Genomic DNA, 57,671 nt, shown 5'->3' with positions numbered 1-57,671 from the left:
GAGCGCTTGAGTAACCCCTTCGAGCTCAATGGGGTAATCTTGTGATAGTGCCTTAGTCTTACCACTGCTGACACTCTCTAACTCGTTTCTCATCCGACTTAAAGGTCGCATTCCCCAGTAACCAGCACTGACTAACAACACTAGGGCCAGAGCCAGCACCATGGCGAGCCTGAAATAGGTGCGTCGACTGAATTTGTTTAACTCCTGCTCGAGCTTTTCGGCATCTTTCATCACCAAGAGGTTGTATTGACTGCCAGACATTTCGAGTGACAGCAAATAGATGAAGTAGCCTTTTTCGTCGGCAAGATTGAGGTAATAAGGAGGTGAGTCGTGGCGAATGTCGTTGAAGCGTTCACAAGTGTCGAAAAGCCCTTTGTCGACGGCCAGAGATGAGGTCCAAATTTGTCTATAATTTGCATTACAGCTGGCTATGATATAACTCTGGGGGGCATTGTTTTCCTCGAGCCAGTCATCACTGCTGGCGGGGAGCAGATCATGAACCCTCAGTTCGGCGGCAACTTTAGGGATCTCGGCGATGAGCTTAGCCGTCTCTTCATTGTAGTTGTCTTGTGCATGAAGAATGTTGATCAGCCAGGCTAAACCGAATCCTACTAAGGCAATAATTGACAGTGAGGTGAGAAACATCCGCGTTAGCAGACGTTTCTTAAATTTAAACTTTAACTGCATGGCAGATTAAACTTGTAACCTTGGCCGCGAATAGTGGCAATAGGATTCTCCAGTCCTTCTTTGGTGAGTTTCTTTCTGAGTCTGGACACCATGACCTCTATGGTGTTTGGATCTCCCTCTTTATCGCCATAGATCACATCTAACAGACGCTGCTTAGCGACGACTTCATGACAATGGCGCATCAGATACTCGAGTATGAGATATTCGAAGGCGGTGATCTCCATGGGGACACCTTTCATCGAGAGCTGCTTCGCGGCGAGATCAAGTTCCAGATCACCACTGGTGATCTGTGGCCTAACAAATCCTGCACTGCGTCTAACCAAGGCGTCTAACCGCGCGACCAATTCCTCTTTTTGGAAGGGTTTAACCAGATAATCATCGGCACCGGCATTGAGACCTTCAACCTTATCTTGCCAATTGACTCTGGCGGTCAAGATAAGGATTGGGGCTTTTAGCCCCTCATCGCGTAGATTTTCAATCAAGCTCATGCCATCTTGATCCGGTAAACCTAGGTCGATGATAGCCACATCTATGGGATAATTGGTTGCCTGATAAAATCCCTCTTTGGCGGTCAATGCGACTTGAACCTGATTTCCTAGTTCACTCAGTTGTACCTGTAAATGGTGAGACAAGATAGGATCGTCTTCAACAATCAAAATTCTCATAATTTATGCCTTTATAATTTTTTACAATAGTGTACTCAGATAAAGACATGTTGCCAATATCTGTATTTGCTAATACTTTACTTGAGGATAACTTAATACCAGCTGACTTGATTTGTAAATAAACAACCTCAAATAGCCAACGAATCCTATTTTTGCAATAAATCACTTTGTTTCTGGGGCTATTATCGTTAAAATTCTGCACGATTTTTACTGACAGGAAACATCTCATGAGGCTAATAAACATAGTCGCTCTACTCGTCTTAAGCACGCTTTCTTCCGCTGCATTTGCGACTGTATTTACCTTCACCGCCATTCCCGATGAAGATGAGAGTCAGCTTCGTACACGTTTCGACAAGGTGGCTGAATATCTTCAGGACCAATTAGGTGTCGAGGTTAGGTATATTCCAGTTAAATCTTACTCCGCAGCGGTAACCGCATTCAGGAATAACCAAGTTCAACTGGCTTGGTTTGGAGGTTTATCTGGCGTACAGGCTCGTCGTTTGGTTCCAGGTTCCCAGGCGATCGCTCAGGGCTATGAAGATCAGTTTTTTAAGAGTTATTTTATTGCACATCATTCGGCTGACATTCTACCATCTGAGAGTTTTCCTAATTTAAACGGTTACACCTTCACCTATGGTTCAAAAGGCTCAACATCGGGTCGACTTATGCCACAATTTTTTATCGAGCGAAATCTAGGTAAACAGGCTGAAAATGTGTTCACCCGTATTGGTTTCTCCGGTGACCATAGCCGAACCATAGCTCAGGTTCAAGCTGGGGCTTATCAGGTTGGCGCGGTTAACTACAAGGTGTGGGAAAGGGCGTTGGCTAAAGGCATTGTGGATCTGGATAAGGTCGATGTGATCTGGCAGAGCCCGGCGTACCCGGATTATCAGTGGACGGTCAGGAAAGGAGTGAATGAGACATTTGGCGCCGAGTTTAAGACTAAGCTGACAAAAGCCCTACTCGACATGAAAGACCCTGAACTCCTCGCTAGCTTTCCAAGGAAGTCTTTCGTAGAAGCCGAAAATTCAGATTATCAACCTATTGAAAATATAGCTAAAACCATAGGGCTTATCGACTAGTATTTATTCGCTATGATAACATTTGAAAACTTGACCCTTAAATATGCCGACAAGCTGGCTATCGATAGCCTCTCTTTAACGATAGAGGCCGGAGAGAAGGTGGCGATAATTGGTGCCTCAGGTGCGGGTAAGTCGACGCTGCTGGCTCACCTCTACCACTTGCTAAAAGACAATGCAGCTTATTGCTCACAAAAACAGGGACTGGTCGATAGCTTAAGCACGTATCATAATGTTTATATGGGGGCATTAGCTAAGCACCACTGGGTGTATAACCTAGCCAATTTGATCGCGCCATTCAAGAAGCCGTTAAGTGAAGTCAATGAGCTATGTCGGGATCTCGAACTCGATTTTCATGTCAGTAAGAAGCTCTCAACACTTTCTGGGGGTCAACGACAACGCGTCGCATTGGCAAGAGCCCTATATCAAGAGCAGCCAATCTTTATTGGCGATGAACCCTTTTCGGCGTTAGACCCGATTATGGGAAAACGTCTGTTGGACCTCGTATTTTCCCGCCATGAAACGGTGATCATGGTGCTGCATGATAAGTCCGCAGCGTTAACGCATTTCGACCGTGTTATCGGCCTGAGCCAGGGCCAACTCAAGCTGGATATTACCCACGGTAAAATAACGTCAAACCATATCGATGAACTTTACTCTGGCTCTGTTTCAGCAACGAGTTCAGATGCATTCAAGCATGCCTAATGCTCAGCCTAAGTCCATGGCTGTGGATCTGACTAAGCATTATTCATTTTTTGGTTATTGGCAGAAAGTCACCTTGCTGTTATGGCTGACTGCTGCCGTGTGTTTTTCCTTGTCAGATACCGAAATAATCTCTCTCGAACCTTGGAGTGAGCTACTGAGAATGGCTGAGGGATTTATGACCCCAGATTTTTTTGCCACCGAGTATTTACTGGCATCTCTGTGGCAAACCGTCTCTTTTGCGCTACTGGGTGTGGTCGCTGGCTTGCTCTTCGGGGTTCCCTTATCTTTCCTGTATTCCAATCGCTTGGTGGCGGCCTTCTGTGCGGTCACGCGTTCTATTCATGAAATATTCTGGGCGCTGCTGTTTTTACAGGTGTTTGGACTGTCGCCTGTAACGGGAATATTGGCGATAGCCTTACCCTATGGGGCTACTTTTGCCAGAGTATTTAACGATATCTTGATACAAGCACCCCAAACAACAAGTCAAACCTTGCCGGCTAATACCGATAGAATAAGTCGATATTTTTACGGTCGAATCAGTCACGTATTGCCCTCAATTTTAGCTTATGTCCGTTACCGGTTCGAATGCGCCCTCAGAAGCAGTGCGGTGCTGGGTTTTATCGGCATGCCGACGATAGGTTTTTATCTGGAGACGGCGTTCCGGCAGGGTAATTATCATGAAGGTGCGGCCCTGTTAATCTTGTTTATTGCCTTGATTGGCACCATAAGCTATTGGTGCCGACCTAAGCTTATTTTGTGTTATATCTTGGCTGGTTTATATACTCTGCCTACTATTCCCAGTGTCGACGGCATGTTGTTGTGGCGTTTTATCACAGTAGACATCTTACCGCCCGCCTTACAGCAGGTGGATCATTGGCGTCAGATCGACTTGAATCTTGTCAATCGGCTGCTGAGCTGGGCACAAAAGTTATTCTTTACTCAAGCCTTGCCGGGGTTAGCGATCACCTTATTGCTGGCATTATCCGCGTTGGCCATGGCGCACATCATTGCCTTGTTTAGCTCGGCGCTTTCATGCAGAAGCTTGAGCGGATCCTTGCTTTCGAACTGTACTAAGTTTGGCTTGCTAGTGTTACGATCTGTTCCTGAATATATTTTCGCCTTTATTTTTATGATGTTATTGGGCCCATCCATGCTGCCGGCCATGCTGGCGCTGGCGCTTCATAATGGTGCTCTGATCGCTTATCTAACGGTGAGGCAGTCAGATACCTTAGAGGTTTCGGCAGATTATAATGGCAGGCTCGACGGATATTGTTATCAGGTGCTGCCTCAGATTTACCCCAATCTTATGGGGCTGGTGTTTTATCGTTTCGAAGTTATCTTACGTGAGACAGCCATTTTGGGCATGTTAGGTGTGGCGACCTTAGGTTTTTATGTCGATAGCGGCTTTGCTGAGATCCGTTATAGCTCTGCATTATTCCTGTTGGTGTGTACGGCCATGCTCAACATAGTGGTCGATATGATAAGCCGACGTTTATTAACCGCTAACATTAATCAGCGGATGACCTGCAGTGGTAATCACCAGCCGAGTAGCAAAACCTTAGGCAGCGGATGCTAATGAGTGAGTTTTGTAGGTGTTAGAATAAGGTTCTAGCCCTTAAACGTTCAGCTCTTATGCCAATTCATATGCCGTCATTAAGAGATCGCCAGGAAGATATTGGCAGATTAGTCGAGCATTTTTTGACGTTGCACAGCGGTCAATATAAGCCGGAACAAGCTAAATTATCGGCAAATACCTTAAAGCAGTTACTGGATTACGCCTGGCCAGGGAACGTTCGAGAAAGACTGTTTAGAACATGCCATGAACAAGCATCAAGGTAACCGCACTAGGGCGGCTAAATTTTTAGGCCTAAGCTATAAGGCCTTTTTGGACCGATTAGACAAGTACCAATTGGTGTAAGCCATTCTCTATTTAGCTTAGGACGGGCTAGCCGGAAAACGACTCGTAATGGTATCAGCTCCTATGTGAGCCAGACTTACTGTTTATATGACGCCAGAGACTATGATGACTGCGACAGAAATAAACAGTATGCCGGTGACTAGATTAATGACTGGGCTAGCTCTCTTTACTTTCAATTGAATAAGGGGCTTGGATAAGACTAGGGCAATAAATATAAACCAGCTTAATGATAAGATAAGCATGATGAATACGGCGCTCACCTTAGTGATGACATTGATATCAGGCGTGATCATGGCGGAAAACAAGGTAATAAAGAACACCATAGCTTTGGGATTTAGCAGGTTAGTGTATAGCCCCTGGAAAAAACCTTGTTTGACAGACAATCCTAGCTTACTCGCATTATCCAGAACTTGGGAGCTCGCTTCGTTGCGCCACTGGGAAATAGTGCCTCGAATAGCACCTATGCCCATCCAGCCAAGATAACTCGCTCCGATTAATTGTACGGCGACAAAGAGCAGCTCTGAGCTCTTGATGAGTAAACTCACCCCGGTGACACTGAGTAAACTGTGCAGCAAGATGGCCACGGAGATGCCCACTGCTGAGGCGATAGCCGTAGCTCGACTTTCTTGGCTGGCCATCTTTACCACTAGGGCGAAGTCTGGTCCCGGGCTCGCCAAGGCGACAGAGTGAATAATGGCCAGAGAGATAAGTAGTTGTAGTTCCATATTGAGATCCGATTTTATAACTTGTCCCAATAATGGGGGATTAAGAACGAGAGGTATTGTAAATTATTGCAAGGGTGTAGGAAATAGGCTAGTAAAAAATTGCATGAACCAAACATGTTGCAATATAATACCATTCCGAGTAAGTATCTGATCATTCAGCGGGAGTTCAAAGCGCTGTAGGCAAGGCGAATATTTGAAGCTAATAGTTATTCTATATCGAAAACATTCAACGTAGCATAAAGGGCTTTGAAACCCGCACTACGTGAGGCTCTCAGTGTTTCCACTTCTGCGTTACATTGACTTAAAAGGGAGTAACCATTTCCTCATCAATGTGCCTTGAATTGAAAACACTGAGAGCCTCTGAACTGACCAGATACTTATATGGAATGGTATAATACTGTATTAATCAGTATTTTGGCTCATAATATCAGACTCATCAGCGAGACATTTATTCGATTGGAGCTTAGATTGTGAAGGGACAGATTTTACGTGAAATGAAGGTTCAAACCGCAATAGAGCCTGAATATGAAGTACAAAGGCGCGTTGCTTTCATCAAATTGAAACTCAAAGAGTCACATTGTAAGCGCTTAGTGCTTGGGATCAGTGGTGGGGTCGACTCATCACTCGCGGGGCGTTTATGTCAGCTTGCTGTCGATGAGTTAAACCATGAGGCAGAAAAGAGTGTTTATCAGTTTATTGCCGTGCGTCTGCCTTACGATGTGCAACAAGATGAAGATGAGGCTCAGCTGGCTTGTCAGTTTATCTCTCCTTCTAAGCAAGTCACCGTCAACATACATGAAGGCGTCGCCGGCATTCATGCTCATACCTTAGCTGGGCTTGAAGCTGCAGGGATAGAGCCAAGTGATGAAGGCAAGGTCGATTTCGTTAAAGGCAATGTAAAGGCGAGAATGCGTATGATCGCACAATATGACATTGCCGGCTTAACGGGTGGATTAGTGGTCGGTACCGATCATAGCGCCGAGAATATCACCGGCTTTTACACTAAATGGGGCGATGGAGCCTGCGATTTGGCGCCGCTATTTGGCTTGAATAAGCGCCAGGTACGTAAGCTCGCCGCTTTCTTAGGGGCACCTGAAATATTAGTCAATAAAGCGCCAACGGCAGATCTTGAAGATGATAAGCCACAACTCGAGGATGAAGTTGCATTGGGCTTGAGCTACGATCAGATAGATGACTTTTTGGAAGGCAAGTCAGTGGATAGGGTTGTGGACGATAGACTGGTGGGGATCTATAAGGCGACGCAGCATAAGCGCAAGCCTATTGCGACCATCTATGACTAAATTACATCGTCTATAGGGCTCAATTTGGTGAAAAAGGCGCGAATGCGCCTTTTTTGTGGGCGTGTTTTATATTTATCTATTAGCCACTTTATTGGTTCAGATAAGGTTTTAACTGTTCAATCAGGCTATTGGGAAATTGGCGATAGTCCAGATAAGGCGAGATGAACACCCCCAAGCCATTTGCATGGAGTCTGTCTTGCTCATCTAAGCGGTTAAATAACGTGTTAGTGCTATTGATGTTTAATTTAGCAGCCGATACGGCGCCGACTATGATATGTCGCTCTGGGGTTGATGACAGCCTAGATGCCCCTATCAATATCTGCTCGTCACGTTTGAGTAACTGAGTATCGCGATAGTTTTTCCAATCGTCATCCGGGGCTGACAACTTGGCCATGATGGTTAATATCTTGCGCCAATGATTGCCATTAAGCGCGATGAGTGTGGCCGCGGCGTCAGCTTGGCGATAACTCCACCCTAGGGGCAAAGTAGGGGCGTTTGGCAGGTAATAGCAAGTCTTAGCTTCGGCATTGCCGAGAAGCATACTGGACACGGGTTTGGACATTATCTGTTCAACCATGTTTTCGGGTGTGAGTATTGGTGGATTTTACCTGGTTAATGCGTGTAAGTTAACCTAATTAAATGAACGTTCAATTTAGACAGTAACTTTTATCGCTATTGATGAGGCTTGTTTGTGTCGAGGCATGTTAGAACAGATATGAGAACGATCGTTATAGGCTCCACCAAACACCTGCTTATGGCCATTTTTTATGCTTCGCTGGGGATTGTTGTTGCCTTGCTGGTGGCCGGGATCGGTTTTCTTAACGCGAGACCCGATCTTGATATCTGGCACACAGTAGAGTTAACCGCCGAATTTAAACGTGCCCAAGGCGTAGAGACCTTCTCTGACTATATAGCCCTTGAAGAGACGCTTTTCGAAGAGGTCGAGCAGAAGATCTACGCGCAGACTCTGGCACCGCATTCGTCAATTCTGAATCGTTATGTGCGCGGCAGTTTGGCAGACCCACAAAAGTGGCGTCATGACTGGAACCGCAGTTATGAGTGGCCAAAACAAGATGCAGATTTCGGTGTCTTGCTGCTTCATGGTATGTCTGATTCCCCTTACGCCTTATCTCATGTGGCGAAACATTTTAAGGACAAGGCACATGTCTTAGGCTTGAGATTACCCGGTCATGGCACCATTCCCTCCGGTCTGGTTAACGTCCAATGGCAAGACATGGCTGCGGCAGTGACTCTAGCCACCGAGCATCTTAAACGGCTACTCGATGGCAAGCCTCTATATGTGATAGGCTTTTCAACAGGAGCGGCTCTGGCATTGAATCATGAGTTAGAACGAGTGGCCCAGAGCAAGGCGGGTGAATATTCCGCTATGGTATTCCTATCTCCGGCGATAGGCTTACCACCTGTGGCCGCGGGCGCACAGTGGCAGGCAAGATTAGGCGCCTTATTGGGACTGGAGAAGTTGAGCTGGAACAGTATTCAGACAGAATATGATCCCTTTAAATACAACTCGTTTGCGGTAAACGCCGGCGATGTTGTCTATCAACTCGCTGAGCGTAATCAGTTCCTGTTAGAGAGAGCCTCGGCGCAGCAGCTTGAGTCTCTGCCGTCTGTGCTGGCATTTCAGTCGCTGACTGATGATACCGTGTCGACACCGGCGGTGTTCTCTGGTTTATTTCAAAAGCTGCCTGAGGATAATCATCAACTGGTTATCTTCGATATCAATCGTACCGAGGTCAATATGGGGCTCATTGAGCAAGACCCTATGTTGAATTTCGACGGCATATTTAATAGCAAACACCTTAAATACGATCTGACCTTAGTCCACAACAATGTCAAGACACTAGACCTGCCCAGAGATGTGGTGGCTGAGACTCATTTCACCCGAGGCGAAACTGAAACTCAGGTCCTGAATTTGAGCTGGCCAAGAAATGTCTATTCACTGTCCCATGTAGCCTTGCCATTTCCTATCGAAGATAGCCTGTATGGACCGGAAGGCGTGCATTATGTGAAGCGAATTCAGATAGGCGCAGCATCGACTCGAGGAGAGCGTGGTGTACTCGGGGTGTCGGCCGATGAGATATTAAGGCAGAAATGGAATCCATTTTTCCCATATCTTATTTCCAGAATAGACAAGTTTATTACGGAGTTAGAGTAGAACTGCAATAGGTAGACTGTTGATCCATTGTAAACTTATATGCTACCTTCGGTGTTATTTTGTGACCAAAAAGAATGACATAAAGGGTATACATGTTAACTATCACCGACTTGAATAAAACATACGGCAACGGTGTTAACGCACTCGATGGCGTGAATCTCAACATAGACAAGGGGGTGTTCGGGTTATTAGGGCCCAACGGTGCCGGCAAGTCGTCCTTGATGCGCACCATCGCCGCCCTGCAAAGCGCAGACTCGGGGAGTATTATTTTCGATGGCATAGATGTCATGGCTCAGCCCCAATCACTGCGTAAAACCTTAGGTTATCTCCCACAAGATTTTAATGTGTACCCTCGTATAAGCGCTTATGATTTACTCGATCATTTGGCCATATTGAAAGGGCTAAATAACGCTAAAGCCCGTAAAGAAGCCGTCGATGGCTTGCTCGCACACACCAATTTATATCAACATAAAAACAAAGCCGTCAGCGGTTTTTCTGGTGGTATGCGTCAACGCTTTGGCATAGCACAGGCGCTGCTTGGCGATCCTAAATTGTTAATCGTCGATGAACCCACTGCCGGACTCGATCCCGAGGAACGCAACCGTTTCCATAACTTGCTGGTCAGCTTAGGTGAGGAAAAGGTGGTTATTCTTTCTACCCATATCGTCGAAGATGTCTCAGAGCTGTGTGAAAAAATGGCTGTGCTGGCTTCGGGTAAAATTTTACTTGAAGGTAATCCTCTGCAATTAGTCGGGGAGCTGAATGATAAAATTTGGACTAAGACGGTCAGTCAAGCAGAGGTTGTGGAACTTGAGTCTGAGCTATCTGTCATTTCCAAGCGCTTGTTTGCGGGCCGCACGGTTCTCAACGTGATGTCTGACCAGTGTCCTGAAGGCTTCGCGCCTGCCAGTGCGGGTCTTGAGGACTTGTATTTTTCCACGCTTCATAGCCATCGTAATGGTCAGACAGCATAAGGAGAACGACAATGTTGTTATCTATGGTGAGATTTGAATGGCGTTATTACTTGCGCCAACCGTCATTTTACGTGATTGCCTTGCTGTTTTTTTTATTGGGTTTTTTGTCTGTCGCTTCCAATAATATACAAATTGGTGCCGGCGGCGAAGTCATGAAGAATAGCCCCTTTAGTATTACCCAGTCGATACTCGTAATGAGCTTTATTTCGATGTTTGCTGTGGTGAATTTTGTCGGTAGCACAGCCATTCGCAACCATCAACATTTGATGGAAGAATTGATTTTCAGTAAGCCCCTATCCCCATTTTCATATCAGTTTGGCCGCTTTATGGGCAGCTTTGCGGTGGTGATGGCCGTGTTTGCCTTTATCCCCCTTGGGCTCTTGTTGGGCTCACTCATGCCTTGGGTGGATGCCAGCCGTTTTGGCTCAACCTCATTGTTAAGCTATGTGCTGCCTTATTTGCAATTGGCTTTGCCGAGTTTATTGCTGATTTCGACCTTATTTTATGCCATGGCAACCTGGTTTAGGTCTTTGATGGCCTTGTATCTGACTGCCGTGGCAATGCTGGTGCTCTATACCTTAACGGGGGAGATGGCGAGCCAACCGCAATACCGAACCCTAGCTGCGCTACTCGATCCGTTTGCGCTGCGTACCTTTGCGGATGTCACCCGTTACTGGACCATCAGTGAGAAAAATACCCAGTTGGTGGAATTGTCAGGCATTATGCTGCAAAACCGCCTGCTATGGCTAGGTATTGCCAGTGTCTTACTGGGGCTGTCCGGCGTGTTTCGTTCGCCTAAGTTAACCAAGAAACGTGAAAAAAAACCCCTCAAAGTCGGTACCCAACCCAAGCTTATTCCTGTGTCAACATTGGCGATGGCGACGTTGCCCAATGGCCGTCTACAGTTTTGGGCGCGGGTAAAGTTTGAAGTCCGCCAAGTGCTGTTGACGGCCCCTTTTGTGGTGTTAGGGGTCTTAACCGTGTTTAACTTAATCGGCCCTATGTTTAATGATTTTGGTTGGTATGGCACCTCCAACTGGCCCTTGACTCAAGACATGGTCGACAATATTGCCGGCGCAACGGGTCTATTGATGATCATAGTGCTGATTTATTACAGTGCTGAAATTGTTTGGCGTGAGCGCACATCGGGCATGGGGGATATTGTTGATAGTATGCCCGTGTCCAATCTGAGCTTTTGGAGTTCAAAGCTGGTGTCAATTGTCATCGTGATGACCCTGCTTTATGTGCTTGCCATGTGCACTACGATTGTCTTCCAGTTGATAAAAGGTCAAGCCAATCTTGAATTGTCGCAATATGTCATTCGTCTCGGGTTTTATTATCTTGTGCCGTTGATTATGTCAGCGGTACTGGCTTTTTTCCTACAAGTATTGAGCCCGAATAAGTACGCGGGTATGGGGTTATTTGTTGGCTATTATTTAACGACATTTGTGATGGCAAGTTGGGGTTTTGGCCATAGTTTGTATAATTTTGGCCAGTCACCCATTTTAGCTTACTCGGATATGAATGGTTACGGTTGGGGCTTAGTCTCTCACGGTATGTACATGATTTACTGGGGGGCGTTTAGCGTCATCTTATTTGTTTTAGGCTATGGCTTATATCATAGGGGGCCACAGCAGAGCCTCAAGACCCGGCTGAACTTACTGGGCTATCAAATAGGTGGCAGTGGCAAGGCGATAGTGGCGAGCGCCTTGGTGGTTTTCTTGGGGATGGGTGGTTACTTATTTTACCAAACTAAAGTGGTAAATCAGCATCAAACAGCAGATGAACGTGCCGATTTACGAGCCGATTACGAGAAGGCCTTCAAGCAATATCAAGGCTGGCCCATACTAGTGGCGACAAAAGTGAATGCCAATGTCGACCTGTATCCTGAAGCACGTAAGTTAGTGGCGAATATTAAATTTGAATGGCAGAACAAATCCGCTACGCCGATTGAGAAAATGCTGGTGCAATTGCCTGAGCATACGCGTGGGGAAACGGTACAGATTAACATTCCTCATTCAACCCTTGGAGAGTTTGACGGCCGTTATCGTAATACCTGGTTAACCTTCGACACGCCGGTTATGCCGGGAGAGGTTGTACAAGGGGACATTCAGTTAACCCGTGGATCCGTGGGGATTGCCGAGTCTGGCTTCGATTTTACTGTGGTTGAAAATGGCACCTTCATTAATAATTTTGAGTTATTACCTGTATTTGGTTATCAAGAAAATGATGAACTGTCAGACCGGCACGAGCGCCAAAAACGTGGTCTGGCTGAAAAACAGCGAGCGAACAAGCTTGAGGACAGTGATTTTTACACCCAGAACTTTTTTGGGGTCGATGGTGATTTCATTCAGTTTGAAGCGACCATTTCGACGGTTGCCGACCAAATTGCCATTGCACCAGGATACTTGCAGAAGCAGTGGCAACAAAACGGGCGACAGTATTTTCACTATGTGATGGACAGTCCCATGGTGAACTTTTTCGCTATTATCTCCGCGCGTTATCAAGTTGAACGCACTGAGCATAAGGGCATAGCGGTTGAAGTCTACTATCATCCGGATCATCCTTGGAACGTGGCGCGGATGATCGAAGCGGTTAATGACTCTATCGATTATTACACGCTAGCATTTGGGCCCTATCAGCATAAGCAAATGCGGATCATGGAGTTTCCAAGTTACCGTAGTTTCGCGCAAAGTTTTGCCAATACCGTGCCTTATTCGGAGCGCATTGGTTTTATCACGGATTTGCGCAATGAAGACAACATTGATCCTGTGTATTACGTGACGGCCCATGAAGTGGCTCACCAATGGTGGGGGCATCAAGTGGGAGCGGCTGATGTTCAGGGCAGTGCCGTTATTTCAGAAAGCTTATCTCAGTATTCTGCCTTGATGGTGCTGGAGAAAAAATACGGCGAGAACATGATCCGTAAATTTCTCAAATATGAATTGGACCGGTACTTACGGGGTCGCTCATCAGAGTCAATAAGCGAGATGCCGTTATTGCGTAGTGAAAATCAAGCATACATTCACTACCAAAAAGGCGCTGTGGTGATGATGGCGATAAAAGATACCATCGGGGAAGCGAGACTGAATGATAACTTGAAGGCATTTTTAATGCGTTATCAGTATCGTAATGATCCATTCCCAACCACCTTAGATCTGGTCAAATACCTCAAACAGGATGTGGACGAGGCGCAAGCTGAGTTCATTGAAGATTCGTTTAATAAGATCATCTTATATGATTTACGTTTGACGAATGTGGTAATGACTCAATTGGATAATGGCAAGGTACAGTTGGACTTGACTATTCATGCTGGCCGCAAACTCGCCCAAGGCAAAGGCGAGGAATCTGAATTACCATTGGATGCCTTAATCGATATTGGTGTGTTTAGTGCCGATCCGGATAAGCTTGAAAACGATAGTGAAGTTATACTATTAGAGAAGCATAGACTCGTCAGTGGCGAAAATAGTTTAACCCTTATCCTCGACGGTGAGCCAAGCTATGTCGGGGTCGACCCCTTCATTAAGTTGATTGACCGTGATGCCAAGGACAATATCTTTAAGCTTTAATCGACGATAAAAGCCCCTTGCCCATGAAGACAATCAGCACCCGCAGATGAAGGGTGAAACTGAGTTTTCATGGGTAAGGTTAAACATAAAGTTCTCCATTAGAGTGGGTCATTAATGGCTTTTGGTGCTGGTTTCTATTGGGATAAAAGCTTGTCGGCGAAGGTCAGTGGCCTGTTTCTACGGGATTTAAAGCTTGTTGACTAAGGGGGGGGGGCAGTTCGTTAGACTAGGCGTAAGCGTTATAAATTAGCTTGTCACTCTGGCATCGACTGGTCTAGGCATAGAGATTATGACCCTATCTCTGCCCTGGTTTTTAGCCAGATACAAGTTAAGATCGGCTTGTTTAAACCAGGCCTCTAACTCGGTACTGAATTTAGCATTGTTCACCAGGGCACCTATGCTGACCGTCATGCTTATCAGACGTTTATCATTAGGGTTTTCGATGGCTAAGCCTCTAACATTATTTTTAAACTCGTTGAGGTGCGCTTCAATCATTAGCACATTACAGAAGGGTAAGATGAGCAAAAACTCTTCACCACCATAACGTGCGATGACATCGGTATCCCGCTTAAAGTATTTTTTCATCTCTTTTGATAAAACCCGCAGGCATTCATCACCGCCTTGATGACCATAGGTATCATTGATAGATTTGAAATTATCGATATCTAAGATCCCCAGCGCCATCACTTCATCGCTACGTTGACAAAAATCTTGGGTGGATCTGAATTTGACTTCGGCATAGCGACGATTGTACAGAGACGTTAACTCATCTTTTTCGACTAATATTTGCAGTTTAGCATTGGCTTTTTGCAGTTCAAAGGTACGGATCGCGACCTTCTCTTCGAGTTCTAACTGGTAAGAAACTAGCTCTTGCTTACTCTTCTTAATGATCTGATATAAGTTGAGAAACTCAATAGGTGATTCTTCGTTGATATGATAATCGGCCGCTTTACTGTGTCCATATTCGGCAAATTTATTGGCAATGATGCCAAGTGGCTGAGTCAAGCGGATACTCAGGACTCGAGTCACTAAGACGGTAATTATGATGGAGAAGATAAGTACAGCAAATGTGGTGAGATATTGAGACTCTAGTAATTTTAATAAGGGAGAAAAGGGTTTAACCACATAGAGTTTCCATTGATTATCGAGGGTGTAGCTGTCATAGATAAATTCGGGACTCGGATTATCGATATCTCGCAGGTTGATCATAGACAGACTGGTCTTATAGTTTTTGCCACTCTCAGCCCATTTAAACTTGGACAAGGGGGTAAGACTTAAGGCATTTGATGCGTATATGACCCTGCCAGCTTCATCGATAAGGATCAAAAATTGATCTTGGTAGACCTCATTGGCCTGCTCAATTTGAGCGAAGGTGGTTAAATCTAATGAACCTTCGATGATCCCTGTTGGTTGGTTAGGTTTATTGCTGTGGTAGAAGGGCGCGCTGATGGCAACTATGGGGTCAGTGCCAAACCCTCGCCCTAAAAATGCCGGTGAAATGTAGGTGGTTTGATTGAAAAATGCTTGCTGAAAGTAGTGACGGTCTTCGACACTGATCTCTTTGTTGAGTACCTTGTCTACGCCTAATGCCGACATGGGGCTCGCCGCTATGATACGCGCATCGGCGTTGGTTACCAGCATGGTGGTAAACCCTGGGTAACTCTGATGCAGCTTGACCAGTTTGCTTTGCCAGTCAGATATATTCTCTGTGCCTGACAAACTCAGCCATCTAGCGGCGTTATCTATCGCTCGCTGATGCGTTTCAAGGAATACTTCAGTCGCCAGTCCTAAATGAGTGACTGAATCATGTAAGTTTCGCTGTAAACTCTCTTGTTGTTTGGTGATCACCTGATGATTGAATATCAGCGCCGAGCCCAACAGTGAGATGGTCAGTACTAAGGAGAAACTGTAAGTGAGTTGAGCATTGAAGCTACGTCTTTTCTTGTCTCTCACCTTACCATCTAGATGCCATAACTCAGAGATGACGGTGACAGCCAGAGAGCCCATAGCGGCGCAGATTAAACCATTTACGCCCTGCTTTAATGTGATAAAGGAGAGGTGGCTTTCAGGTAATTCCGAAAAAATACTGGCGTATAGCACAAATAATGGCATACCTAATAACAGCCAATATCCGATATCCGCGTATAGAGAATAGATGTCTTTTCTGCGGGCGAAGCCTAACCAGATGGCCTCCAGACAGAAGATGATAAATACATGGGGACTAGACCAGGAAATAAATAAGCCGATTGAGCAGAGCAGGGCGGTGATCAGCGCATACCAAGGGCCTAACAAGATGGCGACGATGACAAAAAAACCGTTGCCCAAGATAAGCTGAACATTGCCAAACAGGGGAATGGGGTACAGGTTCGCTATGAGGCCAAATAAGCCTAGAAAGAAGGAGAACTTGAAATGCTGACGATTAATCTGGAACATTAAAGCCTTATATTCTTTTATCTCGCGGCTAGGTATAGATGCTAGCGCCTTATAGCTCTATTCTCAATACATTTGTTACAAAAAGGTTGCCGATTGCTGGGTCTTTGCGCCAAATGGTAAGTGGACGGTTATCAAAATGGAGCGGGATAGAGAGAAACGACCGGCTAAATGTATCATCAATGGCTACGCTTGGTTGTTTTTGAGCGATTGCTATGCGCCCATGTAAGCCTAGGGTTAAATAGGTTTACTTTTAGTTGAATTACTTGAGTCCGTTGTGCATGCGTATAGCGCCTGAGAGTCAGATTAAGTTTATCTTCATTGTCGTGGTGCATAATTTTTCGCTCAAAGCGATAAAGCTTCACACTCATACCGCTCGGTATCACATCAAATGGATCATGAAAATGGATGATTTAATCAATCAACATATCTTTAAAGTCGGCATAGGTTTAGCCATTTTATTATCTTTTATTGTCTATGGGATCACCAAAGACTTACGCCTACAAAAGCAGTTAGAAGTTGAGCGAAAGCAGAAGGCTGAAGTTGAAGAATCACGGCAGTAATGGATTCGTCTCGCGGGTTTTTGAGGCAATCGATTACTGACTCAGAGTCATAATTTCCAGAGATATTGACCAAGTTGTGAAGCAAGCAGACCCGTTATTTGACTCCCAATAACGGGTCCATGTCTGGTTAATCCAGCTTCATTAAGCCTTAGAGTCTGAGCGGCTCATAAATTTTTGTTCGGCGGTGTTGATCTTAATCCTCTCACCATTGGCAATATATTCAGGGACCTGTACCGTCAGCCCGGTAGAAAGCGTCGCAGGCTTAGTACGTGCACTGGCCGAAGCTCCCTTGATTGAAGGGTCTGTTTCGACGATGAGCAGATCGACATGGGAAGGCAGTTCGATGGCAACGGGTGAGCCATCGACAGTAAGCACATGCAAGCCTTGAGTGTCTTCGGTGATATAGAGTAACTCTTCGGCTATGGTGTCCTTGTTGAAATGATAAGGGGTGTAATTTTCTACGTCCATGAAGACATACTCGTCACCATCGATATAAGAGAAGGTCACATCGTGGTGGCTCAGATCCGCAAGGCTTATCATATCATCGGCCTTGAAGGTATGATCCAGTTTAGACCCTGAAGCTACATCGTACATGCGCATGCGGTACAGGCTGCCTCCCGAACGTCCCTGGGGCACTGAACGTTCAATATCTCTGATGAGATAAACATTATTGTTGAATTCGATAGCAGTATTCTTTTTAACGTCGCTTGCCTTCGGCATGAGTAACATCTCGATAAGTAATTTTGTCAGTAAAATATCATAAGCTAAGCTGGATACCAATCCAGCTTAGCTAAAATTAGTGCGAGAGCAGATAATCCAGTCTAATCCGCAGTCCACAGGAGCTCAGTGATTTTACTCGTTTATGATTTCTACGCTTGCTGTGATGCCGGGTTCTGTAATGAATATAAGATAAAACCTCCTCGATACTGATGTAACGCTGCAAATAATAGGCATTTCGATTCACTATCTGAATAATTGTCAGCTTCATCGAGTAAGAGTCATTGCAATGGTATTTGGTGGGCGGCTATGAGTATAGCAAGCTTCATCTTTTCACCCGCTGAGCCAGCTTGCTCCTCTACGTCGCTTTGTTCATTAAAACCCCATTCCGGCCAGTAAAGTGCTTGCTAACCCTGTGGTGCCAAATAAAAGACTGAAAATGGAAAACGGTAGTTGTTCATTGAGGCGAAGACTCTGAGACAAGAGTGAAGATATAGAGATTAGCCAGACTTTATCGTCTGGATTTTAGCATGGGATAGATAGCAAAAAACCAGACTCATTGCTGAGTCTGGTTTTTTTAATGTGGTCGGGATAGCAGGATTTGAACCTGCGATCTCTTGTCCCCCAGACAAGCGCCTTACCGGACTAGGCCATATCCCGAGATTTTCTTAGAACCTAAACTGCGTCTAAGAACACCTAAACATCTTTTTCAAGGGGCTATTTAGGTGAGGCAGAACTTTAGCAAGTCACTTGAGGTTCTGCAAGCAATTAGTCACCACATTCGATCTGATTGCTTGGTTTGTAAGCTTTTTAGTCGGTAATTACTCAATTAACGCGTAATACGGGTTCAAAGAGATATCGATACACAGTACGGACTCTCTCTATTTTAATTGCTATACATCCTACGACCTTCACGCATCACTTCGATTAGCTCAGGTGCACTCAACTTCTTGCGCAGGCGATGCTGGTAATTTTTATCATAGATGCGGTACTTACCGTGTCTGTCGATCACCGTAATTTCAGATTTTTGATAGATACCAAAGATACGATTATCGCCGACATATAGCCAAGATTCAGCATCGGGCTGCAATAGACTTCGACCCGCACTGTAATCGGTCGCCGAATTCGTGCAGCCAAGAACTTGAGTCATCAAGGTGGGCGCGATGCCATAGTGGCTGGTTCGATAATTTACGTCTTTCGCCGGCGATTGTGGCCAATGGATCACTAAAGGAACCTGAACATTGGCAGGAGAGAGGTTACCTCTAGCCTCATCCAGGTTACTGGTAAACAATTTACCGCTGACCCCTGTGATGATGACCAAGGTATCTGTGGGCAAGTTGGTGATGATTTTTTCAATCTGTTGATCGATAAAATTCAATGACTGACGATATTGATTAAACAAGACTCGCTGAGCAGGTGTTAATTTCTGCTCAGACTGGACAGTTTCAATACCCAAAAATCCAATGGGGGTATCGTAGCTGTCAGGGGCTCTAAGGTTAATTAGACCGAACCAAGGACTTTTCTGTGCCTGTTGCCAAGTTTTGAATTCTACAACATTTTCAATATCTTGAGCCGCATCGCTAGTGTTTGGTGGCGAGATTTTCTGCTCAAAATCATCATAGATGGCTTGAGGTATCTGACTGGCGTGCAAGCCTGAGAATAAGCCCAGCTGATAGCCCTGTCGCTTCAATACTTGAGTCAGTAGAGGAGGCGTCTGTGACAAGTCTCCTGAGCTGATATAGCTGCCTTGAAGTCCATAAAGAATGGAGAACATGCCGCTGTTGAACTGATTGCCGCCACTGATGTGGTGTAGGAACTCCTGATTGTTATGGCCATACTGACTGAAGAAGGGCATGGTCTTACTCGTGACCATATCTGCCCTAAAACTATCTACGGTTAATAACAAGATATTAGGCTGCACATCATGGGTTTTAGTGCATTGCAGTGGACGTTTGGGGTAGTTCAAACTGCTTCTCTGGGATGAGCTTACTTTTGGCCGCGTGGAACTATCTATGCCATGACTTTCCATAAACGAACGGGCTGTGGCGGGATAGGAGAGCGGGTAAGCATCATCGAGACGAGTGATCTCGGTAATATCTGCGGCATCGGCCCAGATATGGATCAGATGACTGCTAATAAAGCATACACCCACGAAGGCGACGACCTTGTTACCACGACGCACCTTGTGGATTTTTTCGATCCTTTTCCAGAGGAAATTTGCCGCAGTGAGCTCAATGGCTAAAATCCCTAAGGGGGTGATGATATAGGAAGTGCCACGAAGCAGGGCATTAAGGTCGGCCCATGCCAGATCAAATACAAACGGACTCAGGTGCAGTCCGTAATCATCATAAATGATGGTGTCATAGAGTAAAATACAGAGACTTAAGGTGGCAACGCTTGCTGCATAGCCACGTAAAATCTTCGAATAGGGCAGCAGTAAGGTGACCGGAAAAATCAGCACCAAATAAACGATAAAGGCCAAAAAACTAAAGTGACCTAAGGTGCTGATGGCCAGATAACCCCAGCCAACCCAAGTCTCAGGATGACCCAGAGTACCGAGATACCTGAAGCCCACAATCATGGCAAGAAAGCCGTTGAAGAAGGCGAACCAATGTCCCCAAGTTACCAGGCGTGATACGCGATCACGGCCCATTTCCTTTTTACGCTCGACCATGTGGCTCCGCTTACCGTTTAAATGCTTATTTTATTTGATACTAAAGTATCTTAAGTTTTTTTTTACGATTTTAGCTAGTTTCAATGCTCGAAGGCATCAATTAGCGTTTAACTGACTGAGCTAGGGCTTTTGAAAACTGCTCGGCTACCTGGCCTCTGGCTTCCTGTGGGACTTTACGTGCCAGAAGATCTGTCACACAGTTACCCAATGCCATGAGTCTTAAGTCGGTCGGAGCTTGATGCTTATCCATCACAGCACTGATTTCAGCAATAAGAGATTCAACTTGAGTGTTAGAATATTTTGATTTTATAGCCATATTAAAAAAGTGTTTCGGTTACCGAGATATTTAGCGCCCATGATAACCGAAATTCAGCCTAAGCACGATATCATTGCACTGCTTAGGCTGATTTTGATAGCAATAGCCACTTTGACTGGTGTAAATTTGGCTGTTGCGCCTTTTGTCGAGGATTAGCTAGTGAGTATTAGTCATCTTACTGTTGAAGCAGGATTTCAATTGGGGCAATATAGGCTCATTAAAATTGACCCGAAAATGAGGTTCTGTTGAAGCGAACCGAGTCGCACGACCAGTGACCTTATATTGGTGATATCACATCTTTAACCATTTTCTTTATCGAGACCTATGAGCATAAACGTCGAACAAGCCATCATACATGCCATTATTCAAGACAGTGACGGGAAATTAAGCTGTCGATTGCGTCCCCAACCTTTATTGAATGGCGAAGCCGTTGAAACCATGTTGGATGAGTTACATCAAACATACACCACAAAGGCGGGTAAAGGTTTTGGACATTTCGGTATCTCAGGTGAAGATGGAGAGGCTAATCCTAAGTTTATGCAGGCGTTAACCGAGTACCGAGATGGTCAACTTGGCTTCGTCGAATTTTCTGGCTTAGCGGGTAAGTTATTGCAAGAAGAGTTGTCCAAGTACGATTTCAGTCAAGGTGGTTACTTACTTTTGGCTTGCTATACCCATATGACCAGTGACTACCTGTATGTTTCTTTGCTCAATGCTAAGCCATCGATGACTGTGCTCGATGATATGGAACTATCACAAAATACCCATTTAGATCTTAAAGATGTACAGCTGGCGGCGCGAATCGATCTGACCGAATGGCAGGCGGATGAAGGTTCACGTAAATATATCTCATTTATTCGCGGACGTGCGGGCAGAAAAATTGCCGACTTCTTCCTCGATTTTATGGGCTGTGTAGAAGGCGTTAACACTAAGGCGCAAAACAAGCAGTTGATGAATGCCGTCGAAGATTTCGTTTCCAGCAGCGAACTGACCAAAGATGAGCGTCAGCAGTGCCGTGAGAAGGTTTTCGATTATTGTACCGAGCGCTGTGATGTTGGTGCAGATATCGAAATTAAAGATCTTGCCGATGAACTCGCCGATAGTGGCATGGAATCTTTCTATGATTTTGCCAAGGGCGGAGACTATGAGCTCGAAGATGAGTTTCCAGGTGATAAACCGACCCTACGTCAACTGAAGAAATTTTCCGGTACTGGCGGTGGCGTGACGCTTAGCTTCGATGGGGCACACCTTGGTGAGCGGGTCATGTATGATCCCATCTCAGACACCATATTGATAAAAGGCGTGCCAGCAAACTTGAAGGATCAGTTAGATAGACGTCTAAAGGGCGGCCAGTAGTCAGTCATCCTTGAGGTTTTAGCTTTAAATCAAAAAGGCGCTATTAAGCGCCTTTTTTGTTGGCCGAAGATAAAACTGATACGCCAGTCGGCGGGGGCTGGGCATCCTGTTTGGCGATATATTTTTGACAAGGTGTAAAGTTAATTATCAGGTTTATACTGATGACAAATCAAGCATACTCGCCAAGTTTACAATTAGGCGCAATAAACGGGTCGAAAATTAGTGTTATCACATGTAAACTTGCTTAAACCTCAAAGATAAAGCCAATTTGTCTTGAGACACTATTTCAGTCCTTTGGCCATTGCCGAATGGACGTTAAAAAGGTGGACTGTTTTTCCATCTAGGAGCGTAAATGCAACTTTTTGTAAGAGATTTAACCGTAATCGATTTTTCCTACTTGTGTCCAATTCGCGGCATGGTGGGGGAAAGCTGGATAGTTGATGTTCTGCTCGACGGCGGCTTAGATGAGCAAAATATGGTGTTAGACTTTTCGAAAGTTAAGCGCACCATCAAAAATACCATTGATGAAGTCGCCGATCACCGTTTACTCATCCCCACCGCTTGCAGTGAAGTGCGCTGGCAACAGCAAGGCGATAAAGTTTGGATGGATTTTAGCAGCCTGCAGGGCAATATTCATCTCGCATGCCCGTCTCAGGCTTTTGCCTTGATCCCCAGTGAAATTATCGACTTCGATAGCGTCAATGCCTTCTTACTGAAAGCATTGAGAGCCGTGTTGCCGGATAATGTCGAAGGTATAGCGCTGACACTGCGTAATGAGATGCACGAAGCCCCATTTTATCATTACACCCATGGCCTTAAAAAGCACGATGGTAACTGTCAGCGCATTGCTCATGGTCATCGTAGCCCAATCAATATCTTCGAAAACGGTATTGCGGCGCCGAAGTGGGATGAATATTGGGCTAAACGTTGGAAAGACATCTATCTAGGTACCGAAGAAGATGTGGTTAATTTGAATGAGTTAAGCCTTTCTCCTCAGGCAAGGGTGAGCGAAGAGACTCATTATGGCTTTTGTTATCAGGCACCTCAGGGGGAGTTCCAACTCGCCATGCCAAAGTCTCATTGTGAGATCATTCCACATGACACTACGGTAGAGCTGCTGGCAGAGTTTATTGCTAATACCCTGGTTGAGAAAGCGCCTAAGAGTGAATTTAAAGTGATCGCCTATGAAGGGGTTGGTAAAGGGGCCATCTCAGTAAAAGGCAACTTATGTCTCTGATGCGAGTGCCTGGATATTAATGTTCACGACTAGCCGAGACCAAGCACATATGACTGGAAATCTAATGACTCTACTCCCGAAGATGGTCACACTTTTGGCTGGATTAACACTCCTATTTACCGTTAATGCAGGCGCGCAAATTCAGTTAATGGGTAAGATGGAACAGGGCGCCCTGATCCGAGCTACGGTCGAGCCAGGTACTCAAGTATATCTCAACGGTAAAACGCTCAAGGTGACCCCAGAAGGCGCCTTCGTATTTGGTTTTTCCCGCAAGGCCGAACTAAAGCAAGAGTTAAAACTTGTTTATCCTGATGGCTTGACTCAGATTAAACCACTGAGCATTAAGGCGAAAGAATACAAGATAGACAGGGTGAACGGGATCAGTAAAAAGATCATGAAGCCAGATCCTAAAGCACAGGAGCGTTCCGCCAAAGACAGCAGACAAGTCAAAGCCGCACGAAGTCAGTTTTCTGAGTTAAAGTCCTTCACTCAAGATTTCATCTGGCCGCTGACGGGGCGTATCTCAGGCGTGTACGGCAGTCAGCGTGTTTATAACGGTAAGCCGGGAAATCCTCATTATGGCGTCGATGTCGCCGCGAAAACCGGCACTGTCGTCGTCGCCCCTGCCGATGGTGTCATCAGTTTATCTGTCGCGGATATGTTTTATTCCGGCGGCACGATTATTCTCGACCATGGCTATGGCGTCAGTTCCAGCTTTCTGCATTTGAGCAAGCTGTATGTCGAAGATGGCGAGGTCATCAAGCAGGGCCAAGCTATCGCCGAAGTCGGTGCAACGGGCAGGGTAACAGGCCCACACTTAGACTGGCGTGTTAACTGGTATCAGATGCGTCTCGATCCTGTGACCATAGTACCGAATATGGCTGAAGTGCTTAAGCAGTAATCTAACCCGGCTTTTCACGTCTTATACTCTGGGTTGCGATAATGGCTATCGTCACGATAAAACAGAAGCTTGGGCCTCACATTAGCCGAACTCGTTTGAAATGTGGGGTTATTCTCCATACAAGCCTTTGAATTAAACCTCCACCAGGCTAGCATGTTATTTTCTGAGCCAGCGCCAGAACATGATCCACTCTTTCGCAGGCGCGTTGTTAGAGGTAAATGGAGTGGACGATACCGTCTGGCAGTTGGTTATAGTTATGTTTGCATTAGGAGTTATTTTCTGTCCTTTTTCCGCAAAAAAAATCCATGGAATGCCGCATCTCGTCAACTTAAAACTGGCGTGCCTAGTGAGTAACAGACTCAATTCTTAATGGTTGCCCTGGCTGGTGTTGGGACCACACAGTCGACCCGGTATTTAGCCTGTACCGAACCTGCTGGCTTAGGTGCCAGTATTTCCAGTCGGTACCAGCCCAAGATAGGGTTGTTCGGGTTTCCTTCTTATCGAATTTTAAGTTGAATGTTGACGATACTCTGCTGCCATGGCTCACGTAACGGTATATCACCGTTCCGGCGAAGTTTGTGGTTATGCTACCGATAAATTTTATTGTCGTCGGGCAGCTGCCCTTGTAAGTATTCGGACTCGCCTTGAAGTTGACCGTGTTAATCAGGGACAGGATTTTGGCAGGAATGGCTTGTGGTTTAGGCGTAGGTATTTTCTTTTCGGCCAAAGCCGATGCTAGGCAAGCTATTTTGCTGTTAACCTGGGTGATCTTGGATGCAGTATCGGTAAAGCCCAGGCCGATGGACTTGCAGGTTAAATGATAACCAAGGGTAAATGCCGCAGGGTAGTTAACACTGAAGCCCTCTGCCAACAGCAGATACTTACTCAGCTCAGGTTGTTCAGATAAACGTTTGGTCAACTCGTTGTTACAGATCTTGATAGGATTTAGGCTCTGTCCCGCATCGAAGCGATTAAGTTGATCTTGAATCTGGTGATCTTAGTCTTGTCGACCACATTCCACTTCTCCCCCGAGGTCGAGTCGACGTTGACCCGCGGCGCATTGCCAAAGCCATCGGGGGCCGATATCTTGAATTTTTTGACCGTATTTGCCTGAGTAGTCGCAGTGGCTGTGTGTAAAGTATAGTCGTAGCTGCCAAAGTGTGGCTATTGATGGCTATTGATGGCTAGTTAGTGCTAGGAGGTAAGTTGTATTTGCAGCTGTCTGAAACTACTGATGTTGGCTGTCTGACATATGCAGAGGAAACTGCTATACAACAGATAAGTCAGCCGAATTTGGCTGACTCTTGGCTTGTTTTGCTTAGGTTCAGACTATAACCAATCATTATTCGCTGCTTAAAATACGTTAGGGCCCTATAAATTCGAGAAAACCACCAGTATAGAGTATCCTATTGGTCATCAAATTTATTGTTGCTGTTTATGACCATTAGCGTAAAAAATTTACCCGTCTCCGAAGTGACATGTGCAAACTGTCAAGCATGCTGTTGCAGTTCAGAAGTCATTATTATTTCCGATACAGGTGTTCCTGATCAGCATATTTATGTTGATGTATATGGGAATGAATCTATGTTGCGATTAGATGATGGCTGGTGTTCAGCTTTAGATCGAGATACATTACTGTGCTCTATTTATGAAAATCGACCTTGGGTTTGTCGCGAGTTTGGCATGGGATCAAATGAATGTATAGATGAACGAATAGAGAAAATGTAGTGCTCTATTAATTTTACAACTGTTAATTTTAACCCATAACTAATATGAATAGGCCGCTCGCAGCCGCGACCTATACCGAGTGATTTAACCTTCCTCAGTCGTTGTTTTTTTTAGCTTGTTGCCATTTTTATTATACTTCCGACAGCGTATTTTCCCCACTCTCTTCAAAGGACTAATTTCACGGCTAGCCCCTAAGGTGGAACAAATAATGGGTGTTAATAAATGGCCATAAGCTTAAAAACAGATCATCGACCTACGCGAGATAAACTCCTGAAGCAGGCTTAGATCACAATAGGAGATGTATGTTCCGCATAAGATAATACCAAGAAGAAGATAGCGATGATTTGTGGGCGTTGTTTTATAACACGGTTCGTTTGGTCAATATCAAGGACTATTCTGAGTCACAAGTTGACGCGTGGGCATCAAAAGGCATAAAGCGTTCTGATTGGTGTTCTGTATTGGCAAAAAATAAACCGTTTCTAGCGATTGCTGATGGAAAAGGCTTATTAGCAAAAATCTAACCCACTTAGTGCCAAAGTGAGCTAGGGGGGCTGTGACCTTTTTTGACTTTAATGCCTAAGTTATGCCTGCTGCAATGGTTGTGGAAGGCTCTTAAGCCTCTCACATTGATATTTAAAATAGTCCAATTTATTGGCGTTCAGACTCGATAACGGCCTTGATGCCGTGGGGATGTATCTTTATACAGATATCATCTTTCTTGAAGGCGATGGTAGGATTAGTCAGGCGTTCATGCTCTCCCTGAGGTGAGCTCATCTTGACCTTTATCTCAGATTTTCCGGATAATACAGCTGCAAGTTGCGGCGCCATCTCTAATAGCTGCAGTTTCAGTTCATCACAAGTTGTGGCCGTGCAAGCTAATACCAGTTCGATATGTTCCCAGCCTTCGACTGGATACTGCTTGTGACTCGGATAAGGAAGCTCTACGCAATCAATCTTCATCTGCCCCATGATAAGTGGCGTATTAAGCTCAAAAATTAAGATTGGTCGGCCATTGATCATGTTGTTGGAAATGATTTGTCCCTGGCGTTGGAAATACACACTCAGCGTCTCGGCTGCCTCAATAGAATTGACTCTTAAGGCGGCGTGGTCGCAGGTTAGCTTGAGATGCTCTAGCCCAAGTTCTTGCAGGAAAACCGTTATTCTGTCGCAGAAAATTGGCCAGGTATCGGTTAATACCCGCTCTGATATGGCGTTTGTCATGCTTAGTGATGATCCCAATAGCAATGTAGGTTAAGGCAAGATCTCGATGGGCGTACCTTCGTCTATGGCGTGCCACAACTCATCCATTTGCGGGTTAGTGATGGCGATACAGCCATCGGTCCAATTGTACTGCTGCGCTTCTTCGGCGCTAAGAGAAGACCTCGGGTTTTGGCCGTGGATCATTATCTGGCCGCCGGGTTGAATACCTAAGGCACTGGCACGTAATTGATCTTCTTCGTTAGGGTAGGAGATATGTATGGCTCGGTAGTAGGCACTGTCGGATTTCTTATAGTCTAAGGTATAACGCCCTTCAGGAGTCCTCTGATCCCCCTCTTGGATCTTATGGCCTAGGGGCCTGTCTCCCAGAGCGATGTGATAGCGCCGTAATACTTCTCCGCCACGCATCAAGGCCATGGTCGAAGTCGACTTGGTCACTACGACCAGATCTATCTTGCCTATGTTCACAACCGTTGAGCTCGATAATGAGTTTTGCATCGAAGATACAGCCGAGACCGGCAAAGACAGGCCTGCAAAAAGTGTCAATATCGCTACAGAAAAAAATAGGCGCATCGGAAAATAACAGCTCATCAATTATTGAATATAGTGGGCTTATAATACCTTAATCTGCCAATAAGCACAGGACTTGAGGTATCTGTTTGGTATTGTGAAAAAGAAGTGGCAAAATACTCAGCTTGTTAAGGTTTAAGTATAATCGCGATTGAGGCAGAGAAAAGCTCGCCGTTATCAATACCTGCATATCCAAACTAAACAGATCGAGGAAAATCAGTTTACATGTATCAAGAGAAATCATCAGATAATGGCAGTTCGATACGCCATCTACTTCGTCGGATCATATTCGGAACCGATACTAAACTGGGACGCTATTTTGACATTGCCTTAATAGTCTGCATCATTCTCAGTGTTGCCCTGGTATTTCTGGATACTGTTGCCAGCATTCATGAGCGGTATGGCGAGATCATCAATATCCTGGAGTGGGGTTTTACCATTATCTTCACTCTCGAATATCTGTTGAGGCTCTATTGCTCCGCTCATCCGCTGCGCTATGCGCGAAGTTTCTACGGCGTGGTGGACTTGCTCTCTGTGATGCCTAGTTATCTGGCAATATTTTTCCCAGGGGCCAGTTTTACACTGGTTATCAGAATATTAAGGCTGTTTAGAATATTCCGTGTTCTTAAATTGTTACGATATCTTAGCGAAGGCAATGTTTTGCTCCGGGCTATGCTACAGTCTGGACGTAAAGTCTTTATCTTCTTTTTCTCCGTTAGTCTGATAGTCATGGTGCTTAGTGCCGTGATGTATGTGGTCGAGGGGCCCGAGAATGGGTTTACGTCGATCCCTAAGTCTATCTACTGGACGATTGTGACCATTACCACAGTGGGCTATGGCGATATTACCCCAGGGACCAACTTAGGACAGGCGATTGCAGCCCTGACCATGTTGCTCGGTTATTCCATCATAGCGATCCCTACCGGAATATTAACCGCCGAAATATCACAAGAGATAAGTCGCAGTAAAGATCTGCGCCGTTGCAGTAATTGCCTGAAGAATGGTCATGAGAATGACGCGCTATTTTGTGACCACTGCGGTGGAGAGCTAGAAAGGGAACTGTAGTCTTAATGAGAATGACGATGCTAATGATGTGATCATTGCGGTGGAGAGCTAGAAAGGGAGCTTTAACAGTCTTATTTTTGTCATGAGAATGACGAATTCAATGATGTGACAACTGCGGTGGAGAGCTAGAAAGAGAGCTTTAATTTCCTTATTTGTAACCATGTTGAAAGATGCTAAATCCAGTTAATTAAATACCAGTAAGACACAATCAAGGATAGAAATGACCACAGCTAAATTTGTTCAAGGCTCAATCATGCGTCACATTCTGGTGATGAGTTCCACCGCTGCTGTGGGGATTTCGGCACTGTTTGTGGTCGACTTGATCGATATATTCTTCTTAAGTCTGCTGGGTGAGTTGGAACTCGCCGCTGCTGTGGGGTACGCGGGCACCATTTCATTCTTCACCACATCAATCGGAATAGGGCTCTCCATCGCACTTGGGGCATTAGTATCACGCTCCATAGGCGCGAAACAATTGGATGTCGCCAAGCGATTATTGCTAAATAGCGCCATTGTCACCCTGATAATATCGCTGATCGTATCTGCCGTGGTGACCTTCTTTATTCCTGAACTTTTGGCCCTGGTTGGAGCTAAGGGCCATACCGCCGAGCTTGCCGCCGATTACTTGTATATCTTGGTGCCTTCAATGCCTTTTATCAGTTTGGCCATGGCACTGGGAGCGGCGCTAAGGGCCGTTGGAGACGCCAAGTTGTCCATGATATCTACCTTAGTCGGCGGTGGTGTCAATCTGGTGTTAGACCCCATTTTTATCTTCGCCATGAGCATGGGGATCGAGGGCGCAGCTGTGGCATCTGTGCTGGCAAGGTTGGCGGTCATGTTGGTGGCTGCACGGGGCGTTATCGTTAAGCACCAACTCTTTGGCCAGTTTGAATTGAATAGTTTCATCGCCGATTTAAAGCCTATTTTTGCTATTGCCGGGCCCGCCATGATGACCAACGTCGCGACGCCAATTGGTAATGCCGTCGTCACCCGAGCCATCGCCGATTTCGGTGATGGTTATGTGGCGGGATGGGCCGTATTAGGCCGTATTATTCCTGTGTCATTCGGGATGATATTCGCGCTGTCTGGTGCGGTTGGTCCAATTATCGGTCAGAATTTTGGTGCTCATGAGTTTGAGCGAGTACAGGAGAGTCTTACCAAGGCGCTGCAATTTTGCGTACTTTATGTGGTCAGTGTTGCCGTGATACTCATGCTGCTTCAAGAGCAGATAATCTCAGTTTTCGGCATGCAGGGGGAAAGTGCGGAGCTTATTCGTTTCTTCTGTACTTATATTGCGGTATTTTTTGTGTTCTCCGGGGCTCTTTTTGTGGCGAATGCTTCGTTTAACAATCTGGGTAAGGCTAAATACTCAACCTTCTTAAATGTGGGTAAGGCCACGGTAGGCACCATACCTTTCGTCTATTTTGGCGCTAAGTGGGGAGGGGTCGAAGGGGTATTGATTGGACAGGTTATTGGGAGTGTCATTTTCGGTATCTTGGGTGTGATCACCGCCTATGTCCTGGTTGATAAAGTGAAGCTGACTCGCCTCAGCGATACAGGACTCGGCAGTCAAACATCAGCGAAGGGCATAGACCCGTTAGATGAAGAACTACTCCCGAGTAGTCCCAATCCTCTGTCATCATCATGTGCTCAGATGGCACAGATTAATGAAGAGCAAGACTGCGAGGCGAGTAATCAAGTGACTGAGGTACTAAAAGTATCAGGTCATAAAGAAAATTAGATTGGGTGACTAAAGCTTAAGTCGGACTGGCTTTAGGTTCTGCAAGTTAGCCTGCTAAAATAGCCTGTTAATCTATAGACAAGAAAAAGGGAACATGGCTCCCTTTTTGATGAATTCGTTAAATATTTTGAGTGAATACCGCTTATTTATTTTGGGTTTCTGCACCGTCATTCTGTTCTACGGTGGTTTTCAATGCGGCTTCAGCTTCCTCTTGGGCCAGCATCTTAGCTCGGTCAGACTTAGAGATATACTTCTTAACCGTAGGAGCTGTGTGCTTATTTTTACGAGCCTTGGTACGCTTTGCCGTTAGCTTGATCATCTTTTGTTTTTTATTCATGGCTCTCTACCGAACTGTTTGACTGATCTGCCACTCATATAGTGACGGATATTAACCGGACGCGGATTTTAACTTAATCTACATCACCAATCCAGTCACAGCATCAATACTTATGTTATTTGTTCAGAAAAGTCGGGCTTCTGGCCAACTCATGGTGCTCGAAGCCATTTATTTCTATGATGCTAAACCTTGAAGTCTCACGGTTTAAATGAGCTGACTCGACGCTAAGAGGAAAACTTGTCTCTATCTGCTTGGGTCGCGCCCTCGTTACACTCGCCGCGAATTTCGCCGCGATCAACTTCGATAAGCCGACTTAATTCCATATAGCCCTCACGACAATAGCCCGTCATGTCTAATGTCTTAGATAAGCCGAGTTCTATCTGCTGGGTCCAATCAGTGAGATCGACTTCAAAGCGTCCAGAGCGAGAACGGTTACTCCGTTTGGCCTGCTCTACTCTTTGATGATGGGGCATTGGGTCGATAGAGTCACTCGAGGAGGTGAGTGTGGCGTTATATGTGAATAACTTGATACCGTTGCTGCGTATATTTGTTTTTAATCTATCTTTGACCTTGCCTTCAAAGTCACTGGGATCCGTTTTTTTTCCTGCACATCCGGCGATAACACTCAAGATAAACAAGGTTGACAGGGTGTTGATTAGGCATTTTCGCATCAGATTTATGTGTTCTTATTAGTATGATTTCTCGGCGGGAATAGCTGATTTCTTAACCCATAAACAAGGTGGAAATTAAAGCCGCAGAGCAAGCTGTTAAGGCAGGATAGCGTTATTATGCCATGATATACACTTTTTTACCTTAAGCTAGACTTGTGAACGACTGTGAGGGCAATGTGTGGGGTCATAATCTAAATGCTGCGAAATCTTGATCGGAATGTTGGGGCGAAAACTAAGGCAGTAACTCAATCTGAAATAATGTTACTGCCTAAGAGATGATGAAACCGATTGTTTATGCGAATCGGGTGTCCAGATAACTGATGATATCTGAAGATTCATACATCCAACGTGTTTCACCATTTGCTTCAATTCGTAAACAGGGCACCTTAGCCTTGCCACCTTGTTCTACTAGCGTTTGCTGGTGGTCATCTTGCTTAGCATCTAGGGTGGCAATATTCAGGCCTTGGCGACGAATGGCGCGGCGAACTTTTACGCAAAATGGACAAGCCTTGTATTGATACAGGGTCAGCAACTCAGTTTCGCTATCAATTGTTGCCTGCTCATCCGAAGGACGCTTACGTTTCTTGGGAGTGAAAATAAAATTAAGAGTAAGTATGATACGGCCTAAAAGCCAACGAACAACAAACATGAGCTACCTCTGATAAAGTCTGAAAACGGCGAGAGTGTAACTCATGTCTGCTCAATATTAAATCTTTGTTTAATCGGCACCTAATGTAAGCAGGGCTTCCTGTGCCCCGTGGTTAATGTCGATTCGGCTGTCCAGGAGGAAAATACGTGACGGCGGGACTTTATTGACCTCGATCAGGTGTGCTTTTACCGCGCGTGCGCGTGCGCTGGCTAAAGCTCCTAACATGTCATCATCGACAGCTTGTTTGTTTAGGCAGAAGTTATATAAAGCTATGTGCCATAGCGTCTGCAGTCTCTCTTGGTCTAGTTCTGCTTCTTGTGTATGTTGCCTTTCAATACTGAGTCTTAGCTCATTGGCGCTCGAGGCCATCTCAGTTTCATACAGGCTAATCAGTGCATCAGAGAGTGGCCCCTGTGTAGGGAAGTTACTGGCTGAGAGCTCATTGGGCAGAGACTCGACCTCTGTGTGACTTAACTCCGCCAGTTTATGGTACAAAATCTGCTCTTTGAGGATCCGAGCGTCACTAACTGCATCGATGGCACCCTTTATGCTCAGGGTTAATTTGGGGCGGTCGAGTAGCGCCTTAGCCAGTGTGGCCAGTTTTTCTTGTTCATCGGCTGAGATCAGCGCCAGACCCGGTTCAAACGCTATCTTATCCAGTTGCTGCTCGTCGCCGCCGAACAGGTCAGCCAGCAAGCTGAAAGGTGCGGTGACAGCTTTAGTGATCACATTGGTAAATGCCGTCATGATGATGCTGCCAAAGCTAAAACTCGGCGAGTCCAGATCGCCAGAGACATCAAGACCCAAATCTATGACTCCGTGTCTGTCCTGCAGTAGGGCGATGGCTAAAGTGACCGGCAGGCTGGTGGCCAAGCTGCTGTCACTGGGCTTGCCCAGTTGCAGTTGGTCCACCACCAGATGATTACTGCCTTTGAGCTTATTGTTCTCCACTTGATAGTTCAGTGATAGAGACATTTGCCCCTTATCGATATAGTAACCGGCATAGGTGCCGGAATAGGGGTTAACCGATGTCAGCTCAACACTGTTGAAATTGAGTGCCAGATCCAGATAGGGCATCTCCAGTAGAGGGTTGAGCTCCCCCTTGAGTGTGACCGGGGCATACTTATCTATCTTGCCCTTGATGTCCACCGAGGCGGGACGCTTAGCGGTGGATGATAGCTTGTCTATGCTGCCCTCTAATTGCTCAATGCTGGCGGCGAAGTTAGGTGTCAATGAGTTATCGGCGAAGAAGGTCGAGCCTTGATTGAATCGTATCTGGCCTATATCAATTTCGAGGGGCGCTTGGGGTTCAGCCGGTGCCTTTGCTGGCGTATTACTTGCGTGTTCAGGGGAGGCGTTAACCAGTAGGGCTTGGATATTGGTGCTCTTGTCTTCGGCAATGATGATACGTCCGTAAGGCTTGGTAAAATTTATGCTCTCTATGGATAATTTATGCTTTTCTTGATCGAAAATGAGTCGGTTGACCGACATGGACTGCCATTTTACTAAGGTCTTCTTATGCAGTGTGTCCTTGACTAATAAGTTATCGACGCCAATATCACCGGAGAAATAGAGGGTTTTATCTGAGCCAGCCGTGAGGCTACCCTTGGTATTGAGCTCACCCTGTTGCAGGTCGATATTTATGTATGGCACCAGGTAGGCCTGGATCTGATTGAGGTCAAACTTAGACAAGGTGATGTCGGCTTTCAATGTTTCTTGCTTAGCGTCCACCGAGCCCGAAGATTGAAATGTGCCCTTGTTGTTGATGGCCAGATCTAAGCGGTATTCTATAGGAGATTCAAGATCTGAGCGTATCTCGCCAGTGCTAAGGTTGAACGGGAATATTCGCCAAGGGGTATTGTCTGTTAGACGATTCTCTACCAAGTTTAGATCGTAGTCTTTAACTGTCACACTCGTAATGACTGCAGACCAGGCTGAGTCGACTTGTTTGTCCTCAGACACTTGGCCAATTTTTACGGGTACGGAAGAGGCCGTCTCTTGTTGTGCCGACTCAGGGGATGGCTCTTCGGCTGAGGTGACAACAGGCATAAATAAGGGGACGATATCCAATCCCTCAGTTGTCAGTCTAGCGTTAAGGGATAATTTCTCTGTCTCTACACTGGCAACCTTAATCTGCTTCTCGGACAAGTTGAGACTGATGCCATGTAAACTCAACAGGGGGAGTGATATCAATGGGCTTTGATCATCGACGAAGGAGATATTCTCCAACGAGAATTGGCCATCTTGGGTGAGCAACTGAGGGGCCTTACCCGGTTGGGCTAAGATTTCGAAATGGGTGTTAAAGCTAAACTGACCGCTCTCTAGACTTGCCTGGACCTCATCGGCAATGAATGACCAAAATTGTGGTAATTGAATCGCCGTGAGCTGCAGTTCGCCTATGATGCTTAATGGAGATAGCTGCAGTTTTCCCTGGGTGGCAATTTCTCCGCCTTTTTTGCCCACAAAGCGAATTGAAAATTGGTTACTGCCGTTGCCATTACTATCGAAATTTTTCAGGGTGTCGAACGCTTGCAAATGAAGAGTCATGGCGGGGTAGTGGAGGCTACTATCAGTGACCTTATCGGTGTAGAGCAGCTCTGCATTTAAGATGGACAGGTTTTTCACCTTGATATGAGGCAGGCCACTTGGAGTTTCAGCTTGCTGCTCAACTGTCTCATTGACTTCACTATTGAGCAGTTCATGGATGATGTCTGAAAAATTGAAAGTGAATGAATCTGGCTTATTGAGGCGCTCCACTAAGGCATAAGGTTTGTTCAGAGTCACATGATCGACACTGAGAGCCAGGTTGATAATAGAACGCCAGAAATCCAGCTCGAAGGTCAGTTTACCGAAGCCGATGAAGTTAGTGTTATCTTTCTCTTGTACACTAAAACCGGTAAGGGATACCTCGAGAGTGAATGGGTTGATGGAGACATCCTCAAGCATAACCGGGCGCTTGAGTATTGCCGATAATTCTTGGGGCAATTGTTTATGAGCAACGTAGGGGACCAAGAGGCCGAGTAAAGCGGTGAAAATAAGGTAGATAGTCAACAAAACAGCCAGGTATCTTTGATACTTAGGGAGGTGGCGAAATTTGACAGCCAATTGGGTGAATGGTTTTGACATTTGAGGCCTATTTACTAAGTTGTACGAAAAATATTCCAGTTAATACGTATTTTAGCGAACTTGATGGATATGTTATATAAATGTTTTAAATTATCGACCTTTCATCGAATTTGATTAACCTCGGGCTTGAAATGGGAACGCTTGGGTGACACTTTTGACCTTGCTATGATGCATTTCCCTGGGAGGCGCAGCTTGGTAACCAGAGTCGTAAATGGTGAGCCCATTGAATGTCCTTTGTTGAGTGAAAGGCGAGATAGGACTTAATACCAAGCAGTATGAAAGATTAAGAACTAAGTGTAGTTCAGCTTGCTATTTATAAAGATTGTATATTATACACAAATCGTCGATCGCATTTACACTTATGTGTTAAGCTTATGTAACTGAAAGGGAAGTTAATGACAATAAAAACATGTCGTTAGTCGGTAAGTCATGTAAATAGACATTATTTCAAGGAATGAAAATGCATATTAGAATCGCCATAAATGAAGATCTACAGTCATTAACCTCGCTATTTGATGAGTACCGGAAAAGCTTAGGTCAAGACTCTCGATTAGCTGACTGTAAAGAATTTATCGAAAGCAGATTACTCGAAAATGATTCTGTGATATTTATTGGCTTTCTAATGGACATTCCCGTCGGATTTATTCAACTCTACCCCTCATTTTCATCATTATTACTTAAACCACTCTGGTATTTTGACGATCTGTTTGTGGCTGAATCTTATAGAAAAAGAGGCATAGGCACAGAACTGGTTAAAAAAGCGAAAGCGCTCGCCGATGAGACTCAAGTACTGGCAGTTCCCCGGGAAAAAATAGAAGGCAATGGGTTTGTGCCTATAGATATTCTGGCTATGTTTGACACTCAAGTATAAGGCTATTAGTTTGTTGACTCAGTACGTCCGGTATTTGTCCTGTTATCTGTTGCCCTACGCAAACAATGTGCCGTCATAATTACTGAAAACTCAGCAGGCTATGATATTATACCAATTTTGTAGCTGTTTTAATTTTTGGAGCAACAGATTGAATAAGAGTGTGATCACAAATCTAATCGCGGCCCTCTTGCTGGCATTAGGCTATTATTTTTCATCGGCTATCGTTTTGAGTATAGGATTATTTGCGCTGTCCGGCGCACTGACAAACTGGCTGGCCATCCATATGTTATTTGAAAAAGTTCCAGGCTTGTATGGTTCTGGCGTCATTCCGTCTCGTTTCGAAGAGTTCAAAGCAGGCATTTCCCATCTGATGATGAAGCAATTTTTTACTGATGAAAATATCGATCGCTTTTTGTCGGATCAAGGTGGCAGCGAATCCCATATTAATCTGCAACCAGTTATCGAGAAGGTCGATATGACCCCAGCATTTGATGCCCTAGTGACCACAGTCGAACAGTCATCCTTTGGTGGTATGTTGGCCATGGTTGGTGGTACAGATGCCATCACTCCGTTAAAAGAGCCATTTATTGAGAAGATGAAGGCCTCCTTGGTCGAGATAACCCAGAGTGAAGAGTTTTATACCTTGCTTAAGAATGAACTCGAGCAGCCCGATGTTTTGGCCGACATGAAGACCAAGATCAATGAGATTGTCAGCCAAAGACTAAACGAGTTGACCCCTGAGCTGGTGAAGGACATCATTCAAGAGATGATCAGAAAGCACCTAGGTTGGCTCGTGGTGTGGGGCGGCGTTTTTGGTGGTGTTATCGGCTTGATTGCCGCGCTTGTGCAAGGGTAATTCTCAAGATTTAATTTTAGGTAGAAGGGAGCTAATAGGCTCCCTCTATCTTGCCTGTAGACAAGCGTTAAGGGAATTTGCCGTCTGGTCCGAATAACCAATATTTGTCCCTGCTTATCTTATCAATAGAGGTTTCCTTGTATGCCCCACTGTTTGATTGAATATGCTTCCCCCCTTGCCGAGCTGATTGATATTTCCGAGCTGGTTAACGCAACGCATAAAGGCGCGATAGCGTCCGGCTTATTTGAATCAAAGGCGATTAAGACACGAGCCCATGGCTGTGATCATTTTTTAGTTGGAGAAGAGAGCTCAAATCTATTTGTACATATCACAATTTCGATCATGCCGGGACGAAGCGACGAGCAGAAAAAGGGTTTACTGACGTGTGTTGCAGAACATTTAGCGCCATTGACGCCTAAAGTACAAAGCCTGACGATTGAATTGAGGGATATTAATCAACAGCACTATTTTAAGCAGCTAGTTTAAGCTATTAATCGAAAGTTGAGCGATATTAGCACAATAAAAAAGCAGCTCTCGGGCTGCTTTTATTCCTTCTACTCATTGGTATTAATAGGCGCTAGCGTGAACCGATTGTACTGCTCGGCCCGATGGGTCAATGACATCCCGAAGGCTCTTATCCCAAGCAAGCGCTTCAGGAGTAGAGCAAGCCACCGACTTACCGCCTGGAACGGTTTTCGCGGCAGTATCCAGTGGAAATAGCTCTTCAAAGAAACAGCGGTAGTAGTAACCTTCTTTGGTGTCTGGTGTGTTATAGGGGAATCTAAACTTGGCATTAGCCAGTTGCAGATCATCCACTTTCTCGGCTGTTAGCTCCTTTAGACCATCGATCCATGAGTAGCCTACACCATCACTGAACTGTTCCTTCTGACGCCATGTCACTTCCTTGGGTAATTTGTGCTCGAACGCCTGACGCAGAATATGCTTCTCGATACGACCATCTTTAGACATCTTGGCTTCGGGGTTGATGCGCATCGCCACATCCATAAATTCTTTATCCAGGAAGGGCACGCGTGCCTCGAGTCCCCATGCTGCCATCGACTTGTTGGCACGAAGACAATCGAACATGAATAGCTTGTCCAGTTTACGCACTAACTCTTCATGGAAGGCCTGTGCATTAGGGGCCTTATGGAAGTATAAGTAGCCACCGAATAGTTCATCTGCACCTTCGCCCGATAGCACCATCTTGATACCCATGGCTTTAATTTTTCTCGCCATAAGGTACATGGGTGTAGCGGCACGAATGGTGGTGACATCATAGGTTTCCAGATGATAAATCACATCTTTAATTGCATCGATACCATCCTGGAAGGTGAAGATGATCTCATGGTGGATGGTGCCTATGGCATCGGCGACTTTTTTTGCCGCAATCAAATCGGGGGCACCTTCAAGACCCACGGCAAAAGAATGCAGCTGTGGCCACCATGCATCGCTCTGTCCATCATCTTCGATACGGCGTTTAGCAAAAGTTTGCGTGATAGCCGAGATAACCGATGAATCCAGCCCTCCCGATAGCAGTACACCATAAGGTACATCAGACATAAGCTGACGTTTAACCGCGGCTTCGAGTGCTTCTCTTATTTCATCGATACTGGCTGGGTTATCTTTCACGGCCGCAAAATCACGCCATTCACGTTGATAATATTGCACATAACCGTCGTCAGTGGCGCTCGCCTTGTTACATAAATAGTGACCCGGCTTAAATACATCGACGGTCTTACACACAGGCATCAAGGCTTTCATTTCTGAGGCGATGTAGAAATTACCCTCGGCATCTAAGCCTGTGTATAGGGGAATGATACCCATGTGATCTCGGCCAATAAGATACAGATCTTTCGTCTTATCATAGAGCACGAAGGCAAATATGCCGTTCAACTTATCGAGGAAGTCCACACCATACTCTTGATAGAGGGACAGGATAACTTCACAGTCAGAATTTGTTTGGTAAGCGTACTTCTCGCCAAGCTCGGCCTTGAGTTCTTTGTGGTTGTAGATCTCACCGTTGACCGCAAGAATAATGTTACCATCGCTACTAAGCAGAGGCTGAGCACCGTTATCGATATCGACGATGGCAAGACGTTCATGAGCGAGTACGGCTTTATCGCAGCTGTAGATCCCTGACCAATCTGGTCCACGGTGACGCATCAGCTTCGACATTTCCAGCGCGACTTGTCGCAGCTGTGTTGCGTCTGACTTAATATCTAAAATGGCAAAAATTGAACACATATTCTAGCTCCTGCAAATCGGTGTAAATCCAATGGGTGTACTGTGCCAGTAATTAACCTTTTTGCCAAACCTTAAATTGACAAAACACCATATAAAACACGCTTATCTGGCTTGTTACTTCATGTATGCCGCCAATAAAATAAGATTTGTTTAATTATTGCTGCTTTTTGTTGAGGATAGTTAATATTTACTGTGCGGTAGGCGGCTGAAATTGATTTTTTATCAGTGAAAATGGCTTAATGTCATTTTACTCTGTATCTGAGTCAACAGTTGTTTTTTTCCTCGTTAAATACAGTCATAGAGACACGTAATAAAATGGCCCCCCGAAAGCAGGAGCCATTCTTAAAGCATCATGAATAAAAATCATGGAATAGAGAGACTTGGTGAAGCATTAATTCGGCGGCTAGTTTCTGGCGCCAAGGTATTATTCACTCAGGGCCTCAGTGCTTGCTCCTCGAAGAGAATGAAACTCAGTGCCGGCAAAGTATCCGGGCCAATCTTGGCTGTTGGCCAAGGTTTCTGCGGCACTGTAATAGATGGCCAGATCTTGTAGTGCGCCGCTAAGATCCCAATCTTCCCGGTATTCATCACAGGTGTTGTGGTAACAACCTTTCATTTTTTGCTTCATCATGACCTTGTACTTGGCCGTGGCCTCATCGATGGGCTCATTGCCGCCGCCGGCAAATACCGCAGGAATACCGAGCTTGGCAAAACTGAAATGGTCTGAACGGAAGAAACCGCCAGCTTCTGGTCGACTCTCGCCTTTAGCCACTCGGTTTTGTGATTTTAATGCGTCTACAAGGTAATTTTCTAATTCAGACTTTCCTTTGCCGACTATGGTGTAATCAAGTGTGCGGCCGTAGATGTTGGTGCTATCCAAGTTGAATACGGCCACGGATTTATCGATGGGGTATATTGGATTGGCAGCATAGAAGCGTGAGCCTAGCAGGCCTTGCTCCTCACCTGTGGTGGCGATAAAGGTGACGGAGCGAGAAAGTGGCTGACCCAAGTTGGCCTGATTGGCAAACTGACGGGCTATTTCGAGTATACCCGCGGTGCCTGAGGCGTTGTCGAGTGCACCGTTGTAAATTTGATCGCCATCTTTACTCTCATCCTTGCCGATATGATCCCAATGGGCGGTAAATAATACCTGCTCATCTGGTCGATCTTTTCCCACAAGGGTGGCGACCACATTATAACTGTTGGCATAGCTGGCCGTGTTGGAAAATTGAATATTAGCCGTCTGTTTCAGCGGGATATTCATTGGGCCGCTGGCCGCCCTTTGCATAAGATCTGCTAAGCTCAAGCCTGATTTTTTCAAGACCTTAGTTGCCACATCCAGGGTGATCCAGCCTTCAACCTCTACATGCTTATCTTGCTCAATTTTGTCGGCTACCAGATCTTGCTGAGGACCCGTCCAGCTGTTCTCTACCACGGACCAGGGGTAAGATGCTGGGGCGGTATCGTGAATAATGATGGCGCCTAAAGCACCCTGTTTACTCGCTTCTGCAAACTTGTAGTCCCAGCGGCCATAATAGGTCATCGCCTTACCGTTAAACTTACCCGAGTCGGGTAAAGCAAATCCGGGGTCATTGACCAAGATCACCGCAACCTTGCCTTGCATGTCTATGTCTTGGTAGTCATTCCAGTCGTATTCTGGCGCATTGATGCCATAGCCAACGAAGACCAGAGGCGCGTTAGCAATATCGACGCCGCCATTGTCATGACGGCTACCCAGAACGATATCTGTTCTATGTTCAAGTGGCAGATCACCGAAGCTGATAGTTTGTTGCTCGGAGGCGGTATAGGTCACCATAGGCACGGCTTGCAGGTAATCGCCATCATTGGCACCGACCAGCCCCATCTCCTTAAAGGCTTGGGTCAAGTAGTTAAGTGTGAGAGTTTCACCCTTGGTGGTTGGGGCGCGACCTTCAAACTCATCGGAAGACAGGGTCTTGATATCTTGCCTGAAGCGCGCCTCATCGAACTTTACGGGGGCATTGGTCAAGCTGTTGGTAGCAGTTTTAACTTCAGCTGCTACTGTAGTTTGAGTGTTAACTGGCGGTTGGCTACAAGCGCTAAGCAGCGCAAGGGCACATACCGGAGGCAGTAATCGCATTGAATGTCCTATTATTGTTATTAGTTTGCATCAAAATAGTGATGGGACACCATCATGAAGGACAAGGGCCCACTTTGACAAGCAGACCCTAGGTTTCCAAAGTGTAAATGTGTTGCTTAATGTTGCTAGGTGCCTTTTAAAACACTCCTACTTATACCAACAAGGTATTACGTTTCTGCAATGACGGGCCGTAGAGTAACTATCGATAATAAGCAAATCCTAATCGAAGAGAGAAAATCACCCAGTGTAGATGCGCTGCGAGCTTAGATTTCAGGGCGAAGTTTCGTATTGGGTAACCTTGGATTGTCAATTTGGTTAGGCTGTTTAAACGTGTACGTCAGTAGGCTGTAAAATAACGAGTGACGGACAGATCTAACAAAAAGGGCCTCGAATACATTCAGAGGCCCTTTGGGGGATAGAGTTAAGCGATTAGACGATTAGTCTGCCGCGTAACCCAGGTCTTCGAGTGCTTTACCATCGAGAAACGCCTTACCTTGTTTCATCTCGAGTCGATTCTGGCTGAACCATTTAACGACCATAGGATAGATGGCATGCTCTTGCTGATGCACTTTTTCGGCCAAGGTATCGGCGGTATCTTCATCATAGACTGGCACTTTCGCCTGCAGTATGACGGGACCCGAGTCTAGCTCCGGCGTCACGAAGTGAACACTGGCACCATGTACCGTGTCTTTGGCATCGATAGCACGCTGATGGGTATTAAGTCCTGTGTACTTAGGGAGGAGAGAAGGGTGAATGTTGATCATTCGGCCTTCGAACCCTTGTACCAATTCATCGCTTAATATGCGCATAAAGCCGGCTAAGACAATCAGATCTGGCTGATATCTGTCTATGGCAAGCTTTAAGCGAGCATCATATGCTGATCTTGTTTCATCCTTTCGAACAATCACACAACTAGTGTCAATCTCGCTTTGGTGAGCACGGATAAGGCCGTAAGCATCGGGCTTGTTACTGATCACTCCGACGATTTCAGCTTCGAGGTGATCATCACAATCATCGATGATCGCCTGCAAGTTGCTGCCATTTCCTGAGATTAATACTAATACGCGACAGTTGGCGGACATTACAGGATCTCCACTTGCTCTTCGTCGCCATCGCGCTTAGCAATGTCACCGATAAGCCAAGCTTTCTCGCCTTCGGCGTTAAGCAGTGCCAATGCAGCGTCAACCTTGTCAGACGGTAGCGCGACAACCATGCCTACGCCACAGTTGAAGGTACGGTACATTTCAAATTCTGCAATGTTACCGTTTTCCATCAACCAGTTGAAGATGCTTGGCCACTGCCATGAATCACCTTTAACAACCGCTTTACAGTCATCAGGAAGGACGCGTGGGATGTTTTCCCAGAATCCGCCACCGGTAATGTGGGCCATAGCATGAACTTCAGTTTGTTCGAGTAACTTAAGCAGGGATTTTACATAGATTTTTGTCGGCTCAAGCAGGTGGTCAATCAGTGGCTTGCCTTCGAAATCATCCTCAGGGTTAACCTTGCTGACTTCGAGCACCTTACGGATCAATGAGAATCCGTTTGAGTGAGGGCCGCTTGACGCTAGCGCGATAAGTGAGTCACCGGCAACGACTTTAGTGCCATCTATGATGTCTGCTTTCTCGACCACACCGACACAGAAGCCAGCGAGATCGTAATCATCGCCTTCATACATGCCTGGCATCTCGGCGGTCTCACCACCGATAAGTGCACAGCCTGACTGTACACAGCCTTCGGCAATGCCTTTAACGACTGCAGTTGCGGCATCAACATCTAGTTTGCCTGTCGCATAGTAATCGAGGAAGAAGAGTGGCTCGGCGCCTGAAACGATTAAATCGTTAGAGCACATAGCGACCAGGTCGATACCGACTGTGTCGTGCTTCTTATAATCGATTGCCAAACGTAACTTGGTGCCAACACCATCGGTACCAGAAACAAGCACAGGGTGTTTGTACTTAGTCGGAAGCTCACAAAGAGCGCCGAATCCACCTAGGTTGCCCATAACTTCTGGACGGTGGGTACGTTTCACGGCAGATTTAATATTATCAACTAGTGCATTTCCGGCGTCGATATCGACACCTGCATCTTTATAGCTAAGCTGTGTAGGAGTGCTCACGAAGATCCTCTCGGGTACAGAATGATTATTGGATTTTATGCGGCGCCATTCTACCAGTTTGTGACAGGCCTCGAAAGCGAAGATTTTGCTATTTATAGCGGACATAGCTCACGATTTATCGTGTTTTTAAAACTTTATGTTTTCCATTGCGGACAAATAAACTAAGATTTCGTTAATTTGCTTGTACCTATGCTAAAAATCAGGAGAGAAAAATGAAAGTTGTTGAGGTTAAACACCCATTAGTTCGTCATAAAATAGGCTTGATGCGTGAAGCTGATATTAGCACTAAACGTTTTCGTGAGTTGGCAGCGGAAGTGGGTAGCCTGCTGACCTATGAAGCGACTGCTGATTTTGATACTGAAACTGTCACTATCGAAGGGTGGAATGGTCCGGTTGAAGTGGAACAGATCAAAGGCAAGAAGGTCACTGTGGTACCAATTCTTCGCGCCGGCCTTGGTATGATGGATGGCGTTCTGGAGAATATCCCTAGTGCGCGTATCTCAGTTGTCGGCATATACCGCGATGAAGAGACCCTAAAACCTGTGCCTTACTTTGAAAAGCTCGCCAGTGATATGCCTTCACGCATCGCCTTGGTCGTCGATCCTATGCTGGCGACGGGTGGTTCAATGATCTCAACTATCGATCTACTTAAAGACCGTGGTTGTACCTCGATTAAAGCCTTAGTTTTAGTTGCTGCACCTGAAGGCGTGGCTGCATTAGAGAAGGCTCACCCAGATGTTGAGCTTTACACCGCTTCTATCGATGATTGCTTGAACGAGCAGGGTTACATTCTGCCCGGTCTTGGTGATGCGGGTGATAAGATTTTCGGTACTAAGTAGTCGCTTAGCACTTATGTATAAACTTAAATTACGCTAGTTTCGAGTTTATAAAGAGAAAAAGGAGCCAAATGGCTCCTTTTTTGTTTTTTACTTCTCATTTTGAATAAGTGCTCGAAGCTCAAACCTCGACTCTTATAGCACCATGGCCGCTATCCAGCCAAACACTATCAGCGGGATGTTGTAGTGAATAAATGTCGGGATCACACTGTCTTTGATGTGGTCGTGCTGTCCATCGGCGTTTAAGCCTGCCGTCGGGCCCAGTGTCGAGTCCGAGGCGGGTGAACCGGCATCTCCCAGAGCTGCCGCAGTGCCTACAAGTGCAATTGTGGCAGTGATGGAGAAGCCAAAGCTCATGGCCAATGGCACATAGATGGTGGCGATGATCGGGATAGTTGAGAAAGATGAGCCTATACCCATGGTAATGAGTAAGCCCACGAGTAACATCAAGAAGGCGGCTAAGGCCTTGTTGTCACCTATGATACTGCTCAGAGAGTCGACTAAACTGCTGACATCGCCGGTCTCTTTCACTACAGCGGCAAATCCAGCGGCGGAGATCATGATAAAGCCAATGTTGGCCATCATGCGTACGCCTTGGTTAAACACGTCTTGATCGGCGACATGCTTGAGAGCACCGGAGAAGCTGAAGATGATAAAACCTATCAAGGCGCCGAAAATCATCGAGCCCGTCATTAACTGCACCACTAGCGTAGATACGATAGCGACGGCTGCGATAGCAATTTTACGCCCGCTCACTGTCTCTTCAGGCTCGGCGGCTACAATTAGCTGTTCTTTATATTCACGGGGCTTTCTGTAGCTGATAAAAACCGCCACCAATAAACCGGTTATCATGCCCATTGCCGGGATCATCATGGCTGTGGGGATCTGCTCGCGTACGGCATTGAGATTATTGTTATTGAGGTTAGCCAGTAATATGTCATTTAAGAAAATGCCACCGAAACCAATGGGCAAGATCATATAGGTAGTCACTAAACCAAAGGTGAGTACACAGGCCACCAAGCGTCTGTCCAGCTTGAGCTTAGACATCACATGCAATAGTGGTGGAATAAGAATGGGGATAAACGCGATGTGGATAGGGATCAGGTTCTGGGAAGACACTGCCATGGCAAGGACAGCCAGTAACAGGGTCCAACGAACGCGATTCATATTAGCGCTGTTCTGCTCTGTTCCAAGTAGCGAAATAACCTTTCTGGAAATAAGCGTGGTTAAGCCGGAATGTGACAGAGCAACGGCAAATGCGCCTAGGAGTGCGTAGCTTAACGCAATCTGTGCGCCCCCACCTAAGCCGGTGTTAAATGCATCGACCGATTGTTGAAGACTCATTCCCCCAACCAGACCTGCGACCAGTGCACTTACTGTGAGTGCGATTACAACATTTACCCGAGCTAAACTTAGTCCTAGCATAAGGCAAACAGCGATGACGACTGCGTTCATATTAATAGATTCTTTCTTATCTTTAGTTGGACAGACATTCTTGCCTAGCTTGGCTTGCCTTGTCCAGTAGACTGGGGATATATCTGTTAAAATTGAGGGCTTGTTAACTCAGTGTGGACATAAATAGTTAAATTTTGTAAATAACCACAGCATGGTTAAGTTTATTGCGATGCCTTAATATACGAAGGGATGAAGATTCAATTAATAAAGGTGATATTCGTCGCAAAAAGCTTGTATGCGAGAAAACACTGCTTATAATGCCAGAAGATTTAAAATGAAAATCGTTTTTCAATCCATAGATGGAGATATAAAATGAGCGTATTAGTAGGCCGTAAGGCACCTGATTTTACTGCTGCTGCAGTACTTGGTAACGGCGAAATCGTCGATAGCTTTAACCTAGCTGAAGCCATCAAAGGCAAGCCAGCGGTAGTATTTTTCTACCCACTTGATTTCACTTTCGTATGCCCATCAGAGCTGATCGCGTTCGATCACCGCATTGAAGAGTTCAAGAAGCGTGGCGTGGAAGTGATTGGTGTTTCTATCGATTCACAATTCACTCACAATGCATGGCGTAACACTCCTGTTGCTGAAGGCGGCATTGGCCCAGTTCAGTACACACTTGTTGCTGACGTTAAGCATGAAATCTGTAAGGCATACGACGTTGAGCATCCAGAAGCTGGTGTTGCTTTCCGTGGTTCTTTCCTTATCGACAAAGAAGGCATGGTTCGTCACCAGGTGGTCAACGATCTTCCACTCGGTCGTAATGTCGACGAAATGCTGCGTATGATCGATGCACTTCAGTTCCACGAAGAGCACGGTGATGTTTGTCCTGCTGGTTGGGAAAAAGGCGACAAAGGTATGGACGCAAGCCCAGAAGGCGTTGCTGCTTACCTAAGTGATAATGCCGATTCTCTATAATCTTAATCGATTATAGTTAGTCTAAGCATGAAGGAAAACCGCGATTATCGCGGTTTTTTAATGCCTGCTATCTGGACATTCCCATGACTGTTAAGGCATATGTTTATCGTTGTTTGGGTGAAAACCAGTAATGTTTGTGCATCCGCAGCAATAAAAAACGGCCATGGAGGCCGTTGCTTGGTACTAGCTTGTGCCTAGTTAATCATTAGCTTGGCCATTTGATAAGCCTATTAATCTGTGCTCGCTTCACTCGGTGTTTCAACAGGTGCATCGGTGTCATGATTAACCGCTAATGGCCAGCCGCCGAGGGCTTTCCACTTGTTGACGATATGGCAAAATAGCTCTGCGGTACGCTCGGTATCGTACAGCGCCGAGTGGGCTTCGTTGTTATCAAAATCGATGCCGGCAATTGAACAAGCTTTGGCGAGCACGGTATGGCCCAGTGCTAAACCTGAAAGTGCGGCGGTATCGAAAGTGGCAAAAGGATGGAAAGGCGTACGTTTAAGTGCGCAACGTTCGATGGCCTTGGACACAAAGCCATGATCGAAGGCGGCGTTGTGGGCAACTATGATACTTCTGTGACAGCCGACGGCTTTCTGCGCTTTCTTGACCTCTTTGAAAATCTCGAGGAAGGCTTCTTTTTCGCTGACGGCGCCGCGAAGTGGATTGCTTGGATCTATGCCATTGAAGGCGAGGGCGTCAGGTTCTAAATTGGCTCCTTCGAAGGGTTCTATGTGGTAATGCAGGGTCTTGTCTAAACTGAGTATCCCTTCATCATCCATTTTCAGCATGGTGACGGCGATTTCAAGCAACGCATCGGTTTGGGAATTGAAGCCGGCAGTCTCGACATCGATGACCACAGGGAAATAGCCCCTAAAACGGTGATTTAATTTGTTGGCGTCGCAAATTTCGCTCATTGAAAGTGTCCAAATAGTTATTAGGCCGCTATTATGAGGCAAGCACTTAATGCTGTCATGTCTGAATGGCTGTTTTTTGAGCTAAAGGTCTGTAAAAATGTGCCGATAGCATTAAGTAATAGAATTAATATGAGTATCAGGTATGTGGCTTAGAGTATTGATAGCGTCGACATTATGCATGTCCTTCTTTGCGGCTGCAGAATTACGTCATTATGTTGCCTCTCTCGATCAATCACGGTGGAAACTCAGTGACAATACGCCGGTCATATGCCGTCTCGAACATGATATTCCCGCCTATGGCAAAGCGATATTTACCAGCATTGCAGGTAAAAACCATAATTTGATTTTCAGTTTAGATATGTGGGTTAAACCCGATCAGGTTACTCAAGCGACCCTGATGAGTAAGCCGCCAGCTTGGAGACCGGGCATCCTCTCTAAAGAGATCACTGAGCTGACCTATCAGAAGTACTTCAGCGGCGAAGTGCCGCGTAATGCAGCCTGGTCTATGCTCGCCGAGCTTGAACGCGGCATGGAACCTACCTTTTACTACGCCGATTGGTATAACCAAGAAAATAAAATCGCCGTTGGTCTTTCTGCGGTTAATTTCAATCGTAATTACAGAGACTTTAAGGCCTGTCTTGCCGGATTGTTGCCTTACAGTTTCGATGATATCGCGTTTACTGTATTAACCTACGAGTCGGGCGGCTCGGAGTTGACTCGCTTCTCCAAATCACAGATTGCCAAAGTACAAGAGTATCTCGCCTATGACTCGGAAGTTGAGCTGGTATTGATTGATGCTTATACCGATAGTTATGGTAGTCGCTCAATCAACCAGAAAGTGTCAGAGCAGCGCGCAGATTCGGTGAAGAACTTCTTCTTATCGGCGGGGATCGATCAAGATCGTATCTATACGGTTGGCCACGGGGAACGTCGTCACGTTGCTTCGAATGCAAGCATAGATGAGCGAGGCCGAAACAGACGGCTTGTCATTAGGATTAGTAAACCTATGTAGTGGATGGAAACCAAGGATATTACAGAGGATTAATATGTTAGCGATTAGGCCCAGCGTAGAAGCTGGGCTTTTTATTGCTGACAATTTAGTCAATGGCGATCTAAAGGATTTTTTGGCAAAAAAAAAGCCCGCTTAATAATGTAAGCGGGCTGAAAATAATATATTGCAATCAACAAATTGAAGGAAGGAAGTCAAGCATAAGAACCAGAGATAAAATTCACGTGTCAGACACGGGAATTAAGAGTTCTTGTTTTCATATCTGTGAAACAGATATTTCCTGAAAACGAGATCAGTATAGGCTTAGGTACCTGAAGTGACAAACTAGAAAAAATACCGATTATCATTAGAATATCTAATGAAGGTAAGTGTGGTCTAACTCCAAAGATTCACTAAACAAGCTGTTTCCGCTTGGTTAAGCATATTAACTGCATAACTCAAGGTCTAGTTAACTAATCCATGTTACAGACTTGTTAATATGGCTATTGATGCCATTATTGGGCATCAAATATTCTTTGATTGCCTCGAAAATTATTACTTGTATAGTGGCTTGCGATGCTGGGCCTAGGCTCAGGGGAAAGATAATAAGAGATACCATCAATATCAGCAGCAGGACAGCAAACATGATATTTAAAAGCAAATTGAGAAACCAGCACCTATTAATAGCGAGTCTAGCCCTCGCGCTTATGGGATGCCAGACGGCGCAGCAAGAAACAGAGCAAAAATCTGCTTCGGTCCCAATGGATGCAGGTACGATTGAAACCATCCATGGTGTGCAAGTTGCAGACCCTTATCGTTTTCTTGAACAAAACACAGAGCAAACCCAAGCTTGGGTAAAAATGCAGCAAGCACAGGGGAAGGCATATCTCTGCGGCATAGAAAACAAACAAGCCGTGGTTGACCGTATCACAGAGTTGTGGAATTACCAGAAGGTATCGGCACCTTTCGAACATGGTAAAAATACCTTCTTCTATCGAAATAATGGTCTGCAGGCTCAATCGGTACTTTATGTGAAAACGGCCAATGGGGATGAGAAAGTCGTTTTGGACCCAAACACGCTATCGAGTGATGGTACCGTGGCTTTATCGGGTGTATCGGTCAGTGGTGATGGCAAGACTCTAGCTTATGGTGTGTCTAAGTCGGGTTCAGATTGGCAACAGTGGCAATTTGTCGATGTTAAAACTGGAGTTAAGCTCGATGACGAGCTGAAATGGATTAAATTCTCCGAAGCTGTGTGGAACAAGGACAATACCGGTGTGTATTACGCTCGCTATGATGCGCCAGCGGGTGGCAACGTACTGGCCGATGTTAACTTTCATCAGAAGGTTTATTTTCATCAGCTAGGGACAGAGCAAGTAAGCGATAAGCTCGTCTATGAGCGTCCGCAAAATAAAGACTGGGGTTTCGGTATTGAAGTCTCGGAAGCGGGTGACTATCTGCTGCTTTCTATCTCCCAAGGAACAGACACGCGTAATCGCTTCTTCTATCAGTCTCTGGAGAAGCCCGCTGACGTGGTGGAGTTGATCACAGAGCTGGAAGCCGAATACACTTTCTTAGGCAACGATAAGTCGGTGTTTTATTTTAAGACAGATCTCGATGCACCAAATGGTAAAGTGATCGCAATCGATGTCAATCACAGTGACAAAGCCAATTGGCAAACCCTCATTGCGGAGTCGAGTGATCCAATCAGTAACTTAGCTATTATTAATGATCACTTGGTGGTGAGTTATCTACATGATGTGCTCGGAAAACTATCAATTTTCAGCATGAATGGGGTAAAGCGCCAAGATGTTACGCTTCCTGGCAAGGGTAAGATCGCCGGTCCTTATGGTAAGCGCAGTAAAGACTATTTTTATTATGTCTATAATAGCTACGTGCAACCTAAGACAACGTACAGGTTTGATTTCAAGACGGGAGAATCATCAATTTACGCCGAGCCGCAGGTGTCCTTCAAGCCTGAGGATTACACTTCGGAACAAGTTTTCTATACCAGTAAAGATGGTACGCGCGTGCCTATGATGATCTCATATAAGGAAGGCATGCAGAAGAACGGCGCAAACCCGACACTGTTATACGCCTACGGTGGCTTTGCTATCTCGCTGACGCCAAGATTCAGTCCGGCCAATATCGCCTGGATGGACATGGGCGGGATTTATGCGGTACCTAACTTAAGAGGCGGAGCCGAATACGGCGAGAGCTGGCATCAGGCTGGCATGTTAGATAAGAAGCAGAACGTTTTCGATGACTATTATGCGGCGGCTGAGTATTTAATCGATGAGAACTACACCAATAAAACTAAGCTTGGGGCCTATGGCCGCAGTAACGGTGGCTTGTTGATGGGCGCGACATTGACTCAACGTCCTGAGTTATTTGCCGCCGTGCTACCCGCAGTTGGTGTGCTCGATATGCTCAGGTTCCACCAGTTTACCATTGGCTGGGCCTGGACTAGTGAATATGGCAGCGCCGATGTTGCCGAGCAGTTTCCGGCCTTGTTGGCGTATTCCCCTTATCATAACGTGACCAAGCGTAGCTATCCGGCGACTATGGTGATGACAGCCGATCATGACGACAGAGTGGTGCCGCTACATAGCTTTAAATTTGGTGCCATGATGCAGGCGAAGCAACAGGGAGATGCGCCTATCATAATGCGTATCGAGACTAAGGCGGGTCATGGTGCGGGTAAGCCGACATCGATGAAGATCGATGAATTTGCCGATATCTACAGCTTCCTATTTGAAAGTTTTGGGTTAAAAATACCGGCAAAAGTTAATTGATAATCATGTAATCGTGAAGTAATGAAGAAAAGAGGAGCCTGGCTGCTCTTTTTTATTAACAATTTTTTATGATTATCACCCGCTTCTAAGCAGGGCAAGCATTCACAATTGCATTGGGTCTAGGTATAGTAGGCCTCTATTTTCTCTCATGATTGGCGCTTATAATTCATGTTTCGTTGGCCTATTTCTGTCTATTACGAAGATACCGATGCAAGTGGCGTTGTTTATCATTCAAATTATCTTAACTTTTTTGAGCGAGCTCGTACCGAGTGGTTGAAGGCCATGGGAGTCAAGCAGGCTGCTCTGTTGGCCGATGATATAGCCTTTGTGGTCAAAAGGGCCGAATTAAATTTTTGCCGTGCAGCGAGATTTGAGCAGAACTTTATCGTCGAAACCATTGTCACAAATTTGAAGAAAGCATCCTTGATGTTTGAGCAGAAGTTAATTGACGAGCAGGGTGTAATATATTGTGAGGCTAACGTCTTAGTTGCCTGTATTTCTCTATCGCGTATGCGACCTCGTGCCATCCCCAACAATATAGTCCAGGAGTTTAAAGGTGGAAGCTGATATTTCAATTATAGGGTTATTTTTACAAGCCAGTATATTGGTTAAATTTGTAATGCTTACCTTGCTGGGGCTGTCTGTGATGTCCTGGGCCGTTATCATTCAACGTCAGCGTTTATTGAAAGCCGCAAAGCTCAATGCGCTCAAGTTTGAGGATAAGTTTTGGTCTGGAGTGGATCTCAATAAACTCTATAAAGAGTTATCGGTCAGACAAGATAGCAATACTGGATTAGAAATTCTGTTCCATGCAGGTTTTAAAGAGTATGCCAGATTAAGTAAGCTCAATAGCAAGGTTCCTGAGGCTGTGATGGACGGCAGTTATCGCGCCATGCGTGTCTCTCTGTCTCGCGAGATGGAAAAGCTTGAAACTCATTTACCCCTGTTAGCCACCATCGGGTCTACCAGCCCTTATATTGGTTTATTTGGGACCGTTTGGGGGATCATGAACTCCTTTATCGCCATTGGTGCGGTAGAAAATGCCACCCTAGCCATGGTTGCTCCGGGTATAGCCGAGGCCTTGATTGCCACGGCTATGGGTCTATTTGCGGCTATTCCGGCTGTGATCGCCTATAACCGCTTCACGACTCTGGTGGACAGTGTTGAGATGTCCTATGCGAACTTCATGGAGGAGTTTTCCAGTATCTTGCATCGTCAAGCATACAGCGACAAGGATGAAAGTTAATGCAGCAGGGTTATCAGCGAAAACGCAGACGCCTCGTTGCTGAAATTAATGTGGTGCCTTATATCGATGTGATGTTGGTATTGTTGATCATCTTCATGGTGACAGCGCCAATAGTCACCCAAGGGGTGAAAGTGGAGCTTCCTCAAGCGACATCTGAGGCGCTTCCGGCCGACAGTAAGCCGCCGATCGTCGCATCTATCGATGCCGACGGGGATTACTTTTTGGATGTAGGCAGCTCAAGTTCGAAGGAGCCCTTAGATCTTGAAGAGGTGGCGATTCGAGTGGGTGCCATTATTCTATTGGAACCCGAACGCCCAGTGGTGGTAAAGGCGGATAGAAGGATTGCCTATGAAAAAGTGATCCAGTTGATGGTGAGCTTACAAAGTGCCGGTGTCCCTTCGGTTGGTTTGATGACAGATTCACCTGGAGACTAGTCGGTGGCACAAAAATCAGATTTTACCTTACCTATAGTCATTTCAGCTGGTATTCATATTGGCGTGTTAATGATCCTCGTCATGGGCGTAGATTTTTCTGATAAGCCCAAACCTCAGCCTCAGGTGAGCGCGCCAGCGATGAAGGCCGTGGTGGTCGATCAGAAATTAGTGGCTCAGCATGTTGAGAGGTTAAAGGCTGAGAAAAGAGAGCTTGCTCGTAAAGAGAAGGCGCGCCAGGATGACTTGGAACGCCAAGCGACAGAAGCTCGTCAACAAAGAGAACGTGAGCAGGCTCAAATTAAGAAGCTGGAAATTGAGCGCAAGCAGAAAGAGATCGAAACTAAGAATGCATTGGCTGCGGCAAAAGCGGCTCAATTAAAGCAGAAACAGGAAAAAGAGAAGGCGCAGCAGGCCGAAGAGTTCCGTAAGCTGAAAGAGAAAGAGCGTCAGGCTTCTGAAGAGGCGGCTAAGAAAGCCGAGGCTAAACGTAAGCAGGAAGAGGCTGTGGCAAAGAAAGCTGCCGATGAGCGTAAACGTAAAGCAGAGGCTGAGCGAAAGCGTAAAGAGGAAGACGAGCGTAAACGTAAGGCCCTAGAGAGAGAACGTCAACTGCAAGAGCAGATGATGCAAGATGCCTTGGCGGAGGAGCAGGCCGCACTGTCGCAGACCCGTAATAGGCAAGTGACGGGTGAGGTGGTTAAATATACCAGCATGATTAATGCAACCATTGCGCGTTATGTCCAGAAAGAGGAAAGTATGCGCGGCAAGAGCTGTACGGTTTTTGTCAGACTCGCTAAGGACGGCTTTGTAACAACAAGTAGAATTGTGGAGGGTGATCCTGTGTTGTGCCGGGCAACCCAAGCCGCCATACAGAGGGCTCAACGTCTACCTGTGTCATCTGAACCCGACGTTTACGAGAAATTAAAAGAACTAAACATTATCTATAGACCGACATTCAATTAAGGGAGTCCTATGAAGACTTTGGGGAAGTGGCTCTTTTTAAGCCTGATTATTGTGAGCTCACCAGTAAGAGCCGCGTTAGATATCATTATTACCGATGGTGTGGATGCCGCGCGTCCTATCGCCGTGATCCCGTTTGTTTGGCAAGGGGCAGGGGTTGCGCCTGAGCAGATATCAGATGTTGTGATGTCGGATCTTATTCGCAGTGGTACATTTAAGCCGCTCGATGACTTAGGTCTACCTCAACGTAATATCAGTAGTGTGTCTCAGTTTGTCGCTAAAGACTGGTCAAGCATCGGCGCCGAAGCTGTGGTGATGGGCTCTGTCAAACCTTATGGCAATGATCAATACCTGGTTACTTTCGACTTGGTCGATCTGGTTAAGGCCCAAATGCAACAAGGATCGGGTCCTCAGTCTAATAGTGAATATCTTATCGATAGTCGAGAGACGGTTATCTCAGCCGCACAATTTAGGCAGTATGGTCATAGGATCAGTGATCTGGTCTATGAGAAACTGACTGGTATTCGTGGCGCATTCTTAACTCGTCTCGCCTATGTGGTAGTGAAACATGGTGAGAAGTCTCCTTATCAGTTAATGATCTCGGATTATGACGGTTATAACGAACAGATGTTATTGCGCTCCCCTGAGCCATTGATGTCACCGTCTTGGTCACCCGATGGTCGTAAGTTGGCTTATGTCAGCTTCGAAAATAAAAAAGCCGAAATATTTATTCAGGACATCTATACTCAGTCTCGTAATAATGTCTCCAGTTTCAATGGCATTAATGGTGCTCCGGTATTTTCCCCGGATGGAAAGAAGTTGGCATTGACCTTATCTAAAGATGGTCAGCCTGAAATTTATGTGCTCGATATAGCGACCAAGGCACTCAAACGAGTCACGAACCATTATGCTATCGATACCGAAGCTTCATGGTTTCCCGATGGTAAGTCGTTAATCTTCACGTCAGAACGTGGCGGGCGCCCACAAATCTATAAGGTGACATTAGCCTCGGGTAAAGTGCAGCGCCTGACCTTTGAAGGGGAGTGGAACTTAGGTGGCTCTATAGCACCGGACGGTCGAAGTATGATTTTCGTAAACCGTACCAAGGGTAAGTTTAATATCGCAAGAATGGATCTTGAGACGCGATTTATGCAAGTACTTACGTCAACGCGTCTCGATGAGTCACCGAGTGTAGCGCCGAATGGCACTATGGTGATATATGGAACAACCCATCAAGGTAAGCAGGTTTTAGGGGCTGTATCTACGGACGGACGATTCAAAGCAAGATTGCCTGCGGGTTTGGGGGAGGTTAAGTCTCCTTCATGGTCACCTTTTCTCTAACAATGTTAACTATAAAAAATATTAAGGATTTTAAAATGGATCTCAATAAGCTGTTTAAAGCTATGTTGGTTGTACTTCCGATCATGGCCCTCAGTGCTTGTAGCTCTACTTCCGAGTCTGAAACTGATGCGACTAGCTCAACTTCGGGTTCCAGTAGTGAGTTAGCTACTGGTGGTGTAGAAACCGGAGGCATAGCGCCAATTTTGACTCCTGAAGAGCAACAACGTCTGAAATACCAAGAGTTGCGTAAAGAGCACATCATCTATTTTGATTTTGATCGCAGTTCGGTATCGGCTCAGTTCGCCGAAGTCCTTCAAGCCCATGGTAACTATTTAGTTGAGCATCCTAATGTTCGCTTGATGATAGAAGGTCACGCCGATGAGCGTGGCACTCCAGAGTACAATATCGCCTTGGGTGAGAGGCGTGCGAAGGCCGTTGCTAAATACCTACAAGGAATGGGCGTACTGCCTAGTCAAATGAGTATTGTCAGCTATGGTGAAGAGAAGCCATTAGATATGTCTCGTACAGATGATGGTTTCGCGATTAATCGCCGAGCTGTTTTAGTTTACTAATCGTTTGGTAGGTTTATCTATGAAAATAGCCGCATTAACGACGGCAATTCTTCTTAGTATAGGTGTGGCATCTGCTGCACCTGCGCCGGTGGCTGATGCTACCGGTAGTTCTACTGAAGAAAGAGTTGCACGTTTAGAAAGGATACTTCAAGCAAAGCAACAGTCAGAATTCGAGACTCAGCAACGCTTGGATACGCTACAGCAGGAAGTGCTCGACCTACGTGGTTTGAATGAGCAGCAAGGTTATCAAATAGACCAGATGCTCCAGCGTCAGCGTCAACTCTACGAAGAGATCGCAAATCTATCGGTTAAGCCCGCTCAAGTGCCTATTGTGGCAACGTCACAAACTAGCTCAACGTCCTCATCTTCTACTTTAGGCGAAACAGCCAGTTATGAGTATGCCGTTAACTTGGTGCTCAAGCAGAGGAAGTATGAGGAAGCGATTCCTGCTTTCAGGGGATTCATAAAACAATACCCTGACTCTACCTACGCAGCTAATGCTAACTATTGGCTGGGACAGCTCTTATATAACAAGAGTGACTTTGAACCCGCTACGCAAGCGTTCGAAACAGTCGTTAAGCGTTTTAAAGACTCAAATAAGCGTGCTGATAGTTTAGTTAAGCTGGGGATGATAGCTGAGAAGGTTGGCAAGGTGTCTTCTGCGAAAGTTTACTACCAACAAGTTATCAAAGAGTACGCAAATAGCGCAGCAGCTCGCTTGGCTCAACAGCAATTGTCTGCTCTTTAATCCTTATTTATTCAAAAAACAGGCTCTTAGTCTGTTTTTCATGCAAACAGCGAAAAATGTAAGAAATGCACTTGCAAGAGGGTATGAAAAAGGTATTATAGGCGCCCTCAGAGCGGCAGAGTCGCTTGAGGGTCTTGAGTTAAGCAATTTTCGAATAGTTTAATAAGAGATTTTGCTACTAAGAGGGCCGTTAGCTCAGTTGGTAGAGCAGTTGGCTTTTAACCAATTGGTCGAAGGTTCGAATCCTTCACGGCCCACCACTTCCTCTAGGTGGATAAACTGAGGAGCGGTTGAAGAGAGATTAGCTCAGTTGATGCTTTTATTATAAGGGCGCAGTTGGCTTTACTCTTAACTACCGCATTGGTCGAAGGTCTAACCCCTTCAAGGGCCGCCACTTCTTGAAAGTGTATGGCTTAAGCTAATCCTTGAACTGTTAAATTCAAAACCACTCTAGCTGAAAGTGGACTTGTTCATTACGATGAATAAGCAAATTCAGACTGCAATACCAGAAAGGGCCGTTAGCTCAGTTTCTTGTAGAAACAGACAGTTGGCTTTTAACTAATGATAGTTAGTTATTTATTTCGAAATATCAGCAATACCAGAAAGGGCCGTTAGCTCAGTTGGTAGAGCAGTTGGCTTTTAACCAATTGGTCGAAGGTTCGAATCCTTCACGGCCCACCACTTCCTCTAGGTGGATAAACTGAGGAACGGTTGAAGAGAGATTAGCTCAGTTGATGCTTTTATTATAAGGGCGCAGTTGGCTTTACTCTTAACTACCACATTGGTCGAAGGTCTAACCCCTTCAAGGGCCGCCACTTCTTGAAAGTGTATGGCTTAAGCTAATCCTTGAACTGTTAAATTCAAAACCACTCTAGCTGAAAGTGGACTTGTTCGTTGCGATGAATAAGCAAATTCAGACTGCAATACCAGAAAGGGCCGTTAGCTCAGTTTCTTGTAGAAACAGACAGTTGGCTTTTAACTAATGATAGTTAGTTATTTATTTCGAAATATCAGCAATACCAGAAAGGGCCGTTAGCTCAGTTGGTAGAGCAGTTGGCTTTTAACCAATTGGTCGAAGGTTCGAATCCTTCACGGCCCACCACTTCCTCTAGGTGGATAAACTGAGGAACGGTTGAAGAGAGATTAGCTCAGTT

The 57,671-nt window shown here is 45.7% G+C and carries 51 protein-coding genes and 4 tRNA genes (1 of these 55 running past the window's edge); 33 read left to right on the top strand and 22 right to left on the bottom strand.

Annotated features, from left to right (window positions below; translation table 11 throughout):
* Nucleotides 1–687, bottom strand: partial view of a sensor histidine kinase gene (locus HRU42_RS02500; RefSeq protein WP_295028715.1) — the 5' portion only. 666 nt of this gene lie to the left of the window's left edge; only the first 687 of its 1,353 coding nucleotides appear in the window; the start codon lies at nt 685–687; its stop codon lies off the left edge, out of view.
* Nucleotides 678–1,352 carry a response regulator gene (locus tag HRU42_RS02495; protein WP_295028713.1) on the bottom strand — a complete coding sequence of 225 codons (675 nt, stop codon included), beginning with the start codon at nt 1,350–1,352 and terminating at the stop codon, nt 678–680. Before HRU42_RS02495 ends, HRU42_RS02500 begins: the two co-directional genes overlap by 10 nt.
* Before the next feature lie 227 nt (nt 1,353–1,579).
* On the opposite strand from HRU42_RS02495, the gene HRU42_RS02490 reads away from it, so the two are divergent.
* The 4 genes from HRU42_RS02490 to HRU42_RS21135 all read left to right on the top strand — a co-directional run bounded on the left by HRU42_RS02490 (nt 1,580) and on the right by HRU42_RS21135 (nt 5,054).
* Complete coding sequence (locus HRU42_RS02490; protein ID WP_295028711.1) at nt 1,580–2,434, top strand: putative selenate ABC transporter substrate-binding protein; 855 nt, start codon at nt 1,580–1,582, stop codon at nt 2,432–2,434.
* 12 nt (nt 2,435–2,446) lie between these two features.
* Nucleotides 2,447–3,136 carry an ATP-binding cassette domain-containing protein gene (locus tag HRU42_RS02485; RefSeq protein WP_295028709.1) on the top strand — a complete coding sequence of 230 codons (690 nt, stop codon included), beginning with the start codon at nt 2,447–2,449 and terminating at the stop codon, nt 3,134–3,136.
* Nucleotides 3,129–4,712 (top strand): ABC transporter permease, encoded by a 1,584-nt coding sequence (locus HRU42_RS02480; RefSeq protein ID WP_295028739.1) that lies wholly within the window; start codon nt 3,129–3,131, stop codon nt 4,710–4,712. The genes HRU42_RS02485 and HRU42_RS02480 overlap by 8 nt, the downstream gene beginning before the upstream one ends.
* Before the next feature lie 243 nt (nt 4,713–4,955).
* Nucleotides 4,956–5,054, top strand: a complete 99-nt coding sequence (locus HRU42_RS21135) for a helix-turn-helix domain-containing protein (protein WP_367227134.1) — start codon at nt 4,956–4,958, stop codon at nt 5,052–5,054.
* Between the two features lie 83 nt (nt 5,055–5,137).
* On the opposite strand, the gene HRU42_RS02470 is transcribed toward HRU42_RS21135, so the two are convergent.
* On the bottom strand, nt 5,138–5,779 hold the full coding sequence (locus tag HRU42_RS02470) for a LysE family translocator (RefSeq protein ID WP_295028707.1): 642 nt from the start codon (nt 5,777–5,779) through the stop codon (nt 5,138–5,140).
* A 470-nt stretch (nt 5,780–6,249) separates the two neighbouring features.
* Between HRU42_RS02470 and nadE the strand changes: the two genes are divergently transcribed.
* Nucleotides 6,250–7,080 (top strand): ammonia-dependent NAD(+) synthetase, encoded by an 831-nt coding sequence (gene nadE / locus HRU42_RS02465; RefSeq protein ID WP_295028705.1) that lies wholly within the window; start codon nt 6,250–6,252, stop codon nt 7,078–7,080.
* Between the two features lie 88 nt (nt 7,081–7,168).
* Here nadE and HRU42_RS02460 read toward each other — a convergent pair whose 3' ends face one another.
* Nucleotides 7,169–7,642, bottom strand: a complete 474-nt coding sequence (locus HRU42_RS02460; RefSeq protein ID WP_295028703.1) for a hypothetical protein — start codon at nt 7,640–7,642, stop codon at nt 7,169–7,171.
* A 153-nt stretch (nt 7,643–7,795) separates the two neighbouring features.
* Here HRU42_RS02460 and HRU42_RS02455 point away from each other — a divergent pair, with 153 nt between their 5' ends.
* The 3 genes from HRU42_RS02455 to HRU42_RS02445 all read left to right on the top strand — a co-directional run bounded on the left by HRU42_RS02455 (nt 7,796) and on the right by HRU42_RS02445 (nt 13,799).
* Complete coding sequence (locus HRU42_RS02455) at nt 7,796–9,256, top strand: alpha/beta fold hydrolase (protein ID WP_295028701.1); 1,461 nt, start codon at nt 7,796–7,798, stop codon at nt 9,254–9,256.
* A gap of 92 nt (nt 9,257–9,348) precedes the next feature.
* Nucleotides 9,349–10,230 (top strand): ABC transporter ATP-binding protein, encoded by an 882-nt coding sequence (locus HRU42_RS02450; protein ID WP_295028699.1) that lies wholly within the window; start codon nt 9,349–9,351, stop codon nt 10,228–10,230.
* Nucleotides 10,231–10,241: 11 nt separating this feature from the next.
* A complete protein-coding gene (locus tag HRU42_RS02445) occupies nt 10,242–13,799 on the top strand; it encodes a M1 family aminopeptidase (RefSeq protein ID WP_295028697.1) in 3,558 nt (1,185 codons plus the stop codon).
* Between the two features lie 246 nt (nt 13,800–14,045).
* Here HRU42_RS02445 and HRU42_RS02440 read toward each other — a convergent pair whose 3' ends face one another.
* Complete coding sequence (locus HRU42_RS02440) at nt 14,046–16,232, bottom strand: diguanylate cyclase (protein WP_295028695.1); 2,187 nt, start codon at nt 16,230–16,232, stop codon at nt 14,046–14,048.
* A gap of 401 nt (nt 16,233–16,633) precedes the next feature.
* Here HRU42_RS02440 and HRU42_RS02435 point away from each other — a divergent pair, with 401 nt between their 5' ends.
* A complete protein-coding gene (locus tag HRU42_RS02435) occupies nt 16,634–16,792 on the top strand; it encodes a hypothetical protein (RefSeq protein WP_295028693.1) in 159 nt (52 codons plus the stop codon).
* A 141-nt stretch (nt 16,793–16,933) separates the two neighbouring features.
* On the opposite strand, the gene yeiP is transcribed toward HRU42_RS02435, so the two are convergent.
* The 4 genes from yeiP to HRU42_RS02415 form a co-directional block, all read right to left on the bottom strand.
* Nucleotides 16,934–17,512, bottom strand: a complete 579-nt coding sequence (yeiP, locus tag HRU42_RS02430) for an elongation factor P-like protein YeiP (protein WP_295028691.1) — start codon at nt 17,510–17,512, stop codon at nt 16,934–16,936.
* Between the two features lie 580 nt (nt 17,513–18,092).
* A tRNA-Pro gene (locus HRU42_RS02425) sits at nt 18,093–18,169 on the bottom strand.
* 226 nt (nt 18,170–18,395) lie between these two features.
* Nucleotides 18,396–20,183: a DUF3413 domain-containing protein gene (locus tag HRU42_RS02420; RefSeq protein WP_295028689.1), complete on the bottom strand. Its 1,788-nt coding sequence runs from the start codon at nt 20,181–20,183 to the stop codon at nt 18,396–18,398.
* Nucleotides 20,184–20,283: 100 nt separating this feature from the next.
* The gene (locus tag HRU42_RS02415; RefSeq protein WP_295028688.1) at nt 20,284–20,499 is read right to left on the bottom strand and encodes a YejL family protein; all 216 of its coding nucleotides are present in this window, start codon (nt 20,497–20,499) and stop codon (nt 20,284–20,286) included.
* A 324-nt stretch (nt 20,500–20,823) separates the two neighbouring features.
* On the opposite strand from HRU42_RS02415, the gene yejK reads away from it, so the two are divergent.
* The 3 genes from yejK to HRU42_RS02400 all read left to right on the top strand — a co-directional run bounded on the left by yejK (nt 20,824) and on the right by HRU42_RS02400 (nt 23,993).
* On the top strand, nt 20,824–21,855 hold the full coding sequence (gene yejK / locus HRU42_RS02410; RefSeq protein ID WP_295028686.1) for a nucleoid-associated protein YejK: 1,032 nt from the start codon (nt 20,824–20,826) through the stop codon (nt 21,853–21,855).
* 352 nt (nt 21,856–22,207) lie between these two features.
* Nucleotides 22,208–23,092, top strand: coding sequence for a 6-carboxytetrahydropterin synthase (locus tag HRU42_RS02405; RefSeq protein ID WP_295028684.1), 885 nt, complete (start codon nt 22,208–22,210; stop codon nt 23,090–23,092).
* A 64-nt stretch (nt 23,093–23,156) separates the two neighbouring features.
* The gene (locus tag HRU42_RS02400; RefSeq protein WP_295028682.1) at nt 23,157–23,993 is read left to right on the top strand and encodes a M23 family metallopeptidase; all 837 of its coding nucleotides are present in this window, start codon (nt 23,157–23,159) and stop codon (nt 23,991–23,993) included.
* Nucleotides 23,994–24,336: 343 nt separating this feature from the next.
* Here the strand turns inward: HRU42_RS02400 and HRU42_RS02395 are convergent, their stop codons facing one another.
* On the bottom strand, nt 24,337–24,912 hold the full coding sequence (locus HRU42_RS02395; RefSeq protein WP_295028680.1) for a hypothetical protein: 576 nt from the start codon (nt 24,910–24,912) through the stop codon (nt 24,337–24,339).
* A gap of 57 nt (nt 24,913–24,969) precedes the next feature.
* Here HRU42_RS02395 and HRU42_RS02390 point away from each other — a divergent pair, with 57 nt between their 5' ends.
* Both HRU42_RS02390 and HRU42_RS02385 read left to right on the top strand, forming a co-directional pair.
* On the top strand, nt 24,970–25,107 hold the full coding sequence (locus HRU42_RS02390) for a hypothetical protein (RefSeq protein WP_295028678.1): 138 nt from the start codon (nt 24,970–24,972) through the stop codon (nt 25,105–25,107).
* Nucleotides 25,108–25,430: 323 nt separating this feature from the next.
* On the top strand, nt 25,431–25,721 hold the full coding sequence (locus HRU42_RS02385) for a YkgJ family cysteine cluster protein (RefSeq protein WP_295028676.1): 291 nt from the start codon (nt 25,431–25,433) through the stop codon (nt 25,719–25,721).
* Between the two features lie 648 nt (nt 25,722–26,369).
* Here the strand turns inward: HRU42_RS02385 and HRU42_RS02380 are convergent.
* Nucleotides 26,370–26,942 carry a VOC family protein gene (locus HRU42_RS02380; RefSeq protein ID WP_295028674.1) on the bottom strand — a complete coding sequence of 191 codons (573 nt, stop codon included), beginning with the start codon at nt 26,940–26,942 and terminating at the stop codon, nt 26,370–26,372.
* Between the two features lie 30 nt (nt 26,943–26,972).
* Nucleotides 26,973–27,437 carry a L,D-transpeptidase family protein gene (locus HRU42_RS02375; RefSeq protein ID WP_295028737.1) on the bottom strand — a complete coding sequence of 155 codons (465 nt, stop codon included), beginning with the start codon at nt 27,435–27,437 and terminating at the stop codon, nt 26,973–26,975.
* Nucleotides 27,438–27,734: 297 nt separating this feature from the next.
* Between HRU42_RS02375 and HRU42_RS02370 the strand changes: the two genes are divergently transcribed.
* Together HRU42_RS02370 and HRU42_RS02365 are read left to right on the top strand one after the other, a co-directional pair.
* On the top strand, nt 27,735–28,574 hold the full coding sequence (locus HRU42_RS02370) for an ion transporter (RefSeq protein ID WP_295028672.1): 840 nt from the start codon (nt 27,735–27,737) through the stop codon (nt 28,572–28,574).
* A gap of 220 nt (nt 28,575–28,794) precedes the next feature.
* Nucleotides 28,795–30,315 carry an MATE family efflux transporter gene (locus HRU42_RS02365; RefSeq protein ID WP_295028670.1) on the top strand — a complete coding sequence of 507 codons (1,521 nt, stop codon included), beginning with the start codon at nt 28,795–28,797 and terminating at the stop codon, nt 30,313–30,315.
* A 142-nt stretch (nt 30,316–30,457) separates the two neighbouring features.
* Here HRU42_RS02365 and HRU42_RS02360 read toward each other — a convergent pair whose 3' ends face one another.
* The 4 genes from HRU42_RS02360 to HRU42_RS02345 form a co-directional block, all read right to left on the bottom strand.
* A complete protein-coding gene (locus HRU42_RS02360) occupies nt 30,458–30,652 on the bottom strand; it encodes a DUF2986 domain-containing protein (RefSeq protein ID WP_295028668.1) in 195 nt (64 codons plus the stop codon).
* Between the two features lie 224 nt (nt 30,653–30,876).
* Complete coding sequence (locus HRU42_RS02355; protein ID WP_295028666.1) at nt 30,877–31,323, bottom strand: hypothetical protein; 447 nt, start codon at nt 31,321–31,323, stop codon at nt 30,877–30,879.
* A gap of 292 nt (nt 31,324–31,615) precedes the next feature.
* On the bottom strand, nt 31,616–31,972 hold the full coding sequence (locus tag HRU42_RS02350) for a glutathione S-transferase N-terminal domain-containing protein (RefSeq protein WP_295028664.1): 357 nt from the start codon (nt 31,970–31,972) through the stop codon (nt 31,616–31,618).
* 69 nt (nt 31,973–32,041) lie between these two features.
* A complete protein-coding gene (locus HRU42_RS02345) occupies nt 32,042–35,098 on the bottom strand; it encodes a DUF748 domain-containing protein (RefSeq protein WP_295028662.1) in 3,057 nt (1,018 codons plus the stop codon).
* Nucleotides 35,099–35,558: 460 nt separating this feature from the next.
* Here HRU42_RS02345 and HRU42_RS02340 point away from each other — a divergent pair, with 460 nt between their 5' ends.
* The 3 genes from HRU42_RS02340 (at nt 35,559) to HRU42_RS02330 (ending at nt 37,311) form a co-directional block, all read left to right on the top strand.
* Nucleotides 35,559–35,969 (top strand): GNAT family N-acetyltransferase, encoded by a 411-nt coding sequence (locus tag HRU42_RS02340; protein ID WP_295028660.1) that lies wholly within the window; start codon nt 35,559–35,561, stop codon nt 35,967–35,969.
* Nucleotides 35,970–36,117: 148 nt separating this feature from the next.
* Nucleotides 36,118–36,825, top strand: a complete 708-nt coding sequence (locus HRU42_RS02335) for a DUF445 domain-containing protein (RefSeq protein ID WP_295028658.1) — start codon at nt 36,118–36,120, stop codon at nt 36,823–36,825.
* 141 nt (nt 36,826–36,966) lie between these two features.
* Nucleotides 36,967–37,311: a 5-carboxymethyl-2-hydroxymuconate Delta-isomerase gene (locus HRU42_RS02330; RefSeq protein ID WP_295028656.1), complete on the top strand. Its 345-nt coding sequence runs from the start codon at nt 36,967–36,969 to the stop codon at nt 37,309–37,311.
* An 81-nt stretch (nt 37,312–37,392) separates the two neighbouring features.
* Here HRU42_RS02330 and asnB read toward each other — a convergent pair whose 3' ends face one another.
* From asnB to purM, 4 genes are all read right to left on the bottom strand, one after another.
* Nucleotides 37,393–39,069, bottom strand: coding sequence for an asparagine synthase B (gene asnB, locus HRU42_RS02325; protein WP_295028654.1), 1,677 nt, complete (start codon nt 39,067–39,069; stop codon nt 37,393–37,395).
* A 424-nt stretch (nt 39,070–39,493) separates the two neighbouring features.
* On the bottom strand, nt 39,494–41,188 hold the full coding sequence (locus tag HRU42_RS02320) for a M28 family metallopeptidase (RefSeq protein ID WP_295028652.1): 1,695 nt from the start codon (nt 41,186–41,188) through the stop codon (nt 39,494–39,496).
* Between the two features lie 437 nt (nt 41,189–41,625).
* Entirely contained in the window at nt 41,626–42,270 is a 645-nt protein-coding gene (gene purN, locus HRU42_RS02315; protein WP_295028650.1) for a phosphoribosylglycinamide formyltransferase, read from the bottom strand.
* Nucleotides 42,270–43,307 carry a phosphoribosylformylglycinamidine cyclo-ligase gene (gene purM / locus HRU42_RS02310; protein ID WP_295028648.1) on the bottom strand — a complete coding sequence of 346 codons (1,038 nt, stop codon included), beginning with the start codon at nt 43,305–43,307 and terminating at the stop codon, nt 42,270–42,272. Before purM ends, purN begins: the two co-directional genes overlap by 1 nt.
* A gap of 212 nt (nt 43,308–43,519) precedes the next feature.
* Between purM and upp the strand changes: the two genes are divergently transcribed.
* The gene (gene upp / locus HRU42_RS02305) at nt 43,520–44,146 is read left to right on the top strand and encodes a uracil phosphoribosyltransferase (protein WP_295028646.1); all 627 of its coding nucleotides are present in this window, start codon (nt 43,520–43,522) and stop codon (nt 44,144–44,146) included.
* 132 nt (nt 44,147–44,278) lie between these two features.
* On the opposite strand, the gene HRU42_RS02300 is transcribed toward upp, so the two are convergent.
* Nucleotides 44,279–45,598, bottom strand: coding sequence for a Na+/H+ antiporter family protein (locus tag HRU42_RS02300; protein WP_295028644.1), 1,320 nt, complete (start codon nt 45,596–45,598; stop codon nt 44,279–44,281).
* A gap of 312 nt (nt 45,599–45,910) precedes the next feature.
* Here HRU42_RS02300 and HRU42_RS02295 point away from each other — a divergent pair, with 312 nt between their 5' ends.
* Nucleotides 45,911–46,516: a peroxiredoxin C gene (locus HRU42_RS02295; protein ID WP_295028642.1), complete on the top strand. Its 606-nt coding sequence runs from the start codon at nt 45,911–45,913 to the stop codon at nt 46,514–46,516.
* A 230-nt stretch (nt 46,517–46,746) separates the two neighbouring features.
* Here HRU42_RS02295 and rnt read toward each other — a convergent pair whose 3' ends face one another.
* Nucleotides 46,747–47,433 (bottom strand): ribonuclease T, encoded by a 687-nt coding sequence (gene rnt, locus HRU42_RS02290; RefSeq protein ID WP_295028640.1) that lies wholly within the window; start codon nt 47,431–47,433, stop codon nt 46,747–46,749.
* Nucleotides 47,434–47,575: 142 nt separating this feature from the next.
* On the opposite strand from rnt, the gene HRU42_RS02285 reads away from it, so the two are divergent.
* The 12 genes from HRU42_RS02285 (at nt 47,576) to HRU42_RS02230 (ending at nt 57,619) form a co-directional block, all read left to right on the top strand.
* Entirely contained in the window at nt 47,576–48,445 is an 870-nt protein-coding gene (locus HRU42_RS02285) for an OmpA family protein (RefSeq protein ID WP_295028638.1), read from the top strand.
* Nucleotides 48,446–49,065: 620 nt separating this feature from the next.
* Nucleotides 49,066–51,216, top strand: coding sequence for a prolyl oligopeptidase family serine peptidase (locus HRU42_RS02280; RefSeq protein WP_295028636.1), 2,151 nt, complete (start codon nt 49,066–49,068; stop codon nt 51,214–51,216).
* Nucleotides 51,217–51,384: 168 nt separating this feature from the next.
* Nucleotides 51,385–51,783, top strand: coding sequence for a tol-pal system-associated acyl-CoA thioesterase (gene ybgC, locus HRU42_RS02275; protein WP_295028634.1), 399 nt, complete (start codon nt 51,385–51,387; stop codon nt 51,781–51,783).
* Nucleotides 51,773–52,462, top strand: a complete 690-nt coding sequence (gene tolQ, locus HRU42_RS02270; RefSeq protein WP_295028632.1) for a protein TolQ — start codon at nt 51,773–51,775, stop codon at nt 52,460–52,462. Before ybgC ends, tolQ begins: the two co-directional genes overlap by 11 nt.
* Complete coding sequence (tolR, locus tag HRU42_RS02265; protein WP_295028630.1) at nt 52,462–52,896, top strand: protein TolR; 435 nt, start codon at nt 52,462–52,464, stop codon at nt 52,894–52,896. Before tolQ ends, tolR begins: the two co-directional genes overlap by 1 nt.
* A 3-nt stretch (nt 52,897–52,899) precedes the next feature.
* Nucleotides 52,900–53,859, top strand: a complete 960-nt coding sequence (gene tolA, locus HRU42_RS02260) for a cell envelope integrity protein TolA (protein ID WP_295028628.1) — start codon at nt 52,900–52,902, stop codon at nt 53,857–53,859.
* 9 nt (nt 53,860–53,868) lie between these two features.
* The gene (gene tolB, locus HRU42_RS02255) at nt 53,869–55,197 is read left to right on the top strand and encodes a Tol-Pal system beta propeller repeat protein TolB (RefSeq protein ID WP_295028626.1); all 1,329 of its coding nucleotides are present in this window, start codon (nt 53,869–53,871) and stop codon (nt 55,195–55,197) included.
* A 35-nt stretch (nt 55,198–55,232) separates the two neighbouring features.
* Nucleotides 55,233–55,769, top strand: a complete 537-nt coding sequence (gene pal / locus HRU42_RS02250; protein ID WP_295028624.1) for a peptidoglycan-associated lipoprotein Pal — start codon at nt 55,233–55,235, stop codon at nt 55,767–55,769.
* Nucleotides 55,770–55,788: 19 nt separating this feature from the next.
* Nucleotides 55,789–56,517 carry a tol-pal system protein YbgF gene (gene ybgF / locus HRU42_RS02245; RefSeq protein WP_295028622.1) on the top strand — a complete coding sequence of 243 codons (729 nt, stop codon included), beginning with the start codon at nt 55,789–55,791 and terminating at the stop codon, nt 56,515–56,517.
* 184 nt (nt 56,518–56,701) lie between these two features.
* Nucleotides 56,702–56,777 (top strand) — tRNA-Lys (locus HRU42_RS02240).
* A 345-nt stretch (nt 56,778–57,122) separates the two neighbouring features.
* Nucleotides 57,123–57,198 (top strand) — tRNA-Lys (locus HRU42_RS02235).
* A gap of 345 nt (nt 57,199–57,543) precedes the next feature.
* Nucleotides 57,544–57,619: transfer RNA gene (locus HRU42_RS02230), tRNA-Lys, on the top strand.
* Nucleotides 57,620–57,671: the final 52 nt, after the last annotated feature.

This window comes from Shewanella sp. (assembly GCF_013214165.1).
Taxonomy (GTDB): domain Bacteria; phylum Pseudomonadota; class Gammaproteobacteria; order Enterobacterales; family Shewanellaceae; genus Shewanella.
The sequence above is the reverse complement of the archived record's forward strand: the minus strand, read 5'-3'. Positions and strand labels throughout refer to the sequence as shown.

Coding starts and splice junctions, on each gene's coding strand:
- HRU42_RS02495 (WP_295028713.1), bottom strand. CDS start 1,352: ATGAGAATTTTGATTGTTGAAGACGATCCTATCTTGTCTCACCATTTA.
- HRU42_RS02490 (WP_295028711.1), top strand. CDS start 1,580: ATGAGGCTAATAAACATAGTCGCTCTACTCGTCTTAAGCACGCTTTCT.
- HRU42_RS02485 (WP_295028709.1), top strand. CDS start 2,447: ATGATAACATTTGAAAACTTGACCCTTAAATATGCCGACAAGCTGGCT.
- HRU42_RS02480 (WP_295028739.1), top strand. CDS start 3,129: ATGCCTAATGCTCAGCCTAAGTCCATGGCTGTGGATCTGACTAAGCAT.
- HRU42_RS21135 (WP_367227134.1), top strand. CDS start 4,956: ATGAACAAGCATCAAGGTAACCGCACTAGGGCGGCTAAATTTTTAGGC.
- HRU42_RS02470 (WP_295028707.1), bottom strand. CDS start 5,779: ATGGAACTACAACTACTTATCTCTCTGGCCATTATTCACTCTGTCGCC.
- HRU42_RS02460 (WP_295028703.1), bottom strand. CDS start 7,642: ATGTCCAAACCCGTGTCCAGTATGCTTCTCGGCAATGCCGAAGCTAAG.
- HRU42_RS02455 (WP_295028701.1), top strand. CDS start 7,796: ATGAGAACGATCGTTATAGGCTCCACCAAACACCTGCTTATGGCCATT.
- HRU42_RS02450 (WP_295028699.1), top strand. CDS start 9,349: ATGTTAACTATCACCGACTTGAATAAAACATACGGCAACGGTGTTAAC.
- HRU42_RS02445 (WP_295028697.1), top strand. CDS start 10,242: ATGTTGTTATCTATGGTGAGATTTGAATGGCGTTATTACTTGCGCCAA.
- HRU42_RS02440 (WP_295028695.1), bottom strand. CDS start 16,232: ATGTTCCAGATTAATCGTCAGCATTTCAAGTTCTCCTTCTTTCTAGGC.
- HRU42_RS02435 (WP_295028693.1), top strand. CDS start 16,634: ATGGATGATTTAATCAATCAACATATCTTTAAAGTCGGCATAGGTTTA.
- yeiP (WP_295028691.1), bottom strand. CDS start 17,512: ATGCCGAAGGCAAGCGACGTTAAAAAGAATACTGCTATCGAATTCAAC.
- HRU42_RS02420 (WP_295028689.1), bottom strand. CDS start 20,183: ATGGTCGAGCGTAAAAAGGAAATGGGCCGTGATCGCGTATCACGCCTG.
- HRU42_RS02415 (WP_295028688.1), bottom strand. CDS start 20,499: ATGGCTATAAAATCAAAATATTCTAACACTCAAGTTGAATCTCTTATT.
- yejK (WP_295028686.1), top strand. CDS start 20,824: ATGAGCATAAACGTCGAACAAGCCATCATACATGCCATTATTCAAGAC.
- HRU42_RS02405 (WP_295028684.1), top strand. CDS start 22,208: ATGCAACTTTTTGTAAGAGATTTAACCGTAATCGATTTTTCCTACTTG.
- HRU42_RS02400 (WP_295028682.1), top strand. CDS start 23,157: ATGACTCTACTCCCGAAGATGGTCACACTTTTGGCTGGATTAACACTC.
- HRU42_RS02385 (WP_295028676.1), top strand. CDS start 25,431: ATGACCATTAGCGTAAAAAATTTACCCGTCTCCGAAGTGACATGTGCA.
- HRU42_RS02380 (WP_295028674.1), bottom strand. CDS start 26,942: ATGACAAACGCCATATCAGAGCGGGTATTAACCGATACCTGGCCAATT.
- HRU42_RS02375 (WP_295028737.1), bottom strand. CDS start 27,437: ATGCAAAACTCATTATCGAGCTCAACGGTTGTGAACATAGGCAAGATA.
- HRU42_RS02370 (WP_295028672.1), top strand. CDS start 27,735: ATGTATCAAGAGAAATCATCAGATAATGGCAGTTCGATACGCCATCTA.
- HRU42_RS02365 (WP_295028670.1), top strand. CDS start 28,795: ATGACCACAGCTAAATTTGTTCAAGGCTCAATCATGCGTCACATTCTG.
- HRU42_RS02360 (WP_295028668.1), bottom strand. CDS start 30,652: ATGAATAAAAAACAAAAGATGATCAAGCTAACGGCAAAGCGTACCAAG.
- HRU42_RS02355 (WP_295028666.1), bottom strand. CDS start 31,323: ATGCGAAAATGCCTAATCAACACCCTGTCAACCTTGTTTATCTTGAGT.
- HRU42_RS02350 (WP_295028664.1), bottom strand. CDS start 31,972: ATGTTTGTTGTTCGTTGGCTTTTAGGCCGTATCATACTTACTCTTAAT.
- HRU42_RS02345 (WP_295028662.1), bottom strand. CDS start 35,098: ATGTCAAAACCATTCACCCAATTGGCTGTCAAATTTCGCCACCTCCCT.
- HRU42_RS02340 (WP_295028660.1), top strand. CDS start 35,559: ATGCATATTAGAATCGCCATAAATGAAGATCTACAGTCATTAACCTCG.
- HRU42_RS02330 (WP_295028656.1), top strand. CDS start 36,967: ATGCCCCACTGTTTGATTGAATATGCTTCCCCCCTTGCCGAGCTGATT.
- asnB (WP_295028654.1), bottom strand. CDS start 39,069: ATGTGTTCAATTTTTGCCATTTTAGATATTAAGTCAGACGCAACACAG.
- HRU42_RS02320 (WP_295028652.1), bottom strand. CDS start 41,188: ATGCGATTACTGCCTCCGGTATGTGCCCTTGCGCTGCTTAGCGCTTGT.
- purN (WP_295028650.1), bottom strand. CDS start 42,270: ATGTCCGCCAACTGTCGCGTATTAGTATTAATCTCAGGAAATGGCAGC.
- upp (WP_295028646.1), top strand. CDS start 43,520: ATGAAAGTTGTTGAGGTTAAACACCCATTAGTTCGTCATAAAATAGGC.
- HRU42_RS02300 (WP_295028644.1), bottom strand. CDS start 45,598: ATGAACGCAGTCGTCATCGCTGTTTGCCTTATGCTAGGACTAAGTTTA.
- HRU42_RS02295 (WP_295028642.1), top strand. CDS start 45,911: ATGAGCGTATTAGTAGGCCGTAAGGCACCTGATTTTACTGCTGCTGCA.
- rnt (WP_295028640.1), bottom strand. CDS start 47,433: ATGAGCGAAATTTGCGACGCCAACAAATTAAATCACCGTTTTAGGGGC.
- HRU42_RS02285 (WP_295028638.1), top strand. CDS start 47,576: ATGTGGCTTAGAGTATTGATAGCGTCGACATTATGCATGTCCTTCTTT.
- HRU42_RS02280 (WP_295028636.1), top strand. CDS start 49,066: ATGATATTTAAAAGCAAATTGAGAAACCAGCACCTATTAATAGCGAGT.
- ybgC (WP_295028634.1), top strand. CDS start 51,385: ATGTTTCGTTGGCCTATTTCTGTCTATTACGAAGATACCGATGCAAGT.
- tolR (WP_295028630.1), top strand. CDS start 52,462: ATGCAGCAGGGTTATCAGCGAAAACGCAGACGCCTCGTTGCTGAAATT.
- tolB (WP_295028626.1), top strand. CDS start 53,869: ATGAAGACTTTGGGGAAGTGGCTCTTTTTAAGCCTGATTATTGTGAGC.
- pal (WP_295028624.1), top strand. CDS start 55,233: ATGGATCTCAATAAGCTGTTTAAAGCTATGTTGGTTGTACTTCCGATC.
- ybgF (WP_295028622.1), top strand. CDS start 55,789: ATGAAAATAGCCGCATTAACGACGGCAATTCTTCTTAGTATAGGTGTG.